We start from the raw sequence: 57,394 nt of genomic DNA, 5'->3' as shown, positions 1-57,394 counted from the left end.
AGAATCGTGTTCTTGGTCGAGAGGTAGACCGGATACTTGCGGTTGAGGCCGTAGTTCATCGAGGCGCGGGCGAAATCGCGGATCGAATCGTCGAGGTTGTACATCGCCTGGGCGACGCCGGGGGAGGGGAAGTTGAACACCTCCCGCTCGATGACCGTGCCGTCCTCGCCCTCGAACTTGATGGTCAGGCGGCCCTTGCCCGGCACCTTGAAATCGGTCGCCTTGTACTGGTCGCCGTAGGCGTGGCGGCCGACGACGATGGGCTGAGTCCAGCCCGGCACGAGGCGGGGCACATTCTTGCAGATGATCGGCTCGCGGAAAATCACGCCGCCGAGGATGTTGCGGATCGTGCCGTTGGGCGACTTCCACATTTCCTTGAGGTTGAATTCCTTTACCCGCTGCTCGTCGGGGGTAATGGTGGCGCACTTCACGCCCACACCGTGGCGCTTGATCGCCTCGGCCGCCTCGACGGTCACCCGGTCGCCCGTGGCGTCGCGGTGCTCGACTCCCAGATCGTAGTACTCGAGGTCGAGGTCGAGATAGGGATGGATGAGCTTGGTCTTGATCTCGCTCCAGATGATCCGGGTCATCTCGTCGCCGTCGAGTTCGACGACGGGCTTGGCTACCTTGATCTTATCCATCGCGTGTCAGGCCTTCCGCAAAAATCCCGAGGGGCCCCATGCAAATGCCGTGCGGCCGCGGGCAGGGTCATAGCGCGGGCGTTCCAACGGCGAAAGCCGCCAGGGACCCATCACGCCGTGACAGGGGACGGCATCTGTCAGGTGGGGGCCCGGGCTGGACATTCGGTGCGCAAGGGGGGATCTGGCTACCATCACGCAACGAGACGGAACGGGAAAACCCATGAGCGAACGCATCATCCTGCGAGCCGGCGAGGCCCTGGTCGCGGGTGGCCCGCCCAACACCGCCGCCGAGCCGGAAGTCATCATTGGGGAACTCGATGGGCCCGTCGGCACCGCGCTCGCTACACTGACGGGCGATCAGGTGGTGGGACACAGCCGCGTCTTTGCGCTGCTGAATACGGATATCATGGTCCGGCCGGTGACCCTGTGCGTGTCCAAGGTCAGCGTGACAGAGAGCAAGTACACCTCGATCCTCATGGGCACCGTGCAGTTCGCCATCGCCAATGGGGTGCTGGACGCTGTGCGGCTCGGCTACATTCCCAAAGACAGAGCCAACGATCTCGGGATCATCTGCTCGGTCTGGCTGAGCCCCGGTGTGATCGAGGCCGAGACCGTCGATCACAAGGCCCTGTTCGAAATCCAGCGGAAGGGGATGACGGAGGCTATCCGCAAGGCGATGTCCAACGAGCCGTCCATCGACTGGCTTCTGGAGAACCAGGACAAGATCATTCACAAGTACTACCAGATGGGTCTCGACGGGAAAATCTAGTCCGATGCCGAGCGCGCCTGTCGTCGTCCTCGTCGAGCCGCAGCTGGCCGAGAACATCGGCATGGTCGCGCGTGCCATGGCGAATTTCGGCCTGTCCGAACTCCGGCTTGTTGCGCCGAAGAATGGCTGGCCGAAGAAGGGTGTGCGCGAGGCGGCTTCGGGCGCGACCCACATTCTTGATGGTGCGGCGGTGTTCGACACCGTCGCGGAGGCCATCGCCGACCTTCACTATGTCCTAGCTACGACGGCGCGCGAGCGCGGGCAGATGAAACGCGTCGTGGGGCCCGAGGACGCCATGCGCAACGTCGCTGCCCGCGCCGGCCAGCGGACCGGGATCCTGTTCGGGCGAGAACGGGCGGGCTTGAGCAACGACGAAGTCTCCCTCGCCGACGCCATCGTGACGTTCCCGGTGACGGAGGAGTTCCCGTCTCTCAACCTCGCCCAGGGGGTCCTCCTCGTCGGCTACGAATGGCGCCGTGCGGCGGGGCTCGCGAAGCTGCCGTTCTCGGGCGAGATGCTGTCGCCGCCTGCAACCCGCGAGGCTATGGCGTCCCTCGTCGGAACCCTGGAGGACAGCCTGGCGAAGGCCGGATTCTATCCGCCGGAGAAGCGCGAGATCATCGCCCGCAATATGCGGGACATGCTGCACCGCATGGCGATGACGGAGCAGGACGTACGCACTTTGCGCGGCGCCCTTCGCGCCCTCAACGGCGGGCGTCATCGTCGAGGGTGATCGGCGGACGTAGGCTGGTATTGCTCAATCAGTCTCGGCTTCCACCCTTTCGGAAGGCTGACGCGCCGCTTGCGGGTGCCGGTCACCATCGGGAGGATGGAAAGAAGGCTGCGATCCTCGTCGCCCATGGAGCTCGAGGTGTGCGCAGATGAGGAGCGGACCGCGAGACGAATTCAGCCGACCTGTGCCAGTGCCTGATCGATGTCGGCGATGAGATCTTCGGCGTTCTCCAAGCCGATCGAGAGGCGCACGGTCTCGGGCCCAACGAGCGCGGCGGCCTTCTCGTGCGGCAGCAGCTGGCGGTGCGTCGTCGTCGCCGGATGAATGGCCAGGGACTTGATCTCGCCGATGTTGACGAGGTGCGAGATGAGCCGGAGGCCCATGATGAACTTGACCGCCGCGGGCTCGCCGCCCTTCAGGGCGAAGGTGAAGATCGAGCCCGGTCCGTCCGGGACGTACTTCGCCGCCAGCGCTTCGCCGGCTTGACCGGGCAGGGCCGGGTAGCTGACCCAATCGACGGCGGGATGATCCCTGAGAAAGCCCGCCACCGCCTTGGTATTCGCACAGTGGCGCGCCATGCGCAGCGGCAGGGTTTCGATGCCCGTCAGCGTCAGGAAAGCGTTCATTGGCGAGAGGCCGGGCCCGAGTTCACGCAGGCCGAACAGGCGACAGGCCACCGCGAAGCTGAAATCGGGAAAGCGCTCCGTGATGACGAGGCCGTCGTAATCTTCCCACGGCTCGGCGATGAGGTTGTAGCGGTCGCCCGCCGCCTTCCAGTCGAACGTGCCGGCGTCGCAGATCACGCCGCCGATGGTCTGACCGGAACCGCCGAGGAACTTCGACGTCGAGTGCATGACGATGTCGGCACCATGCTCGATGGGGCGGATCAGCGCCGGGGAGGCGAGGGTGTTGTCGACGATGAGCGGCAGCCTATGCCGACGCGCGACCTCCGCGATGCCCGCCAGATCCATCACGGTGGCACACGGATTCACGATGGATTCGCAGACGATGGCCTTCGTCTCGGGCGTGATCGCTGCTTCGAAATCCGCCGGGGTGAGACCCTGGGCGAATTGCGCCTTCATGTCGTAGCGCTTGTCGAGGCGGGTGATGAGGCCGAGGGAGCCGCCGAACAGGCGCGGGGAGACGACGTAGGCATCGCCGCTGCGCATCAGCGTCATCAGGATGAGCAGGAGGGCCGACTGCCCGGAGGAGACCGCCACGGCGGAGGCGGCACCCTCCAGGGCGGCGACGCGGCGCTCGAGGGCGCCCACCGTCGGGTTGGAGCCGCGCGAGTACGAGAACCCGGTCCGGCGCATGGCGAAGATGTCGGCGGCCTGCTCCGTCGACTCGAACACGAAGCCGTTGGTGAAGTAGATCGGCTGCACCCGGGCGCCCGTGGCGGGGTCGGGCGCCGCGCCGGCATGGATGGCCGCGGTGGCGAAGCGGTGGGGTCTGGTCTCGCTGGCCATGGGGCCTTTTCTCGAATTATGTCAGGGAGTTAGGCGGCCCGGTGCACGAAGGCGCGCAGGGTGCGGACGAGGGTCGAGGGTTCGTAAGGCTTCGGGATGAACCGGGCGCCGTCCGGCATGTCGTGGGGCCCGGGCGTGCCCATGCCGGAGACGACGAGGACGGGGATGTCGGGCCAGCGATGGGCCACGAGGCGGGCGAGGGCGAAGCCGTCCATGGAGCCGCGCGGCATGTCGACATCGGTCATCAGCACGCCGACGTCGCTGCGATTCTCCAACACCGTCAAGGCCTTGTCGGCGTGGCTCGCCTCCACCACCGTGAAGCCCGCATCCGCCAGCGTGTCGGCCGCCTCCATCAGGAGCAGGCCGTCGTCTTCGACGAGGAGCACGACGGGCAAATCTTGAGGGAGGTCAGGGGAGTGCGTCATCGGCAGCCGGACGATCTCGCGCTACGGGGTGAGTGGGGCCTATTCCCCGTCATCCATGCCGTCAACAACGGGGCGCGGCGCACGATCGTTTCACCGGCGCGGGTATGACGCGGTGCGCCGGCGCAGGCGCCGATGCGCCGAGGATCGGCCTGGTCCACGCCCCGGCCCGCGCCGGCGCGGGCGCCCGATGCGCCGGGCTCAGGCCAACGCGGCATCGAGATCCTCGATGAGGTCGGCCGGATCCTCGAGTCCGATGGACAGGCGCACCACCTCCGGCCCCGCGCCGGCCGTGATCTTCTGCGGGTCGCTGAGCTGGCGGTGGGTGGTCGAGGCCGGGTGGATCACCAGGGACCGGGTGTCGCCGATATTGGCCAGATGCGAGAACAGCTGCAGGTTCGACACCAGTTTCACGCCGGCCTCGTACCCGCCCTTGAGGCCGATGGTGAACACCGCGCCGGAGCCGAGGGGCGAATAGCGCCGGGCGAGCCCATGGTAGCGGTCGGTCTCCAGGCCCGGGTAGCTCACCCACTCTACGGCGGGGTGGTGCGCGAGGTGGTTGGCGATCGCCAGGGCGTTGTCGCAGTGGCGCTGCATCCGGAGCGGCAGGGTCTCGATGCCGTTCAGGATGAGGAAGGCGTTGAACGGCGCCAGCGCCGGCCCGAGGTCGCGCAGGCCGAGCACCCGGATCGCGATGGCGAAGGCGAAGTTTCCGAAATTCTCGGCGAGCACCATCTCGGCGTATTCCGGCCGGGGCTTCGACAGGGTCGGATAGCGGTCGTCGCCGGCCCAGTTGAAGGTGCCGCCATCGACCACGAGGCCGCCGATGGAGTTGCCGTGGCCGCCCAAGAACTTCGTCGCCGAATGCACGACGATGTCGGCGCCGTGCTCGAACGGGCGGATGAGGTACGGCGTCGCCATGGTGTTGTCGACCACCAGCGGAATGTTGTGCCGCTTGGCGATGTCGGACAGCGCCGCGATGTCCGTGACGACGCCGCCGGGATTGGCGATGGATTCGCAGAAGATCGCGCGGGTGCGGGGCGTGATGGCGCGCTCGAACGACGACGGGTCGTCGGTGTCGGCCCAGACCACGTTCCAGCCGAAGTTCTTGTAGGCGTGGTTGAACTGGTTGATCGAGCCGCCGTAGAGCTTGTTCGCTGCGATGAACTCGTCGCCCGGCTGCATCAGGGCGTTCATGGTGAGGAACTCGGCGGCGTGGCCCGAGGCGACGGCCACCGCGGCCGTGCCGCCTTCCAGCGCCGCGATGCGCTCTTCCAGCACCGCGTTGGTCGGATTGGTGATGCGCGAGTAGATGTTGCCGAAGGCCTGGAGCCCGAACAGCGAGGCGGCGTGGTCGACGTCGTCGAACACGAACGACGCCGTCTGGTAGATCGGAGTCGCCCGCGCGCCCGTGGTCTTGTCGGGGGCGGCACCCGCATGGATCGCCAGGGTGTTGAAGCCGGGCAGGCGGTCGGTCATGAAATCCTCCTCGGGCCGGCGGGCCCGCAGCGGCACCGTTCTAGCGCCGGCCTCGACCCCAGCGAAAGGGGCTGGCCCCGTTCCGCTTAAACGAACATGCGTTCTTTGTAGCGGACGATCCCCGCAGGTCAAGCGCGGGCGCCCTGGGGCACGCGGCCACGGCCCGGAACCGCACCGCCCCGATGCGCGTGATCGGTGGAGCGAATGGAAGCCAACCCGGGAGATGGCGCGGTGGCCGAGCACGACGACGCGAGCACGTGGAAAGACTTCAAGGAGGCCGTCAACATGACCGCCTCCGCCCTGGAGAAGTTTCTCGACACCGACGAGAGCAAATCCGTCGGTCAGAGGGCGAAGGGCAGCGACGAATCCACCGGCCACGCCTCCGGCCGCCGCATCGTCGAATTGCTGAACACCAGAAAAGCGGATCTCACGGAGGACGATTACGCGCACATGCGCAAGGTCGTCAGTTACATCCACCGCCACCTCAAGCAGGGCGGCCCCGACGACAAGGACGCCGTGAAGGAGTCGCGCTGGCGCCTGTCGCTGATGAACTGGGGGCATGATCCGCTGAAGACGTGAAGGTCGGCAGAGATCGGGAGACGGGGAGAACTTGTCCGCCGCCCTGGCAAGAATGGTGCGGGTCCCCACACCTTTCAGGAGAGGGGGGCCGTCGCGCCTCACGCCAAGATGTAAGGCAACACGCGTCCAATCCGCGCTAGGCGCCCCCAAAAAGCTTCGCTAAAGCGGCGCCATGCGCACCGTCAGCCCGCCACCCGTTTCCGCCGCGCGGATTCTCATCGCCAGCTTCGTCGGCACGGCGATCGAATTCTACGACTTCTACGTCTACGCCACGGCGGCCGCCCTGGTGATCGGGCCGATCTTCTTCCCGCCCGGCGATCCGGCGGTGCAGACGCTGGCGGCGTTCGCGACGTTCTCCATCGCGTTCATCGCCCGGCCCCTGGGGGCCGCGTTCTTCGGACATTTCGGCGACCGCGTCGGCCGCAAGGCGACCCTCGTCGCCTCCCTGATGATCATGGGCCTGTCGACGGTGCTCATCGGCTGCCTGCCGACCTATGCCACCGCCGGGTGGTGGGCGCCGTTCGCGCTCTGCGTCCTGCGCTTCGGCCAGGGGCTCGGGTTCGGCGGCGAGTGGGGCGGGGCGGCGCTGCTCGCCGTGGAGAACGCCCCGCCGGGGCGCCGCGCCCTCTACGGCATCTTCCCGCAGCTCGGCGCGCCGGTGGGCTTCATCACCGCCAATCTCGGCTTCCTGGGGCTCGCCCTGGCGCTGAGCCCGGAAGACTTCCAGGCCTGGGGCTGGCGCATCCCGTTCCTAGCGAGCGCCGCGCTGGTCGGCGTCGGGCTCTATGTCCGGTTGAAGCTCACCGAGACCCCGATCTTCAAGGCCGCCCTGGAGAAGGCCGCGCCCGAGCGCGTGCCTCTGGCGGTGATCTTCACGAAGTACCTCCGCGCGACCCTGCTGGGCACCTTCGCAATGGTGGCGTGCTACGCGGTGTTCTACCTCTCGACGGTGTTCGCCCTCAGCTACGGCGTCTCGACGCTCGGCTTCACCCGGCCGACCTTCCTGCTGTTCGAGTGCGTGGCCGTGCTGTTCATGGCGCTCGGCATCCCGCTCTCGGGCTGGGCCGCCGACGCCTACGGCCGCCGCCCCGTCCTCCTCTCGGGCCTCGCCTTCACGGCCAGCCTCGGCCTGCTCATGGGCCCGATGCTCGGCAGCGGCCAGGGCGGCCTCGTGCTCGGTTTCCTGTGCCTCGGCCTGTTCGCCATGGGCTGGCTGTTCGGCCCCATGGGGGCCCTGCTGCCGGAGCTGTTCCCGACCCGCGTGCGCTACACCGGGGCGTCCGTGACCTACAACCTCGCGGGGATTCTGGGGGCCTCCGCTGCGCCGTACCTGGCGCAGCGGTTGAGTGAGTGGGGCGGTGTGGGTTGGGTGGGGCTTTACTTGGCTGTGGCGGCTGGGATTAGTTTTGGGGCTGTGGCATTGATGGATGAGACGCGACAGTCAGTGATTTCTTAAAAAAATAGATCTCTTTATCAAATATATTCGCCCATCGATTTTTGGTATATATAAATTGGAATATTCTTTAGGCATTGAGACTAACAAATATACCGCAAAATAAGTCTAAGACTATTGATCGGACGACTTAGATTATTGATTCGTTCTAAGTGGAACTAGTTCGATATCGGAGTGCTTTGGGTAAGGACCTTTCCATTTATCGTCCCCTGGAACGGAGGGAATCGCACGCCAATACTTTGGCTCGAACGGACCGGTATGCGGATCGTGTGCGGACGCTAATCTATCAGATATAATTTTAAACTCGTCCTGAGTTTTCCCTCTGGAGCGAACAACCGAGACCAAACGAAAAGCACTCTGCAATGCACATTTGCAGTCATCAGCTTTTGGTGGTGTGGCGCGATGCGCCAAGGCATTGCGCGCTGTGCGAGCACGGTTTAGATCCGAGTAGAGGTCATCGTTCACTAGTTTTATCTGAAACAGTACTTCTACCATATGGGCGGCCTGCCACGAATTCCCTTCAATAAAACGTTTTCGTCCAGTGATGCCTGCTCCTTTGGGGGCAATATGATCGTGCCACAGGCGTCCGATTAGTGATTCGCATGTCGACCAAAGAAAAACTAGGGCAGGAGCAAACTCACTTTGTCGAAAGTAAGTTAGGCCATGCAAAAATAGGCTTGGGTCGATCTCTGGAATTCCATCGACAACAGGAGTTCCGATACGAATTGCCGTATGAATTTCAGAAGATGTTTTCACACGAGGGTGAAGTAAATTCATCGTCTCTGAACTGCTTGCATCTTGGTACTGAAGTGCCATTAATGTATTGAAGTTTGGCCCTCTAGCTCCTCCTCCCGCCAAAAAGTAGCCTGTCCCATAGATTGAGCCAAAGCCAACGTCGTTGGTTGACACGGCATCAAAATCGATGCCTCCGAATGTAAGTTTAAGAAGTAGACGGTTAGTCGAAGCCAGTACGTTGTCTCGGGTCACGCCCGGCATCCTCGGGAAGAGCAACGCGCCTGTGTAAGAGACAATGACCGCCATTCGATCCATTGCTGAAATCATAGGGTCGAGACCAGTCGTTGTGCGACATAGCTTTAACCGATCGTAGGTACGATTGTTTGCCTCTGCTAGCGTAAATGATGGATCGTCTCCATTATCGAATGTCACAATAGTAAACGGGGAGGTCGCTGCAATAAAGACTGGAATTTTGATATTTTCTTCTTGAGATTTAGTAGCTTTGAGTTGGTTGGCTGTGTTTTCCATTTTTGGATATCCAAAATTCGACAATGATACAAATATTTTACTATATGTTGGGCGGTCTCACAGTTGCGGATCTAAGCTGCTGATTTGGATATTTGCTTCAACCGGATAAAAAGGTAATGAGCTTAGTGCATTGCTGAAAATGCATTGCGCGCATGATACGTTGACAGCAGTCCATTATCGGAACATCTCGATCTTCGGGCACCGATCCATCACCACTACAACGCCCTTCGCCTCCGCCCGCGCGGCGGCGGCGTCATCCCGCACCCCGACCTGCATCCAGAGAAAGCGCGGCAGCCAGGGGAGGGCGAGGGCTTCGTCCACCACGCCGCCGGCCGCGTCGGAACTGCGAAAGATCTCCACCATGTCGACGGGGGCGGGCAGGTCGGCGAGGCGGGCGAGGACGGGCTGGCCCAGGAGCGTCCGGCCGCTGAGCCCGGGATTGATCGGGGTGACGTGAAACCCGCGTCCGAGCAGGAACGCCATGACGTGGTGGCTCGGCCGGGCGGGATTGGCCGAGGCGCCGACGAGGGCGATGCTCCGGGTCTCCGTGAGGATCCGGCGGATCAGGGCGGGGTCGTAGGCGTCGTGAGCGGACATGCCGCCATCTTGTCGGGCATGCCCCGGCATGCTGCAAGGTGGAACGGAGACCCGCCCGCATGTCCGACGCCCCCACCCTTGCTTTGTCCCTGCCCGAGACCGTGGCGTTCCTCGACGCGGCGTTTCCCCAGATGGCGGCGGGCGGGCGGACCTATCACCTCGTCGGCGTCGGCCCCTTGCGCGCGACCATGCGGATGGACCACCACGAGCGGCACCTGCGCCCCGGCGGCACGGTCTCGGGTCCGTCCATGATGGCGCTCGCCGATTACGCCCTCTACGCGGCGATCCTGGCCAATATCGGCCCCGTGGCGCTGGCCGTCACCACGAGCCTCAACTTCAACTTTTTGCGAAAGCCCGGCCCGAACGGGCTGGTGGCCGAGGCGCGACTGCTCAAGCTCGGGCGCCGGCTGGCGGTGGGCGAGGTGGCGATCACGGCCCCCGATTCGGAGGACCTCGTCTGCCACGCCACCGGCACCTACTCGATCCCGCCGGAGCGGTGAGGCGCGGAGCCGTTCTCCCAAGGGGACGATGGTTCGGGCATTCCCCGCTGGAACCGCGGCGCCTCCCACGAGAGGGGCCAGGAGAGAGTTGCGGTACCAGAATACCACTTCCACGAACCTGCTCAGAACATTGTGGTTTTCGCCATTTCGCAGCACAAAACCGCATCCGGGCTTGACGCGCCCGCCGTCACCCCCTAGAGACCGTGCCAACGCCGTCGCGTCCCGAACGCGGCGGCGCACCCTTTTCAAGATCAGACTGGAACGTCACGGGATGAGCAGCGCGCAAAAGACCTTTTCGCTGAAGCCCGCCGATGTCGACAAGAAGTGGATCATCGTCGATGCGGAGGGCCTGGTCGTCGGCCGGCTCGCCTCCATCATCGCGATGCGCCTGCGTGGCAAGCACAAGGCTTCGTACACGCCCCACGTCGATTGCGGCGACAACGTCATCGTCATCAACGCCGAGAAGGTGAAGTTCACCGGCCGCAAGCGCGAGCAGAAGGTGTACTACCACCACACCGGTTACCCGGGCGGCATCAAGGAGCGGACGGCGAAGTTCATCCTCGACGGCCGGTTCCCCGAGCGCGTGGTGGAGAAGGCCGTGGAGCGCATGCTCCCGCGCGGCCCGCTGTTCCGCGAGATCATGGGCAACCTCCGGGTCTACAAGGGCACCGAGCATCCCCACACCGCCCAGCAGCCGCAGGCGCTCGACGTCGGCAGCCTCAACCGCAAGAACGTGAGCGCTTGATCATGGCGACCCTTCAGTCCCTCTCCGACCTCACCCGCGGCAACGTCGAGAACCCCGAGGACGCCGCCCCGGTCCACGTGCAGAAGCTCGATGCCCAGGGCCGCGCCTACGCCACCGGCAAGCGCAAGGACGCGGTCGCCCGCGTCTGGATCAAGCCCGGCAACGGCACCGTCGTGGTCAACGGCCGCGCCGTCGAGGTGTACTTCGCCCGCCCCGTGCTGCGCATGATCCTGCGCCAGCCCCTCACCATCGCCAACCGCGTCGACCAGTACGACATCACCGTGACGGTGCATGGCGGCGGTCTCTCGGGTCAGGCCGGCGCCGTGCGCCACGGCCTGTCCAAGGCGCTGACCTACTACGAGCCCGAGCTGCGCTCGCCGCTCAAGCGCGAGGGCTTCCTCACCCGCGACAGCCGCGTGGTCGAGCGCAAGAAGTACGGCCGCAAGAAGGCCCGCCGCAGCTTCCAGTTCTCGAAGCGCTGATCGGCCCATATCGATCCTACGAAGAGGGCGGCGTCACAGCCGCCCTTTTTGCGTTCACTCAGCAGGAGCAGCCCGCGATGGCAAAACCCTTCCGGCGCGTCGAGGCCCCCGTGGCGAGCGCCGTCACCCTGTGCCTCGACCAGAAGGGCGGCGACGTGACGGGCGAGGTCAAGCTCGCCGACGGTCGGCTGTTCAGCACCACCGGGCCGCTCCCCGTGGCCGAGGCCTTCGGCATCGCCGTGCATGTGGCCAACGAGGGCAGCCTCGAGATCGTGGTGATCGATCCCGGCGCCGTGTGGAAGCCGTCCTGGGGCGTGCTCGAAGGGTAGGGCCCTTTACGGGCGCGCGTCCGGCCCGGATGCGCGCTGCGACAGCAGCCCGTCGATGGCGGAAAACAGCAGGGCCCAGTCCACGGGTTTGGCCACGTGGGCATCCATGCCGGCCGCCCGGCAGCGGGCGATCTCCTCCGCCATGGCGTTGGCGGTGAGCGCCACGATGGGCAGTCGCGCGCGGCCTTCGTCGGCCTCCGCCCGGCGGATCGCCCGCGTCGCCGCCAGACCGTCCTGGCCGGGCATCTGCACGTCCATGAGCACGAGGTCGAAGGGCGGCTCAGTCGCCACCGCGCTCACCGCCCGCTCGCCGTCGCCCACCACGGTCACGGCGTGGCCCTTCTGGCGCAGTACCGTGCCGATGATCTCCTGGTTGATGGGGTTGTCTTCCGCCAGCAGCAGCCGCCGCGCCAGGGGCGCCGGGGCCGTCAGCGCCGTCCGCCCGGTTCCGGCATCGGCCGCCTGCGCCAGGGGCAGGGGCACCGTGAACCAGAACGTCGAGCCCTCGCCCACCCGGCTGGTGGCGCCGATCTCGCCGCGCATGAGGCGCACGAGGCGGCGGCTGATGGCGAGGCCGAGGCCGGTGCCGCCGTATTGCCGCGAGATCGAGCCGTCGGCCTGCGAGAAGCGCTCGAACAGGTGGGGGAGGGCGTCGGCCGCGATGCCGATGCCGGTGTCGACCACCTCGATGGTGACGAGGGGCACGGCGCCGGTACCGCTGTGGCGCGCCCGCAGGGTGACGCTGCCGTCCGGGGTGAACTTGATGGCGTTGGTGGCGAGGTTCAGCACCACCTGGCGCAGGCGCGTCGGGTCGCCGATGAACCAGTCGGGCATCCCGGGGGGGACCTCGACGGAGATCGCCACGGACCGGCCCCGCACCACCTCGACGGAGAGTTCGCGGCACGCCTCCAGGAGGGCGCGCAGGCCGAAGGGCAGGGATTCGACGGTGAGCTGCCCGGCCTCGATCTTCGAGAAGTCGAGGATGTCGTTGACGATGGTCAGCAGCGAGCGGCCCGATTCCTGGGCGAGGCCGAGGAGGCGGGTCTGCGAGACGCTCAAGGTCGCCTCGCCCATGAGCAGATCGTGGACGCCCAGCATGCCGGTGAGCGGCGTGCGCAGCTCGTGGCTCATGTTGGCGAGGAACTCGGCCTTCACCCGCGCACCGGCTTCCGCCGCCACCTTGGCGCGCTCCAGGTCGGCTTCCTGGCGCTGGCGCTCGGTCACGTCCCGGATGGCGTGGATGATCTGGACGCCGTGCTCCTCGATGCGCCGGAACGCGGCCTCGACCCAGATGTCCGACCCGTCCTTGTGGCGCAGGCGATAGACCGCCGAGCCCGTGGGGCGCGCCGACGACAGGGCGTGCAGGGTCGCCGACAGGTTGGCGATGTCCTCCGGGTGGACGAGGGTGCGCAGGCCCGCCTCGTTGGCCTCGTCGACGGTGTAGCCGAGCATCGGCGTGACGGCGGGCGAGATGTAGAGGTGGCGCCCGCTCGGGTCTTCGAGGAGGATGAGGTCCGAGGCGTGGTCGGCGAGCAGCCGGTAGCGCGCCTCGCTGTCGCGCAGGCGGTCCTCGGCGAGGCGCCGCTCGGTGACGTCCGTGAGGGTCTGGACGTAGCCCTTGCCGCCGAGGATCGGCAGGGAGCGGATCTCGATGACGCTGCCGTCGACGCGACGCCGCTCGGAGCGCAGGTCCGTGGTGCGCCGCTCGCCGTCGAGGTGCCAGTGGGCCGGGTCCTGGATCAGGACGCCCCAAGCGCCCGTGGCGCGGCAATGCCGGCGCACGGCCCGGTAATCCGGGCGCCTGGCGATCATCTCGGGCGGCAGGCGCAGGATCTCCAGGGCGCGGTGGTTGGCCATGGGCACGGTGCCGTCGGCGGCGATCACCATCAGGCCCTGATCGATGCCCTCCAGGGTCGCCTCGAGGAGTTCGGACTTGTCGGCCAGCGCCCGCTCCACCTGCTTGCGGTCGGTGAGGTCGGCGAACACCCCGAACAGCGCATGGGTCGCCTCGGCGCCGCCCGCATCGGTCACCTGATAGACCCCGCGGGCGAACACCTCGCGCACGTCGCCGTCCGGCCGGACGATGCGCAGGCGGATCTCGAAGCCGGTCCGGTCGCGGATCGCGGCGGCGATGCAGGCCTCCACGCGCGCCCGGTCGTCGGGATGGTAGGCCTGGATCGCCGCCGCCAGGGTCGGCACGAAGGTTGCCGGATCGACGCCATGGATGCGGAACACCTCCTCCGACCAGGTCAGCGCGAAGCCGGGCAGGCCGATGAGCCAGTGGCCGACATGGGCGACCTCCTCGGCCATGCCGAGAAGGTGGGTCGCGGCGTGCGCCTCCGCCTCGGCGGCCTTCAGCCGCGTGGTGTCGCGCAGGGTGATGCAGACGAGCGCGGCGCCCTTCGCCCCCCGGAGGGGAACGTAGAGGGCATCCGTGCTGTCGAGGCCACCGAGGCGCAGGCTCCGCCCCTCGCTCCGCACCGGCAGGCCGGTGGCGACCGCGCGTTCGAGGTGCGGCCGCATGGCCTCGGCGTCCGCGCGTGAGAACACATCCGTGAAGGGCAGGTTTTCCGGGCAGGCCAGGCTTGCCGGGGAGGCCAAGCTTGCCGGGGAGGCCTGATCTCCGGGCTGGGCGAGGCGGCGGCGCGCGGCCGCGTTCGCCCGGATGAGGGTCGACCCGCCATCGGCGGCGACCGAGACGAGGAGCTGGAGATCCGGCGCCGCCTCGAAGGCGTCGAGGAAGCGGGCCTCGGCCGCGTCCGCCTCGGCCTTGAGCCGCCGGGTACGGCGTTCGGCCGCGATGGCGAGGCCGAGGAGGGCCGCCACCGACAGGCCGACGATCAGGGACGGGACGAAGCCACCGGCCAGCGCGAAGTCGAATCCGGCGACATTGACCACCGCCCGCTCGATCTCGGCCGTTCGGGCGAACTGCCAGCCGCCGAGCAACAGGATGGCGAGGGCAGCGGAGCCCGCCGCCCATGCGGCGGCGGAGAGGCGCGGACGATGGGGCGTGCCAGAGCGGTCTTCAGCCACGCTGCACCGCGTCGGCAGCCTGGGTCCGGCGCCGCGTGAGGAAGGCGGCGACGCCGATGACGAAGGCGGCGCAGGCCGCGGCCGCCCAGGTCGCGGCATGCGGCACCGCGGCGATCCGCTCGACCACGAAGGGGTCGGTGGCGATCATCTCGCCGGCGATCCAGCCGAGCAGGCCCGCGCCGGCCCAGACGATGGCGGGATACTTCTGGAGAAGGCGGCTGATGAGGGTGGCGCCCATGACGATGAGGGGAATCGACAGCAGCAGCCCGAACACGAACAGCTCCACATGCCCCTTGGCGGCGGCCGCGATGGCGACGACGTTGTCGAGGCTCATCACCGCATCCGCGATGGCGATGGTCCGAACCGCCCGCCACAGGGAGGTGCTCTCGTCCACCGTGTGGGCATCCTCGTCCTCGCCGAGCGCCAGCTTCACGGCGATCCAGACCAGCAGCACGCCGCCGACCACGCGCAGGAGCGGCACCGCAAGGAGCCAGGTGATCGCCAGGGCGAAGACGATGCGCAGGGCGACCGCCGTTCCGGCACCGAGCAGCATGCCGATGCGGCGCTGGCGCGGCGGCAGGGCCCGGCACGCCAGGGCGATGACCACGGCGTTGTCGCCGGAGAGCAGCAGGTCGATCCACACGATCTGCAGCACCGAGACGAGAAAGGGCGTGTCGAGGGTGATCATCGAAACCTTATGGGGCGTCGTCTGGCGGAAGCGAATGCCGTTCCGGGCGTGCGCCCGAACGGCGGACATGAGCCCGGTCTCGTACCGTCCCCGTGTGAAGTGCCTACTCGCGTGCCGTCGCGCCAGTGCTCCCTTACCGTCGCGGCTCGCGGATTCACACTTCTCGGCGCGACGCAGCCCTCACCCCAGCGGATTTCTGACGTGTCCGAGACCCGTCGAACGTCCGGGACGGCGTCGACGGTCCGGGCGCTTCGCCAGCCTCGGCCCGACGGGGACCTCGTCCACCCCGGTTGTCAGCCTGACGCCACACGGGCTGTGGCCTCGGTTCCTCGCGCGGATGACGCGGGCCGCCACGCCTTACAAGAGAGGGAGCGCCCTCGTGCCTCACGCTGGCGGAGGGCGGCTTCCGACGCGCGCCCGCGGGCCCGTGTCCGAACCCGGTGCCCTCCCGGGGGAGGGCGCCCGCACCCGATCCCGTGGCCGGGCGGGTCGTCCCCTCAACGCCGCCCGCGACGGCAAGCTCACGCGAGGCTCGTATGGGGATAGACCGCGATCCCGTCGCCCACGCGCACGGCGGTCAGGTCCTCGGACAAGAGGGCGAGGCCGTCGCTCGCCGCGAGGGACAACAAACCGCCCGCCGCCGCGCCCGCGGGCCGGACCGCCTCGAGGGTACCGTCGTCGGTTCGGCGCAGGCCGACGCGGAGGATTTCGCGCCGGCCGGCCTTCTTGGTGTGGTCGAAGGCGGCGCGGGCCGCGACCGCCAGGGGCGGGGGCGAGTCCCAGCCGCCGAGGCGGGCGAGGAGGGGGCGCACCACGAAGAGGAGGGTGACGTAGGCGGCCACGGGATTGCCCGGCAGGCCGACGAACGGCGTTCCGGCGATGTCCCCCATGGCGACGGGGCGCCCGGGTTTGATGGCGAGGCGCCAGAAATCGAGCCGCCCGACGGCCTCGATTGCGGGGCGGACGTGATCCTCCTCGCCGACGGAGACCCCGCCGGTGGTGATGAGACAATCGTGCCGGCCGGCTTCCGCCGCGAGGCGCGCGCCGAGGGTCTCGGGCCGGTCGCGCAAAATACCGAGATCGCGCACGTCGGCGCCGAGGCGGCGCAGCAGGGCGGCGAGCATCGGCCGGTTGGAATCGTGGATCGCGCCGGCCTCGAGGGCGGCCCCGGGCTCGGCGAGTTCGTCGCCCGTGGAGAACAGCCCCACCAGGAGGCGCCGGCGCACGTCGAGCCGGCCGTGGCCGGCGGCGACCGCGAGGGCGATGTCGGCCGGGGTCAGGCGGTGGCCCGCGGCGACGATGCGCTGGCCCGTGCCGACATCTTCGCCTTTCCGGCGGCAATTGGCTCCCGGTGCCAGACCGGCCGGCAGCACGATCTCGTCACCGGTGCGGCGGACATCCTCCTGCATGAACACCGTGTCGGTGCCCTCCGGCATCGGCGCGCCGGTGAAGATGCGGATGGCGGTGCCGGGGAGGGCAATGCCGGTCTGCCCGGCGGCGATGCGGCCCCGCACGGGCAGGCGGGTCTCGCCCGTGGCGGCGAGGTCGACGGCCCGCACGGCGTAGCCGTCGACGGCGGAATTGTCGAAGGGCGGCACGTCGCGGCGGGCGGTGAGCGCGTGCGCCGCCACCCGGCCGTCGGCCTCGCCGAGGCTCACGCTCTCGATGCCGGCGCGCACGGGGAGCGCGGCGACACGGGCCACGGCCTCGTCGAGGGACAGGGCGAGGGATCGTCCGCGACCCACGAGGCTGCTGTCGGTGAGTTGCGCCATGCCGCCGGACCCCGCTTCTCCGGCCCGAGCCCGAAGCGCGGACCGTTTCGGATCTGTACGCTGCCGGGCTAACCTGCCGACTCGCCAAGGGCAATGTGCGGGCACGCGGCCGGCCGGTTGCGAACGCCCTCTTCGAATGCCCGGGAGTGCCAGGACCCATGCCGCGCTTTGCCGCCAACCTCACCCTGATGTTCACCGAGGTGCCGTTCCTCGACCGGTTCGCCGCGGCGGCGCAGTCCGGCTTCACGGCGGTCGAGTGCCTGTTCCCCTATGGCCATCCGCCGGAGGCGATCGCCGACAGGCTCGCCCGGCACGGCCTGACCCTGGCCCTGTTCAACCTGCCGCCGGGCGATTGGGACGCGGGCGAGCGCGGCCTCGCGGCCTTGGCCGACCGGTTCACGGAGCTCCAGGCCGGCGTCGAGACGGCCTTGCCCTACGCCGCCGCCACGGGCGTCGCCCGGCTGCACCTCATGGCGGGCCTCGCCGACCCGCGCGACCCGGCGGCGCGGGACGCCTATCGCCGGGCCGTGGCATGGACCGCCGAACGGCTCGCCCGCGCGGGGCTCGACCTCGTGCTGGAGCCGATCAATCCCCGCAACATGCCGGGGTACTTCCTCGCTGATTTCGGGGCGGCGGCCGATCTCATCCGCGACCTCGCCCTGCCGAACCTCCGGCTCCAGTTCGACCTCTACCATTGCCAGATCCTGCACGGCGACGTGACCACCCGCCTGCGCGCCCTCCTGCCGCTGGTCGGCCACGTCCAGACCGCGAGCGTGCCCGCCCGCAACGAGCCCGGCACCGGCGAGATGAACGACGCGTTCCTGTTCGCCGAACTCGACCGCCTCGGCTACGCCGGCTTCGTCGGCTGCGAGTACAACCCCGCCGCCGGCACCGAGGCGGGCCTGGGCTGGTTCACCCCCTACCGGGCCGGGCAGATCGTGGGCGGGTGAGGCCGTCGTTCGCCCGCATCGCCGCGCGGCCGGATCAGCCGCCGATCCGCACCGGCGTGCGCGGCAGGGCCGCCGCGGCGAAACCGGCGGGCAGGCTGCGCCCGGCCACGGACGACCCGAGCATGGTCACGATGTCGGTGAGGCCGCCGCCCGGGGTCACGCACGCCTCCGACAGGATGGTTCCGACGAGCATCACCCCCGCGCTCGGCGCGGCGCTCGCCCAGGTCCAGGTCGACGGATCGTCGCCGCGCGCGCCCGTCGGGGCGGCCGCGCCCGCCGTGGCGCTCCGCGTCGCCCGCAACTCCACCGCGAGGGTGACGCCCTGACCCACGAAGGTGTGGTTGGCGATGCGGCCCCCGAAGTCCGGCAGGGTAATCTCCGCCGTCAGCACCGGCTCGCCGCGGGCGGTCACGCCCGGTGTCAGCCGGGCCTCGGGGGCTGCGACGGACGCCAGATCGAGCAGCGGCGCGTGGTAGCGCACCCGGGCGGCGCCGGCGTTCCAGCCCAGCCGGGTGCCGCGCGCGGCCAGGAGCCGCCCCAGCAGCATCGCCGACTGGGTCCGCGCCTGCGTCTCGGCGCTGCGAAGGCTGTAGTTCACCAGCGGGACAGGGCCGTTGCGCTGCAGCGCGATGGCGCCGCTGATCCGGAGCGTGGCGCCGAACGCTTCGCCCCGCACCGCGAGGCGCTCGTCCGCGAGGTGGAAGCCGTGGGCGAAATCATTGACCAGGGTCTCGGCCGCCACGTTCCGGGCCAAGCCGTCGGCGATCGGCCCGGCCGCGCTCCCCCCGCCGCGCACCCCCGGCGAGCGCGTCGCCTGGCTGGCGGGCGCCCTCCGCTGCGTCGCACGCTCCCGGCTGGCGGGCAGGAAGATGGCTTGGCCCGGAACCAGCCGGTCCGGGTTGACGAGGGGCCGCTCGGTCATCGCCAGGATGTCCGGGCGATTGTTGAACGCGTAGAGATCGGGCCAGCGGGCGGGATCGCCGTAATGCGCCTCGGCGACACGCCAGAGCGTGTCGCCCGCCTTCAGCACGTAGCGGACAGGCTTCATCGGGTTCCCCGTGTTGGTCCGCCGCCGCGCCACGGGGCGGGCGAAGGCCGGATCTCGATCCACCCGAGCCGCACGCTGGCGCGGCCCGGTTCCGATGCGGGTGTGGCCGCGGCCCGTTAGGACGAGCGGGCGGTGGCGAGGTCGTAGGAGGCGATCATGGGTGATTGCTGCGCGTTCTTGTCGTCGAACGGCGTGTACTTCACGTCCATCTTGGTGAAGTTCAGCGTCACGGTCTCCACCGGACGGTCGCCCGTGGTGCCGACGGTGTAGCCGGCGATCAGCGTGTTGTGCAGCGTGAACTCGATGTAGGTGTCGCCGGGGTTTCCGGTGGTGACGAGGTGGATCGTCGCCGTCTTGCCGTTGCGGCCTGAGCAGGCCTCCTGGAACAGCTTGGTGGTGGAGCTGTCGCTGACCTTGGTCAGGGTGACTTCGCTCACCGTCGGCTCAGAGGCTTCGCGGTTCGAGGCGGAGCCCGCGAAGGTGTTCATGTTGCGCGTCACGTTCCAGTGCAGCGACTCGATGTCCATCCAACGCTTGTGCGTCTCGTGGGTGGCGTCGCCCTGGATTCCGTCGATCTGCAGGTAAATCGGCATGGTTTGGGCCCTGTGTCTCGTGTGGAGCGGTGTGGGCGGCGTCGCCCGGGAACGTTCGCCGGCGCCTTAGAGGGGGCGACCGTGCGAGGGTGCGACCGGGGGCGTCGCGGCCCCGGCGGTTGCGGCGGGGGCCCCGTCGGCCGAGGCGGTGAACTGTCCGTGGGACGCCACGCCGAGGGCGATCTCCCGCGGCACGCGTCCGTCGAGGGCGTGTTCGAGGATCAGGTCGGACAAAGCCGGTAGGATCTCGCGGGTCAGGGTGCCCTCGATGGCCCGCGCGCCGATATCCGCCGCGAGGCAGCGGGCGACGATCCGCGCCTCGACCCCGTCGTCCCAGACCAGCCGGGTCCCGTGCGAGGCCGCCGCGCGCTCGCGCACCCGCTCGAGCTGGAGCCGCGCGATCCGCGCCAGGATCTCGGGCGTCAGGGGCCGGTAGGGCACGATGGTCACGCGCCCGAGGAACGCCGGCTTAAAATGGCGCAGGAGCTCGGGCCGGATCGCCTCCACCAGGGCTTCGCCCTCCGGCATCGTCTCCGGGTCGGCCGCCAGCGCGGCGAGGGTCTCGGACCCGGCATTGGCCGTCAGAATCACGGTGGTGTTGCGGAAATCGACGTCGCGGCCCTCGCCGTCGCGCAGGGAGCCCTTGTCGAAGACCTGGTAGAACACGTCCTGAACGCTCGGGTGCGCCTTCTCGACCTCGTCAAGGAGCAGGATGCCGTAGGGCCGGCGCCGGACCGCCTCGGTGAGGACGCCGCCCTCGCCGTAGCCGACGTAGCCCGGCGGTGCCCCGATCAGGGAGGAGACCTTATGCTCCTCCTTTAACTCCGACATGTTCACGACGGTCAGGCTCGCCTCGCCGCCGTGCAGCGCCTCGGCCAGCGCCAGGGCGGTCTCGGTCTTTCCGACGCCGCTGGTCCCGACCATGAGGAACACGCCCGGCGGCTTGCGCGGATCGGCGAGGCCGGCGGTGGCGGTCCGCGTCGCGGCCGCGATCGTCGCGAGCGCGGCGTCCTGCCCGGTCACCCGCCGTTTGAGGCGCTCTTCCAGGGATTGCGAGGCGAGGGCCGCGTCGCGCAGGAGCCGCCCGGCCGGAATCCCGGTCCAGCGCGCGATCACGGCGGCGACGGCCTCGCGGTCGACCTCCCGGTGGACGAGGGGGGCGTCGCCCTGCAGCGCCGCGAGGTCGGCCGTCAGGGCGGCGTGCCGCTCGGACACGCCCGGACGCGCGATCTCCCCGGGGGCCTCCAGGGCCTCGATCGCCGCGATCAGTTCCCGTTCCCGCCCGAGCCTGTCGCGGACGGCGGCGAGGCGCTCCTCCACGGCGGCGATGCGGGCGTCGAGTTCCCCCGACGATCCCGGCCCGCCGGTCCCGTCTCCCTTGGCCCCGTCCCCCTTGTCGCCGTCCCGGGCCCGCGAGATCCGCTCCGTCTCGAGGTATCGTGCCTCGGCCACGAGATCCTGCAGGGCGGCCGGGTCGGAGGAACGGCTGATCGCCACCGCGGCGGCGGCCGTGTCGAGCACGCTCACGGCCTTGTCGGGCAGCTGCCGCGCGGGCAGGTAGCGGGCCGACAAGCGCACGGCCTCGACGATGGCGGCGTCGCGGATCGTCACCCCGTGGTGGGCTTCGAGGACCGGCACGAGACCGCGCAGCATCCGCGCGGCGGTCTCCTCGACCGGCTCGTCGACCTTCACCACCTGGAACCGGCGGGTCAGGGCCGGGTCCCGCTCGATGTGGCGCTTGTATTCGGACCAGGTGGTGGCCGCGATCGACCGGACCTCGCCGCGGGCGAGGGCCGGCTTCAGGAGGTTCGCCGCATCGCTGCCGCCGGCCTGGTTGCCCGCGCCGATCAGCGTGTGCGCCTCGTCGATGAACAGGATGACGGGTGTCGGCGCCGCCTTGCAGGCGGCGATGACCGCCGTGAGCCGGCGTTCGAACTCGCCCTTCACGCCCGCGCCGGCCTGCAGCAGACCGAGATCGAGGGTACGGATGCACACGTCCGCCAGAGGAGCCGGAACCGCGCCGGCGGCGATCTGCAGGGCGAGCGCCTCGACGATGGCGGTCTTGCCGACCCCGGCCTCGCCCGTGAGGATCGGATTGTTCTGCCGCCGCCGCAGGAGGATGTCGATGACCTGGCGCAGCTCCGGCTCGCGCCCGATCACGGGATCGATCCGGCCCGCCCGGGCTTCGGCGGTGAGGTCCACCGTGTAGCGCTCGATCTCGGCGTCCTCGGGCGAACGGCCGTCGACCGGGGGGCCACCCGATTCTCGGACCGATGCCGGAACGGCCGCGGCCATGTCCGCCACCCGGCCCGGATCGACCCGAAGGGACGGGGCGATGTCCCGGACCGTGGCCCTGAGCGCGGTCGAGGTGGTCAGCGCCGAGACGAGGTCGGCCGCCGTGACCGTATCCCGGCCGTAGCGGAGGGAGGCCGTCAACCAGGCCTCCTCGATCCACCCGATCGTCGCCTGCGACAGGGAGGGGGCGCCGCCGCCGCTGCGGCGCATCCGATCCAGTGCATGGGCGACCTCGTTCGACACCGAGGCGGTCCGGCAGTCGAGTTCGCTCAAGAGATCGGTGAACGGTCGGCACCCGTCGACGAGGGCCAGCAGCCAGTGCTCGACCTCAACCGCACCGTGCTCGCGGGCGACCGCGAGGCCGACGGCCTTCTCCAGGGCCTGCCGAAGCGGCGGGTCCAGTCTTGCAACCACGACGTGAAGGTCGAATGTCGGCATGGGATCTCGTCTGCTCCGCCGCGCCGGACCATGAAGCCGCTGCGATCGCTGTCTTCGACTGGGGGTCAGCCTTGGTCGGGAAGGTGGAGTTCGAATTCTACTTGTGTCGTCAGGCTAGAGCGGCTCCGGCCAGTCGGATCCGAGCCGGGGTCCGCCGAACGCCCCGGGCGTCAGTTATTATAACTCTGCCGCGAGCGGTCAAGGCCTGTACAATCGTAGATAGATGCGCTTTATCGAGCGTCGATGCCGATCGATCTCGCCACCCTGTTGGAGCGTTTCAGTGGACCCGAGCCCGCCGGCTCGGATCTGAGGGCGAATCTCGGTTCGGACGCGCTGTACCTCCGGTTGAAGGATGCGCGGTCGCAGGCCCGCGCGGCGGAGCGCACCGCCGAGGCGTCGGGTGAGCCGACCTCGGTGCCCGCGGCCTGGACCACGGTCCGTCAGCTCGCCGCCGAGGCTTTGGCGAACCACAGCAAGGATCTGGAGGTCACCGCCTGGCTCACCGAGGCGCTCGTCCGGCAGGACGGCTTCTCCGGCCTGGCGCAGGGCTTCGCCCTGGTCGACGGGCTGATCGACCGGTACTGGCCCGACCTGCATTCGAACGACGAGGACGATGCGGAGGGCCGGCTCTCTCCCCTGGCCGGACTGAACGGCGTGGGCGGCGACGGGGTCCTGATTCAGCCGATCCGGATGATCTCGCTGCTTCCGAACCACGCCTACGGCGCGAACGCCCTCTGGCACATGCAGCGCTCGGGGCGGGAGGCCGACCGGTCCGGCCAGGATTTCCTGGAGGCGCGGGCGGCGGCGGGCTCCGAGGCCCTGCGCGCCCATGCCGACATGGCCCGCGCGGCCTACGAGGCGTTTCAGCGCATGAGCGCGACCCTCGATGCCTTCTGCGGCGCCGACGCGCCGCCATTGTCCAACATCCGCACGGTTCTGGAGGACGTCCTCGACGTCTACCGGAGGATGCTCGGCGAATCCTGGTACGGCCCGGCCGCGACCGTGGCCGTGCCGGTGCCGCAGGACGCCCCCGATCCGGCGCCCGCTCCCGACGGGCCGGCCGCTCGCCCGGCCCCGAAGGGCGTACGGACCGAGATCGCGACGCGGGACGAGGCCTTCGACGAGCTCCTTCGGATCGCCGCCTATTTCCGCCGGGCCGAGCCGCACTCGCCGATATCCTACGCCCTCGAGACCATCGTGCGGCGCGGCCGGATGAGCCTCCTCGATCTGCTCTCCGAGCTGATCCCGGATGCGGCGGGCCGGGTTCAGTTCCTCCGACAGGCCGGAATCGAATCCGGTGCCGAAAGGCCCGTGCCGTGAGGTCGTCCAGGTCCGACATTCCGGCCGGTTCGGCTCCGCCACGGATCGTCGCGCGCGGATCGCCGCGGCGCTCCCGCTGCCCAGATCGCCGTCCCGGCTCCAGCACAGGAAGAGGTCCGCGTGTCCAGCATTCATGAGAAGCTCGAACGCGTGCGCAAGCCGCGCGTCCATATCAAGTACGAGGTCGAGACCGAAGGGGCCCTGATCGAGAAGGAGCTTCCCTTCGTCGTCGGCGTGCTGGGTGATTTCACCGGCAATCCGGCGGAGCCGCTCAAGCCGTTCCGGGAACGCAAGTTCGTCCAGATCGACCGGGACAATTTCGACGAGGTCATGGCGCGCATGGCGCCCGGCCTCAACCTGCTCGTCGACAACACGCTCGCCGACGACGGAACGCAGATGGCGCTGAAGCTGCGCTTCAACAAGCTCGACGACTTCGAGCCCGCCGCCATCGTCAGGCAGGTGCCGGCCCTGGCCAAGCTGTTCGAGACCCGCAACGAATTGCGCGATCTGATGACCAAGGCCGACCGATCCGAGGATCTCGAGCTCCTGCTCGAACGCATCCTGCAGGACAACGGCGAACTGCGCCGCCTCGTCGGCGAACTCGACCGCGAGGCACCCGGCTCGCCGCCGACCCACACCCCCGACGGAGCTCTCTGACGATGTCGCGATCCGCCGATCCCCGCACCCTCCCGACCACGGAATCGGTCACGGGCTCCACCAGCCTGCTCGATACGGCCATCGCGGCGACGAAGCAGACGGAGCCGGACCGGACCGAGGGCCTGTTGCGCACCCTCACGCAGACCGCCCTCGCGGGCACCGTGAGTTTCGACCGCAACCTCACCGTCACCCTGACCCGGGCCATCGCGGAGATCGACGCGCGGATCTCGCGCCAGCTCGCGGCGGTGATGCACGATCCCGAGTTCCTCAAGCTGGAAGGATCGTGGCGCGGCCTGAAGTACCTCGTCCACAACAGCGAGACGTCGGCCAACCTCAAGATCCGCGTGCTCAACGTCTCGAAGCGCGAGCTCGGCAAGGATCTGCTCAAGGCGACGGAGTTCGACCAGAGCCAGATCTTCAAGGCGATCTACGAGAACGAGTTCGGCACCCCCGGCGGCGAGCCGTACGGCGCGCTCATCGGCAACTACGAGTTCTCGAACCACTTCGAGGACATCGAGATGCTGCAGGGGCTCTCGGGCGTGGCGGGTGCCGCGTTCGCGCCTTTCATCGCCGCCGCGAGCCCGAAGCTGTTCGGCTTCGAGGATTTCCGCGATCTCGCCCGGCCGCGCGACCTCGAGAAGATCTTCGACACGGTGGAATACGCCAAGTGGCGCTCCTACCGAGATTCGCCGGATTCACGCTTCGTCACCCTGACCATGCCGCGCGTCCTCGCGCGGTTGCCCTACGGCCGCGAGACCCGCTCCGTCGACGAGTTCGATTTCGAGGAGACGCCCGGCGGGCTCGTCGGCGAGCGCAAATCCCTCACCCACGCGCAGTATTGCTGGTCGAATGCCGCGTTCGTCCTCGGCGCCCGCCTGACCGATGCCTTCGCCAAGACCAGCTGGGCCACCGCCATCCGCGGCGCCGAGAGCGGCGGCAAGGTCGAATCCCTGCCGATGCACGTCTTCCAGAGCGACGACGGCGACCTCGACCTCAAATGCCCCACCGAGGTCGGCATCACCGACCGGCGCGACGCCGAACTCGGCAAGCTCGGGTTCCTGCCGCTCTGCCACTACAAGAACACCGATTACGCCGTGTTCTTCGGCGCGCAGACAACCCACAAGGCCGAGAAGTACGATCGCCCGGAGGCGACGTCCAACGCCGCGATCTCGTCCCGGCTGCCCTACATCATGGCCACCGCGCGCTTCGCGCACTACCTGAAGGTCATCGCCCGCGACAAGATCGGCTCCTTCATGGAGGCCGAGGACTGCGAGAAGTGGCTCAACCGCTGGATCGGCAACTACGTCAACGCCAACGACGACGCCGGCGCGGAGATGAAGGCCCGCTATCCCCTGCGCGAGGCCAAGGTCGAGGTCCAGGAAATCCCCGGCCGCCCCGGCTCCTACAACGCCATCACGTGGATGCGGCCCTGGCTGCAGATGGAGGAGCTCACGACCTCCCTGCGCATGGTGGCCCGCATCCCGCGGCAGGGCTGATCGCCCGGTGCTCGACGCGGACCGCGCACAGCCCGCATCGTCCTTCGGGGGGATGGGGCAGGCGGCCCCGTCCGATGGCGCGGCCGCGCGCAGGCAGGCCGACCGCCTCGTCGCGCTGATCGACCGCGCGCTCAACACGTCCGTCAACGCGATCCTGCATCATGCCGAGTTCCAGGCGTTCGAGGCACGCTGGCGCGGCCTCGCCTACCTGGTCGGGGTGGCGGCCGAGACGGGCGACGTCCAGGTCAAACTGCTCTCGGTGTCCTGGCGCGACCTGTGCCGGGATTTCGAGCGGGCGGTCGAGTTCGATCAGAGCCGGCTGTTCGAGCTCGTCTACGCGCAGGAATTCGGCATGCCGGGGGGCGAGCCGTTCGGGCTGCTGCTCGGTGATTATGCGGTCGGCCACCGCTTCGATCCCGTCGATCGCACCGACGACATCGCCGCGCTCAAGGGCATCGCCGGCGTGGCGGCCGCGGCCTTCGCGCCGTTCCTCACCGCATTGCGGCCCGAAACCCTCGCGGTCGACGCCTTCACGGACCTCGACGGGCTGCCGCAGCTCGGCGGCGCCTTCGACGGGCCCGACTTCCTCCGCTGGAAGAGCCTGCGCGAGACGGAGGATTGCCGGTTCCTCGGCGTCCTGGCGCCGCGCGTGCTCATGCGCCGGCCGCACCGCGCCCACCATCGCGGCCGGGTGGACGGCTTCCCGTTCGAGGAGGATGTGCGGGCCGATGGCCACGCCCTCCTGTGGGGCAGCCCGATCTACGCCTTCGCCCGGGTCGTCCTGCGCGCCTTCGGACTGTCGGGCTGGTTCGCGGACCTGCGCGGCGCCCCGCAGGACCAGGATGGCGGCGGCCTCGTCACCGACCTGCCGACGCTCTCCTTCGGCACCGATCGGCCGGGCCTCGCCGCGCAGCCCCCCGTGGAGATCCGCCTCACCGCCAGCCAGGAACGCCAGCTATCGGACCAGGGCATCATCCCGGTGGGCTGGGTGCCGTTCACGGCCTCCCTGGTGTTCAACGCCAACCCGTCCCTGCATCGGCCGCCCCACAGCCTGGGCGCCGCGGCCGAGGAGAACGCCCGGCTCGCCGCCATGCTGCAATACGTGCTCTGCGCCGCGCGCTTCGCCCATACGCTCAAGGTGATGATGCGCGATCAGGTCGGGCGCCTCGGCGACGCCCCCGCGGTGGAGCGCTTGATCGTCGACTGGCTCGCCCGGTACCGCCTGGGCAACGACACCGCCGCTCCGGAGCTCAAGGCGCGCTACCCCCTGCGCGACGCCGGCGTCGAGGTTCGCGAGATTCCCGGCCGTCCCGGCGTGCTCGGGTGCACCCTGCGCCTGCAGCCGCATTTCCAGCTCGACGACGTCGCGGCGAGCTTCCAGCTCGTCGCCGAGGTCACCACCGCACAGAGCGGCGCGTGACGCCGTTTCCCCCGCCAGAGGCCTGACCATGACCACGACCGACGACGCGCCGACCGGTCTCGCCGACCTCCTCGACGCCGGGCGCCTCGACGATGCGATCGCGGTCGCCTCGCAGGGCGTGAAGGCCCGGCCGACGCAGGCCGCGGCGCGCCTCGCCCTGGCCGAACTGCTGGTGCTCGCTGGCGCCCTCGACCGGGCCGAAGCGCAGCTTCAGGTCGCCATGGAACACGCGCCGGCCGAGGCGACGGCCCTCGTCGCCATGCGCCACCTGCTACGGGCCGCCGTGGCGCGGGAGGCCTGGCACCACCAGGGCGCCCTCCCGGATTTCATCGACGGCCCGACCGCGCGTCAGGGGGAGGCGATGCGGTTGGCCCTCGCCGTGCGGGCGGGCGATGCCGCGGCCGCCGAGGCTGCACGCCTCGCCCTCGAGGCGATGCCGCCGATTCTGGCCGCCGTCGACGCGGGCGCGATGCAGGAGGTCCGCGACGTGTGCGACCTGTCTCAGGCCGGATTCGAGGCGCTGACGCTCGCCGGGCGCTACCTCTGGCTCGCGCCGGAGCGGGTCGAGAGCCTGGTGTTCGCGCCGCCCCGGCGCCCGACCGACCTGCTCTGGCGCCGGGCCGAGGCGCGCCTCGTGGACGGCCGCGAGACCACCTTCCTCGTCCTGGCGCAGTATCACGATCCGGAGGCCGGCGAGGCGGCGCGTCTCGCCCGCGAGACCGCCTGGATCGACCTGCCCGGCGGCACGGTGCGGGGGCGCGGCCAGCGCGTCTGGCTCGTCGGCGAGGCGGTGCGCGAGTTCCTGAGCCTCGGCCGCGTCGCCTTCGCGCCGCGCTGAGCCGCGGCATGCGCCTCCAGGCCTCCCTCCTCGATCGGCTGATCGACGACGAGCCCGAGCGGGCGGCGGACCCGCCGCGGGCGCGGAGCGACGCGCTGCGCCGCATCCGCGAGGGCTTCCGGCGCGACCTCGAATCGCTCCTCAACACCCGCCGGAGGCCCACGACCCTGCCGGCGGCCTTCACCGCCCTGCGCGGAGCGCTGCCCGGCTACGGCGTCGAGGATTTCGTCGGCGCGCCGCTCGCCACGGCCGAGCAGCGCACTGACCTCGCCCGCGCCCTCGAAGCCACCATCAAGGCGTTCGAGCCACGGTTCCACTCCGTGCGGGTGAGCGTCGTCAAGGGCCGCGATCCCCTCGAACGCCTGCTGCGCATCCGCATCGAGGCCGTCGCGCACCTCGGCGCCGGCCCGGAGCCGGTCGCCTTCGAGACCTCGCTCGACCCGGCGATCCGGAGTTTCGCCGTGGAGAGCCCGCACTGAGGGGAATGGGTGTCGCGTGATCGCGGGCGCCGGGGCGACCGACGGCCCGCGCCGCGGAAGAACCACTCCGCCCCCGCTCAGGGCGACGGCTCCGGCGGCTTCCTGGCTTCGCCGCCCCAGCTGCGGCGGGTCCAGACATCGAGATGGGTGAAGCTGTCGTAGAGGCCGATGCCGCCGTCCGAGACGAAGGAGGCCGCGAGGGCGACGGCGCGGGGAGCGTACCCCTTCACCTGCACGTCGGCGGCATAGCCATAGACGTGCATCGACTGGCGCGCCGCGTTCTCCAGGGCGGCGTTGTGGGCCGGGGTCCGGTAGCCGCTGGTCACCAGGAGGGGGAGCGGGGCGCCGTGGACCGCCGCCATGCTCGACTGGACCGAGGCGAGGAGGTCGAACAGGCGCGGCTCCATCCAGACCGCCCGTTCGTCGTCGCGGATGTCGCGCATGAACCATGACAGCAGGAGGATCTGCGCGCGGTCGTAGGCGCCGGATGGGTCCCGAAACCGGCTGACGATCTCCGAGCCGTCGGCGCGGCGCAGCCAGAGACGGTCACGGCCGTTGGGCCGGTCACGCAGGGACGCGAGGGCGTCGGCATAGGCGGCGTCGCCCGGCCACGCTCCGGCGAGGAGACCGCCCAGGACGGTGCGGCGCGCGAAGCGCCTCAACGGAAGGCGGCGGGGGCTGCGGCGCGAAACCGGGGGCTCACCTGCAGGCTGACGACGCGCTCGCCCACGAAGGCGCGTGCGCCGTCCGCCGCCACGCGCACCCGGCGGGCCGACGTTCCGACCACGGGCAGGCTGACGGCGCCGCTGCGGGCGAGGTCGTGATAGCGGCCCATCCCAGCATGGTCCCGCTCGAGGCGGTCGAGGTTGGCGGTGAAGCTGGCGCGCGCCTCGGCGATCCCGACCGCGACGCCGGATTCGAAGGCGATCCCCCAGACGCCCTCCTCGGCGCCGCCCTCGGGCCGGACCTCGGAGGCCGATGGCGGCAGCGTCGGCGGCACGCCCGTGTTGTAGAGGTAGTCGCGCCAGCCCGGAGGCGCGAGGGCGAGGCGGGCCGGCCGCACGATCTCGAAGGCGCCCAGGGTGAGGTAGAGCCGCCGGTCGTCGGCCCGCTCCCCGAGGCGGCGCAGCTCGACGATGACGGGCGGCACCAGGGTACGGTCGATCATCAGGCGCGCGAAATCGTAGCGCCGTTCGAGGGCCGCGCCGTAGGCGCCGTCGAGTTCGGCGTTGATCCGGGCCGTCTCGTCCGCGAAGCCCTGGCGCACGCCGACGCCGCGGGCCGCCTGGGCGATCACCTGCTGGCGGATGTCGCCGTTCTTCGAGCGCAGGCCGCCGTAGCGGCCGTAGACCGGCGAGCCCGGATCCTGCAGTAATTCGTAGCTGGTGTCCGGATCGGGCGCGGGAAGCATCGCGGCGCCGCCGCCGCCCGGCGATCCGCCACCGCCGGATCCTCCTCCCTGGCCGCCGCCGCCCTGACCGCCCCCTTGACCGCCCCCTTGACCGCCCCCTTGGCCACCGCCGAGCAGACCCTGCATCTGCGTCGCGCCGGCGCGGCTCGGCACGTTCGGGCTCCCCTGCGACTGGGTGATCTGGTTCAGGGCGGGATTGGTGGCGGGGTAGGGCGATCCGTAGCCGGGATACGGGGGAGGATAGAAGCCGCCGTACCCGGCCGGAGCCCCGTAGGGATAGGACGCGGGGGCGAAGGCGCCGGGCACGAAAGGGGCCGCGGCTTGGGTCGCCGCGAGGATCGGATTCACCTGAGCGGTCGCGGCGACCGGAGCGAGCGACACCGTCGCGGCGAGGAGCGGACGAACGAGCCTCATAGACCGCGCCGGCCCATCTCGTCCTTGAGGAAGATTTGCGTGCTCTCGGGCGAGCCCGTGCCGCCTGTCGAGGAACAGGCCTGAAGGCCGAGGGCCGACGCAACCAGGACGAGAAGGCGTAGCGACTTCATATCCGGTCTCCCTGTGATAACCAGAAGTTGTCATCTCCGTTCGGAAGCGCCCGCGTCAATCCGCTTCGGCGGGTCCGCTGGTGATTGCCCGGCCCCTGTGTCCGGGGGAGCACAGAACCGAAGCACGGTCCCGGGCGCCCTGCGATTTTCAGGCGTTCCCGCTCCGCCGAGTTGTTGCCGAAAACCCGGGGTGTGGCAGGAATGGCATTGCGTTTCGGCGCCGAAGCACGGCAGGTGAGCCGATCCCGCCACAACCGAGGGGTGGTGACGTGCGTGAGGCGAAGAGGCTTTCGGGCTTGATCAGCAGGAAATTTTCGCCACCCCTGGTGGTGTGGCTCTGCGTTCTGGCGCCGTGCGGAGCGGCGCCGGCCCTGGCGCAGGCGCGTGCCGCGACCCAGGTGGCGCAGGCCGAACCCGCCCGCCCGGTCGCGGGCGAGGCTCCCGCGCCGCCCTCGGCTTCTGGGCCCTCCTCGGCTTCTACGCACCCCGGCCCGGCCCCCCAGGCGCAGCGGGCCGCGACGCCTCCGCCGCCGCGCGAGCTCACGCCGGCCGAGGTCTCCGCGCTCCAGAGCGCCATGACCGACCGGTCGGGCGGTGCGATCCTCACCCCCGGGAACATCGGAGCGATCCGAAACCGAATCATCGATGCGCAGAGCGCCGCCATGGCGTCGGGCTACTCGGACGAGCCGCCGCCCAAGGTCCGGCCGAAGCTGATGAGCATCCAGCCTCAGGTCGACATGGCGGCGCCCCAGGTCGTGCACCTCGCCTTCGGGATGGTCACGCCGATCACGATCCTCGACGGTGGCGGCCATCCCTGGCCGATCACCGCGACCGCCTACGACCCGCGCATGTTCGCCGTCGACGGCGGCGGCTGCGGCGGCCAAGCCGTGGCGCCGGCCGAGCGCCCCAGCACCATCCACATCATGCCCTGCCGGGTCTCCACCTACGGCAACATCTCGATCACCATCGAGAACTACCCCCTGCCGATCGTGCTGATCGTGCGCAGCGGCGGACGCGGGATCGAGACCGTGGACCTGCCCGTCGCCATCACGGTGCGCGGGCGCGGCGCCTCGGCCGCCGGCCGGGCGCCGGACGCCGAGGCCGCGTCCACCGCGGCGGCGAGCCGGCTCCTCCGGGAGGGGCCCGTCAACGCCCGGCACACGGCGCTCGTGGCCGCCGCCGCGGGGGCGGATGCCGGCCCCGCGCGCCTCGTCTCGACCCGGGTTCGGCGCGCGGGCGGCCCGCCGGACCCCGACCGGCTGATGGACGATTTCGGCACCGGCGTCCCGCCCCGCTCCGCCCTGCGCCTGCGGGTCGACGACCCCGTGGTGTCGGCCTGGAGCTACGGCGGGCGGCTCTACGTGCGCGGACCCGTCGTCGTCGTGAACCCGGTTCAGGACGCCATGGCCCAGACCACGGATGGTTTGCGGGTCTGGCGCTTCGACCGGCCGGTGCCGCGCCTTCTCGTGACCGATGCCGAGGGCCGCGAGCGCGCCGTCACCATCGCGTACTGATTCCGTTCGCCGGACCGGGACCGCCTCGGATCGGCCGCATGCCGTGCGACCCCGTCCGCGTGTCTCCGCCCTGGTGACCCCGCCCTCGTGACTAGGTGAAACGATGCCATCCCTCGTCCTGGCCTTCGGTTTCGGTGCGGCTCTGGCCGGCGCGACACCCGACGCCACCCTGCTGATCCGCGTCCAGGCCGAGGCGCCCGCCGGCACCGTGCAGGCGCCCACCGGCCCTGTCCAGGCGCCCGCCGGCCCTGTCCAGGCGCCCGCCAGTCCTACCCAGTCGTCGGCCAGTCCCGTCCAGCCGCCGCCCCAGGCGGCGATGCCGTTCACGCAAGGGTCGCTGCCGGGGCAGGCGCCGGCCGCACCGAGCGTCGTCTACCAGGGCCCCCCCGGCCAGGCGCTCTCGGACCCGGCGATCGAGGCGCGGATCAACGCTCAGATCGAGGCGCTGATGGCGCCCCCGAGCGGCGGCTTCACCCTGCAGCGCTACGGGCGGGCCGAGGGAGCGGGCGGCGGTGGGATCTCCGGTGCCGGCCCGACCCGCAGCGGCGGATCGCCCGCACCAAGCGGCGGCACACCGATCCAGCAGGCGAACTACCCGCAGGCGGGGGCACAGCCGGGCGGCTTCGGCGGCGGCGGCGGCCAGTCCGGGTCTCCGGGCGGCTCCGCTGGGCCGGGCGGCGCCCCGGGGCCGGCGGGCTATGGCGGCGGTTCGCAAGGCCAGGGCGGTTATCCGGGCCAGAATGCTTATCCGGGGCAGGGGGGATATCCGGGGCAGGGGGGATATCCGGGGCAGGCCGGTCCGAACGGCCAGTTCGGGGGGGCGCCGGTCCGGCGCTACGCCGTCGCGCGTGCCGGCGACACGGTCTACGCGTCCCTCGACCAGGGCTTCAATTCCGACGATCCGCAGGCGCCGATCTTCGCCACGATCTACGATGTCGACGGGGCGCAGCGGCCCGGCCCCCTGCACGGCGTCCGCCTGATCGGCCAGATCGTCTACAGCAGCAACCAGGCGGCGATCCAGTTCAGCCAAATGGTCCTCAACGACGGGCGCCAGTTCCCCCTGAAGGCCTATGCGATCTCGGCCCGCGACGCGCGCACGGGCGTCTCGAACGATGTCGACCAGCACGTCTTCGAACGCTACGCCGGCCTGTTCGCGGGGGCGCTGATCCAGGGCGCCGGCCAGGCCGGCCAACTCCTGCTGCAGGGAAACCGCAACATCGCCATCGACCCGGGCACGGGCCTCGCGGTCTCCTCGCAGGGCGGGGGCATCCGCACGCAGGCCGCCATCGGCGCGCTCCTGCCCCTGGGCCAGGCCGCCACCGCCATCGGCGCGCAGAACTTCAACAAGCCGGCCACCATCGCGGGCGCCCCGGGCCTGGGCATCGGCGTCGTCTTCCTCGAGCCGCCGGCCCTACCGCGCGACGCAGTCTACGGCTCGGGCCGAAGCGAGCGGGACACCCGCGTCCGGATGCGGGCGAACTAGCGGTGCGGGCGGGGAATCGCAGGATTCGGGGGTTCACGAAACGGGGGCTCCGGCGGAGCCTCATGGGACGATGACGTTCACCTTGCGCGTCCTGCAGACGCCCGCGGGCGTTCCGGGGATCGACCCGCGGCGCCTCGAACCGTCCGCCTGTCCGTTCGCCATCGGCCGGACGCCGGACAACGACTGGATCCTCGCCGATCCCGACCGCCACATCTCCAAAGTGCATTGCCGGATCGAGAACGGACCCGATGGCCTGTACCTCGTGGACCTGTCGAGCAACGGGGTGTTCTTCGCCGCCGAGACGCGCCCCGTCGGACGGGACCAGCGGCGCCTCCTCGGGCCGGGCGACGTCTTCCGCATCGGAGATTATCGCATCGCCCTCGATCGGACCGCCGACGCGACCCTGCCCGACCCGCGCGGCGGGACGGACCGGATCGCGCCCGGCACCGCCGAGGGCGTGACCGGGATCCTCGCCGGTACGAGCGAGGCGAGCGAGGGCCGCGCCGCGCGCAGCCTCGGCGGCAGCGCCAGCGACTGGCTCTCGACCCTGCCGGGCGGGGCCGTCGATGCGCAGGTCGTGCAGCCCTTCGGCTGGCAGGCTCCGCCCGCGACGTCCCTGACGGACGAGCCCGAGGCCATGCTGCAGCCGTTGAGCGACTTCGCCAGCCGCAGCGAGCACCTCTCGCCGGTGAGCGAGGCGCTGCAGCTCGGCGGCGTCCGGGCGATCCTGCCGGCCGACTGGGATCTGGGCGACGATGCGCCGCCCGCGTCGGGCGGCGCCGCGGGACCCGACTGGGGCGATGCGCAGGCCGCCCTGGTGGAAGGCGCCGGCCTCGGCGGCCTGATGCCGGAGGGCGTCGCGCCCGCCCGCGACCGCGCCGCGATGGTCCGCAGCGGGCAGATCCTGCGTCGCCTCATCGACGTCCTCGCCGCCCTCGAGGCGGTGCATCGCACCGCCGAACGCGACCTCGGCCTGTCCGACCGGGAGACGTCGGGGGCCGACCTGCCCTCGCTGTTCGCCGCCGCCCTCGCGACGGGGGATGCCGGGGCGACGGACGAACTCACCGGCCGCCTCGCCCGCCTCGCCCAGGCGAGTCGTGCCCTCGGCCTCTCCGTCGGCGAGGCCGCCGCCGATCTCGGCGCGCAGATCCAGCCCGAATTCCTCGAGGACGCGGCCCGCGAGCGGACCCGCCTCGCCGTGGGTCCGCTCCTGCGCGCCGCCTCGTGGGACCGCTACGTCGCCCTTCACGCCAACCTCTGCGGCGCACCCGACGCCCCCGCGGCCGACGTCGTGCTGACGCCGCTGCGTCGGGCCTACGCCCGCAGGACCTGACAGAGCCCCGGAGCCCCGATCCATGCTGAGCGAGAACCGTGTGGTCTGGTCGGAGGGCATGTTCCTCCGCGTCCAGCACTTCCAGCAGGCGGACCGCTGGACGGAACGCTTCGTGCGCGGCCTGACGCGGGACCTCGCGCCCTATCCCTGGGGCTTCTCGGACATCGGCATCAATCGCGAGACCCTCGGCGCCGGGCGCTTCGCGGTCGCGCACGCCCGGGGCATCTTCCCCGATGGAACCCCCTTCGAAGCGCCCGGCGACGCCGACCTCCCGCCGCCCCTCGAATTGCTGCCCGGCACCCGCGACGTCACGATCTACCTCGCGATTCCCATGCGCCAGCCGGGAAGTCCCGAGATCGGCGCCGAGCGCCGCGAGGACGCCGCCACCCGCCTGCGGCGGACCGCCTACGACGCGCCGGACGCCAACGGCGACAGCTTCACGAGCGCGAGCCTCGAAGTGGGGCGCCTGCGCCTCGCCTATGCCCCGTCGAACGGACCGCTCGCGGGCACGGAACGCCTCGCCGTCGCCCGGGTGGTCGAGGTCCGCTCCGACCTCAGCATCGTCCTCGACGACCGGTTCATCGCGCCCTGCCTCAACTGCGCCGCGCAGGCGCCCCTGGCCGCCCTCGTCAACGAGCTGCAAGGTCTCGTCTCGCATCGGGCCGAAGCCATCGCGGCCCGGATCGCCGACCCGACGGTGCGCGGCACCGCCGAGGTCGCCGACTTCCTGCTCCTCCAGGCCCTGAACCGGGCCGATCCGCCCCTGCGCCACGCGGCGGCCCAGGCGGGTCGTCTGCCGCCGGAGGCGTTCTACGGCTTCTGCCTCGCCCTGGCGGGCGAACTCGCGACCTTCACGGCGCCCTCGAAGCGCGCCACGCGCTTTCCCGACTATTCCCACGAGGATCTGGCGGCGACGTTCGCGGCGGTCTTCTCCGACCTGCGGGCGGCGCTCTCCGCACTCCTGGATCAGGTGGCCGTGCCCATCGACCTGCAGGAGCGCCGCCACGGCGTGCGGGTAGGCGCGATCAACGACCGCTCCCTGCTGCTCGGCGCCGGGTTCGTCCTCGCCGTGCGCGCTAACATGCCGGCCGAGAGCCTGCGGCGGTCCTTGCCGAACCAGGTCAAGATCGGTCCCGTCGAGCAGATCGCCCAGCTCGTCAACGTCGCCCTGCCGGGCATCGCGGTCAGGCCCCTGGCCGTCGCGCCGCGCCAGCTCCCCTATCGCGGCGGCACGGTCTACTTCGAGCTCGACACCACCGGCCCGCTCTGGCGGGAACTCGAGCATTCGAGTGCGGTCGCCATCCACCTCGCCGGCAATTTCCCCGATCTCGAACTCGAACTGTGGGCGATCAAGGGCTGAGCACGAAACACGCAAACGGTGTCTGTTCGGTTTTATGCGATCCTCGGTAGAATTTCTCTTGGGACGGGCGGTGGTTCTGGCGCAGTGTCGCGGGTGACCTCGGCCGTGCGCGGAGCGGTCGGCCGCGGCCCTCGCCCGCGGGCCGTCGCGAGCCGGTGGACGACTTTGGAGCGAGCGGGAGCGAACGGTGTCGGAAGCTGAGGCCCGCGGGCTTGCGGGCGAATCCACGGTGGTCAAGCCGACGCCCGGCGGAGTGCGTCCCCAGCCCGTGCTCCGGGTGGACCCGCAGCCGGCGGCGGCCCCCCCGGACGCGGCCATCGAGACCCTCGGCAGCCTCGATCTCGCCCGGTCCGGCGTGCCCCCGATGGTGGCGGCCGCCCTGCCGATCCTCAGCCTCGTCGGACGCCTGCGCAGCCTGTCGAGCCCGCCGGATCTCGAGGCCCTGCGCCTCAAGGTGATCGCCGCCGTCAAGGCCTTCGAGGCGGCGATCCTCGGCGTCGCGGTCACGCGCGAGCGGGCGCAGGCTGCGCATTACGCCCTCTGCGCGACGGTGGACGACGTGGTGCTGAACTCGTCCTGGGGCGCCTACAGCCTGTGGGCGCGGCAGGGCATGGTCTCGACCTTCCACACCGACGTGACGGGCGGTGAGCGCTTCTTCGACCTCCTGGCGCACCTGCACAAGGACCCCGGCTCGAACCGGGACGTGCTGCTGCTCATGTACCACTGCCTCTCCCTCGGCTTCGAGGGGCGGATGCGGGTGCATCCGCAGGGGCATCTCGAGATCGGGCGTATCCGGGAGGGGCTCTACCGCACCCTGCGCGGGCCGGTGGAGCGCGAACTGTCGCCTGAGTGGCGCGGCGTCGATGCGCGCCTGCCCCCGATCCGCGGGCAGCTCCTGCTCTGGGCGGGGGCCGGACTCGGCATCCTCGCCCTCGCGGGCCTGTTCCTCGCCCTGCAATGGGCCGTCAACCGGCGCTCGGACGCGACCTTCGCGGCCTTTCTCGACGCGCCGCCGCGCGGGACGCCGAGCCTGCGTCGCGTGCCGTCGGCCCGGGCTCCGGCGGAACCGATCGCCGAAGCGCCCCCGGCATCCGACACGTCCCTCGCGGCCGGGCTCGGGCGCGTGCTGAAGCCGGAGATCGACCGGGGCGCCATCGACGTCGAGCCGAGCGGCTCCGGCGCGATCGTGCGCATCCGCAACGCCGGACTGTTCGAGTCGGGCAGCGCGACGGTGGCTCCCGCCTTCGTCCAGCTCTTCGAGCGCGTCGGCGCGGCGATCCGGACGGACGACGTCACGGTGCAGGTGGTCGGGCACACCGACAACGTCCCGATCCAGACCGTGCGGTTCCCCTCGAACTACCAGCTCTCCGTCGCCCGCGCCGAGGCCGTGGCGGCCATCCTCGGCCGCTCCATCGGCAGCGACGCGATCCGGGCCGAGGGCCGCGGCGAGGCGCAGCCGATCCGCCCGAACGACTCTGCCGAGAACATCGCCATGAACAACACCCGCGAGGGACGGGCCGAGAACCGGCGCACCGAACTCCTGATCCGCCGCAACACGCCGGCCCGGGGCGTGTCGGACGGTCCTGCATCGGACGGTCCTACATCGGACGGCCCTGCATCGGTCGCGCCGGCACCGGTGACGCCGGCGCCGGGACGGTCGAGGGCGGGAGCCACGCCATGAACATCCTCAACTGGATCTACGAGATCCGGTCCTACGCGACGACCTATGCCAGCCGGGTCAAGGCCTGGTGGCTGGTCGCCCTGATCTGGGCGCTCGTCGCCGCCTGCGTGGTGTTCTTCTACGGCGACGGCGTCTCGTTCGGCCGCTGGCGGCCGTTCGAGCGCTTCGAGACCCGCCTGTACGCGGTGGGGGCGATCGCCGTCGGCTTCGTGCTCTACTGCCTCGTCCGCCTCGTCCGGGGCCAGCGGCGCGACGCGGCGCTCATCGACGCCGTCGCGGCCGGGGCCGAGGCCGATCCCGCCCGGGCCGCGGCCGACGACGTCGCCGAACTGAAGTCGCGGCTGCGCGACGCCCTGAAGCTCCTGCGCAAGACCATGGGGCGCGCCTCCGTCTACGCGCTGCCCTGGTACGCGCTGATCGGCCCGCCCGGCTCCGGCAAGACCACGGCCCTGCGCAATTCCGGCCTGCGCTTTCCCCTCGCCGACAGCGTCGGCGAATCCGTCGAGGGCGTCGGCGGCACCCGCCACTGCGACTGGTGGTTCACGGACGAGGCCATCCTGATCGACACTGCAGGGCGCTACACCGCGCAGGAGGGCGACGGCGAGGCCGATGCGGCGGGCTGGCGCGGGTTCCTCACGCTGCTGCGCAAGCACCGGCGGCGCCAGCCCCTCAACGGCGCCATCGTGATGGTCGGGATGGACCTGCTGGTGCAGGCCTCCGCCACCGAGCGGCTGCATCACGCCCGGACGATCCGCAAGCGCCTGCGGGAACTCGACGAGGCCTTCGGCCTTCGCGTGCCGGTCTATCTCGTGCTGACCAAGGCGGACCGCCTCGCCGGATTCACGGCTTTCTTCGACGACATGGCCCGGACCGGCCGCGAGCAGGTCTGGGGCGTCACCCTGCCGCCGCCGCGCGGCGGGATCGAGGGCCGCGACCTCGCCGACCGGTTCGGCTCCGCCTTCGACCGGCTCGTCGGACGCCTCGACCAACTCCTCTTCGACCGGTTGCAGGCCGAGACGGACCCCGAGCGGCGCGCGCAGATCTTCGCTTTTCCGAGCCAGCTCGCCCTCATCGCCGAGCCGCTCCACGAGACCATCGGCGAGATCGCGGCGTCCTCGCGCTTCGACGCCCCGCCGCGGCTGCGCGGCCTCTACCTCGCCTCGGCCGAGCAGAGCGGCAGCGGCCTCGACCTCGTGACGCGTTCGGCGAGCCAGCGCTTCGCCATCGACCTGCCGCGCTTCGGTGCCGCTTCGGCGGACGGGCAGCACAGCTACTTCCTCGCGCGCCTGCTGCGGGAGGTGGTCTTCAACGAGGCGAACCTCGTCTCGACCAATCCGGCCCTGGAGCGCCGCCGCAGGATCCTGCGCTCCGCGGCGGGCGGCCTGGCCGCGGCCCTCGTCCTCGGCCTGTCCCTGACCTGGCTCGTCGCCTACCTGCGCCAGGAGCGGATGCTCTCGGACACCGATGCGCGCCTCGCCGTCTACACCGCCGGGGCCGGGACCCTGCCCGTCGAGGCCGTGGCGGATACCGACTTCGTGCGCGCCGAAGTGGTGCTGAGCCAGGCCCGCGATGCGGCCACGCCCTTCACCGAGGCCGGCACTCCGCGTCTGCTCGATACCTTCGACCAGGCGGAGAAGATCTCGGCCGGGCGGGCCAACCTCTACGAGCGCGCCCTGACGGGCTTCCTGCTGCCGCGCATCCTGGTCGCGCTCGGGAACACCCTGCGCGAGGCCGGCGCGGCCGGGGACGCCGACGCTGCCCCGAAACCGAACCCGGACGCGCCGGTGGTGCCGAGAGGAATGTCCAGGCCGCCCGCCGCCGTGGCGCGGGAGGCCGTCCCGGGCGTGGCCGGCGCAGCTTCTCCGAGGCTGGTCCGCGAATCGATCCAGGCCGGTGTCGCCGACTTGGGTGCCAAGGACGCGGGGAGCAAGGACGCGGTAAGCAAGGACAGGGGCGCGAAGGATGCGGATGCCGGATTGGCCGGAGCCGATATCGGCGAGACCCTGCGCCTCTACCGCATGCTCGGCGGCGCCGACTCCCTCGACAAGCCCTTCGCCGACGCGCGGCTCGAGGGGCTGTTCGCGCGGCTCTACCCGGAGGAGAAGCACGCGGTCCTGCGGACGAGCCTCGACGGGCACGTCGCGGCGATGCTGGCGCGTCCCCTGGTGCCGATCGCCCTCGACGAGACCCTCATCGCGGGAGCCGAGGGCAAGGCGCAGGTGGTCGATCTCGCCCGCCGCTGGAGCCAGGCCGGCGAGCAGGCTTGCCGCGCCGCGACGGACAGGCGCTTCCCGTTCGATCGGAATGCGGCGGCCGATACGCCGCTGGGGGAGTTCGCCGCGGTGTTCGGACCGGAGGGCGTTTTCGCCACCTTCTTCCGCACCCACATGGCGGATGCCGTCGACGGGACGGCGAAGCCCTGGCGATGGCGATCGGCGGGCAGCGCCGCCCTCCTGCGCAGCTTCGAGGATGCGGACGAGATCCGGCAGGCCTTCTTTCCGACGGCCGGGGCGCAGCCCGCCTTGGCCTTCGAGGTGACGCCGATTCGCCTCGATCCCGAGGCGACGGCCGCCTCGTTCGTCAGCGACGGCCAGGAGGCGGCCTTCTCGCGCGGCAGCGCGCGCCCCCTGCGCTTCACCTGGCCGACGCCGGGCCTCGCCGGCCCGGCGGCGCGGGTGAGCGTGCAGCCGGGCGCCCCGGAGGCCCTCTCCTTCACCGGACCCTGGGCCCTGCTCCGGCTCCTCGATGCCGGCCGCGCGGAGGCCGTCGCGCCGGACCGGACCCGGGTGACCTACGGCACGGCGAGCCACGCCGTGACCTTCGAGATCCGCAGCCTGGCGCTGCCGAGTCCGTTCGGGCTCGCGGCCCTGCGGAGCTTCCGCTGCCCGAGATTTCCATGACGGGGGGGCGTAGCCCATGCCCGTGAAGCGCGCGGCCGGCGCCGCGCCGCCCGGCCCACCGCAGCTCGGCTTCTTCGGCAAGGTCCCGACCCGGGGCGACTTCGTGAACCGCCGCCTGGGTCAGGCCCTGCAGGCCGCCCTCGACCAATGGCTGTCCCGCGCCATCGTGACGAGCCGGCGCCAGCTCGGAACGGAGTGGTTGCCGACCTATCTCGTCGCCCCGGTCTGGCGCTTCGTCGCCGGCCCCGGGACCCTCGGGCCGCATGCGACGGCCGGCGTCCTGATGCCCTCCGTCGACCGGGTCGGTCGCTATTTCCCCCTGGTGATCGCCCTCGAACTTCCGGGCTTGGCCAGCCCGTGGCGGCTCGTGCGCGCCGCCGAAGCCTGGTTCGACGGTGTCGAGGTCCTGGCCCGGAGCTGTCTCGACGACGCTTACGATTTCGAGGCCTTCGAGGAGGCCGTGCGCGCGTTCGGCCCGCCGGCCCCGATACCGGACGAGCCGGCCCGGCCGAACCCGAGCCGCTTCGCGCGCGACGGCGCGGATGGCCCGATCCAGGCCTATGCCGACGCCGTCGAGGCGATGCTGGCGGGGACGAACCGACCCTTCTCCGCCTGGTGGACGCGAGGCTCGAGCACCGTGGCGCCGTCCCTGCTCCTCCATGACGCGGCGCCGGAACCCGAGCAGTTCGCCGCCCTGCTCGACGGGCGCTGGCGCGAATGGGGCTGGCACGAGGGCCTGCGGGCCGGGCCGCCCGCCGCGTCGAAGCCCGCCGGGCCCCCGGAACCGGAGCCCGATCCGGGGCTGGTCAAGCTCGTCGGGGCCGCCCGGTCGCACAAGGGGACGCGGCGGCGGCGCAACGACGACGCCGTGGTGAACCGGTCGGACCTCGGCCTGTGGGCGGTGGTCGACGGCGCCGGCGGCCATGCGGCGGCGGACTACGCGGCCGGCGTCGTCGCCGACCGGCTCGAGGCGATGCCGGCCCCCCTCGGCCGCGCGCCGGAGCGGGCGGAGATCGACCATCTCCTCCTGGAGGCGAACGCCGCCCTGCGGGCCCGTGCCCGCCGGCTCGGGCCCGAGGAGATCGTGGCGGCCGTCGTGGTGGCGCTCCTCGTCCACCGGGGCCGCTACGCCGTGGTCTGGGTCGGGGACAGCCGCGCCTATCTCCTGCGCGGCCATGCGCTCCGGCCCCTGACGCAGGACCACGTGACCCGCGAGGGCCGCAGGATGGTCACCCGTGCGGTCGGGGCGGAGGATGCGTTCGCGGCGGACTGGGTCGAGGGGACGATCCGGCCGGGGGACCGCTTCGTCCTGTGCAGCGACGGGCTGGTCGGAGCGCTCGGCGAGGCCGGGCTCGGCCACGCCGTCGGTCACGGCACCCCGCAGGAGGCCGTCGGAAGCGCCATCGACGACGCGCTGATCGCCGGTGCGCGCGACAACATCTCGGCCGTCGTCGTCGATGTCGTCGGCGCCGATGGGTGAGGCGGCGAACGTGGAGGGCGAGGCCGCCCGGCGTGAAACCCTGCGGGTTCAGGTGCGGCTCGACGCCCTGGTCCAGGCCATCGTCGCCGGTGGCGACGGCCGTCCGCGCCTCGAACCCGAGCGACGGGCGCTGGTGGACGCGGCGCGCGCCGCCCTCGACCGCCTCGGCGACGGCGGCTCCGCCCTGGCGCAGGCGTCGCGCGCGCAGCCTTCCGCCGCGCCGGCCACGCCGGCCACCGCCTCGCTCAGCCCCGATACGGTCCTGGCCAACACCTACGTGGTGCGCGACCGCATCGGACGGGGCGGGATCGCCGAGATCTACCAAGTCCGCCATCGCGAGTTGCGGCGCGACCACGCCGTGAAGATCCTGCGGCCGGATCGCGTCCGCGATCCGGTCATCGCCCGTCTCCACGTCGCCGAGGCCCGCACGCTGATGAGCCTGCGCCACGAGGCCATCCCGCAGGTGCGCGATCTGCTGCGGCACGCCGACGGCCGCGCCTTCATCGTCATGGACCTGCTCCACGGCGAGACGCTGGCACGGGCGATCTGGGCCCGGGGGGGCCTGGCGCCGGACGAGGTCGCGGTCCTGGCCCGGCGCATCGCCGGCGCCCTCGCGGCCGTTCATGCGGCCGGCTTCGTGCACGGCGATCTTTCGCCCGAGAACGTGATGCTGTGCGGTGGTGCCGCGGGCGCCATGCTGATCGATTTCGGCGTCGCCCGGAGGATCGGCGAGCCCGATCCGGAGATCGCGTTCGCGGGCAAGTGGTCCGTCGCCGCCCCCGAGCAGCTCGACGGGCAGCCCGGCGGTCCGGCCGCGGACCTCTTCGCCCTCGGCCTCCTCCTCGCCTGCGCCGCGCGGGGCGAGCGGCCGCCCCTCGGCACCGATCGCGAGAGCGCGCGGGCGGCGCGGCTGCGGCCGCCGGACAGCGGCCTCGACGGCCGGTTGGGGCGCCTGGTGCGGGCCCTGCTGCGCGCCGATCCGGACCGCCGGCCCTCGGCGGAGGAGGTCCTGTCGCGGCTCGGTGCGGGCGGCTGGCTGCCGAGCGTGTTGCGGCGGCGCTGACGCGCGAGCGAGCCGCGCGAGCGTCCGGCCGGACGACACCCGGCGTCGGGCTCAGTGCGCGCCCCGCATGGGATCGTGCACCGACTGATCGGCGTCGCGCTCGGCGGGCAGCTGGCGCAGCCAGGCGTTCCAGCCGAGGGACGGGGCGGCCGGGCCGAGTCGGCACTCGGGCACGTCGTCCTTGCGCAGGATGATCTGGACGTCGAAATCGAGGCCGGGGTCCATGTAGAGCTGCACGAGCTCCACCAGTTCCGCCATCCGCGTCCCATCGGGCGCGAAGGCCGCGAAGGTTGCCGCGTCGAGGGGCCCCACCACCACCCGGAAGGTGCTGGAGGCATCCATGATCCCCGAGCCCGCGACGGCATCGACGCCGAGGCGTCCGAAGGCCGGGTTCGGCCCGGCGAGGCGGCTCTGCTCGGCGGGGGCGATGGGCAGCCACCGTGCGATGAACGGCGCGACCCGGATCGGCGTGCCGAGCCGGTCGGCCAGGAGCACTTCGAGGCCCGCGGCCGAGCGCACGTCCCGCCCGAGCAGGCCCGCATAGGGCAGGAGTTCGGCGTCCGGGGTGGCGAGCCGGCCCCGATGCGACGGCAGGCCGAGGCCCATGAGGGCGCGCAACGCCTCCGTCATGCGGTTGGCCCCGCCGCTGCCGCGGCGCGCCACCAGGGCCGGAAGCCGATATTTCTCGGAGGTGTCGAGGAAGGCCGTCGTGATCCGGGCGACGAATACGTCGAGGAAGGCCGCGAATCCCGGATTGCGCGCCTTGCGTTCCTTGAGCGCCACCTCGGTGTAGATCGGCGGCAGCGGGCCGAGGGGGCCGGCGAGCCCGACGAAGGCGATCTCGGGAATCCCGCTCCGGTCCAGGCCGAAGCGACCGCCCGGCACGAGGGGCGTGGCGACGTGCCGGCTCGTCAGGGCGCCCGTCGCGAGGGGCCGATCGGCCGGGGCCTCCGCCTCGTCCGGCGCGGGCCTGGGGCCGAACGCCTCGACGAGGCGCAAGCCCTCGAACGGCTCGAAGCGGTCGATCTCGGCGGCGAGCTTGTCGCCGAGCCGCTCCGGGACGGCCTTTCCAACGCGCGGGCTCATACGAGCGGCCGGGCGCCGGAGCGGGCGGGCCATGTCTTCAGCGCCCGGGCGGCCCCGCGCATCCGCACGGTCAGGCGCGTGAAGCTGTTGAGGTTGACGTAGAGGCCGAAGAAACGGTCGAGTACCTGCCCGAGCAGGAAGGCCGCGCCCGGATCGATGTAGCGGCGGTCCATCTCCACCTCGATGTCGAGGCCGCGGGCGAGGCCGCCCTCGGCCACCCGCGCCGTCGCGCGCCGGTGCGTGACGGACACGATCCCGTCGATGAGGGTGCGGGTCTCCGGCGCATCGCGAAAGTCGTAGAGCCGCAGGATCTCGCGCAGCGCCTCCGGTCCGCCCTCGCCGTTGGAGAGCGACAGGTGGTTGAGCGTCAGGTGCGAGATCAGCCGCCACAGGAGGCCGTCGCCCGGCGTGAGCCGCAGGGTGGCGGTGAAGGGCGTCAGGGCTTTCAGGCGCCCGACCTCGCCCGGTCCGCGCAGCACCGTGAGGACCGGGTGCTCGCCGCCATAGGGCAGGCGGGCGGGCAGGTCCCGGTTGATGCAGGTGGTGTCGACGGAGAGGACCGCATCGGTGGGCGAGGCCGGGGAGGCGGCCGCATCGACGAGGGCGAGCCGGGCATCCGTGCCTTCGCCCCCTTCCGCCAGATGCCGGCGGCGCAGCTGCCAGTAGAGCGCGCCGACCGCGTCGTGCTGGGCCAGCGTCCGTCCGAACAGGGGACTCGCGTCGCGGGTCATCCCGGCGCGGTCGGTCAGGGTGACGCGTTCCACCGCGTAGACCTCGCGCGAGGCGTGCCTACGCGCGTCGGGCACGAGAGCGTACTCGCTCGCCACCTGGGTGAGCATGATCGGTTCGGCGCGCTGCTCGAACAGGTTGACGACCGGCGTGCAGGCAAGGGCGAAGGTTCCGGCGGTGCAGGCCCGTTCGAGCTCCTGCGCATGCCGGCCGAGATAGAAGAAGATCTCCAGGCGGTTGCCGGCCCGCCGCAGGGTCTTCGCCGAGAGGCGCGACAGGTCGAGGAAGAGGAACTTCTGCGGATAGGCGAAGAACTCCGTCAGCAGGCGGTAGGCCGGATGCGACCGCGGCGCGGGCGGCAGCACCGCTTCGGCGGGCTCGAACCCCACCGCGCGGATCGCGTCCGGCCCGATGAAGACGGCTCCCCCGTCCTCGGCGTGATCCGCGAGGGCGATCTCGAGGCAGTCGTTGAGCAGGAGTTCGTAGAGCGCCACCGCCGGCTGCCAGGGCGCCCGCAGGTAGAAGCGCAGGCGGTCGACGCCGAGGTCCGTGAAGGTCACGCCCGGATCGACGGTCTCGAGGACGATCCGCAGGCTGGCGGGCGCCTCGACATGCGGGCAGGGCGGCGCGACGAGGGGGCGCCCGGTCAGGGCGACCGAGGCGACCCGGACGGGCCAGAGCTCCACGTCCTGCGTGGTCCGGAACCGGCAGACGTCGCCCTCCAGCACCTCGCTCTCGACCACGGCGCCGCGCGGCAGGGTGATGACCTCCTTGAGGTCTGGCGGGAACGCCACCTGCGTCACGGCGAGCGCCGGGATCGGCGCGAGGTAGTGCGGATAGAGGAATTCGAGCAGTGTCTCGGTGAGCTCGGGAAAGTCGTCGTCGAGCTTGAGCCGCAGGCGCGCGGCGATGAAGGCGAAGCTCTCGATCAGCCGGGCCACATGGGGATCGTCGATGGCATCCGGCGACAGCCGCAGCCGCCCGGCGATCTTCGGATGCCGCTCGGCGAACCGGCCGCCGAGGCCGCGCAGGGCCTCGAGTTCGGAATTGTAGAAGCCGTAGAGGCGGTCGTTCACGGGGGCGCTCTCCAGGCTCGGACGGTAGAAAACCTACACCGGACGATCGGTCGAATCACGGAAAATCGCGCCGGTCTGCTTGGTTGTGCAGGGACATGGACGATGATGGTCTTCATGAGATCGTCGCAAATACAGATTTGTACTTCCGATCCGGCCAGAGGTACACGTGCTGGGTCGCGCAGCAATCGATCCTGGACGTCCTGTTGTGCCGAGCCGTCCCGTCCCGGAATCAGCTATCCGTATTCTATGCGACCCTGGGTTGTCTTGAGGAGGTGGCTCCGAGCCGGTGAAGCGTGCCCGCGGATGTTCGACCGCCGGGCGCTCGCGCTGTCGTTTCCCTGCGGGGATCGCGCTTTCTCATGCGAAGACATCGGCTCGGGATGCGACCCCGGGGCGATCGCGGCGCACCGATCGCGATGCCTGGTGCACTCGCCTTCCTGTGCGGCGACCCGGACCCACCCGGCCAAGTCCACCTTCGCGAGCTGCCTCCCCGGGCGCGGCGGGCGGCCGGACAACGGCGCCGCCGCGAATCCCGCGCGCGTCGGTGAACGCGTCCGGGCCTACCCGTACGACGCGGCCCGAGGATACCACGGGGGATGAAGATACCACGGAGGATGAGGATACCACGGGGGATGAGGACATCAGGGGGATGAAGCCTGTTAGCACGATCCCACCGCTGCCTTGGCCCACGGCGCCGGCCGGACACTTGCGGATCTCTCCCTGCGACGATCTCCAAGACGCGTTTGGGGGTGTTCTGCTTCACCCGTCCATCGCCGCGGCCATGCCCGCCGGTATCGCGGCGTCTGCCGTCAGCCGCTCACGGCGGCGGCGCCTCGGTAGGCTTGGGCGGCGTGGCGGGCGGGTAGGCGGTCGCCCGCGCCGAACAGCTTGTTTCTGAACGAGCCCGGCGCGTAGGCGGTCTTGTACAGGCCGCGGTCCTGAAGCTCGGGGATCACGAGATCGATGAAGTCCGAGAAGCTTTCCGGCACGACGATGCGGCTGAGGTTGAACCCGTCCACTTCGCCCTCCTCGACCCAGGATTGCAGTTCGTCCGCGATGGACGTGGCGTCCCCGGTCAGCACCGCGTAGCGGCCGCCGAGGCCGAGTTCCGCAAGGAGGTCGCGTTTGGTCAGCCCGCGCTTGCCCGCAGCCGCGGTGGCCGACTGGATCGCGTTGCCGGGGGCGTAGGGGATCGGCTCGTCGAGGCCGTAGCGGGCGAAATCGATGCCGGTGGAGGCGGAGAAGTGGGCGAGCCCGGCCTCGGCGCTGGCGTAGCGCATGTACTCGGCGCGCTTATCCTCCGCTTCGGCACGGGTGCGGCCGGGGATGGCGGCGATGCCGATGAACACCTTCACGTCCTGTGGGTCGCGCCCGGCGGCGGCGGCCTCTGCCCGGATCGCCCGGACGGCGTCTCGGGCCGCCGCCTTGTCCCGCGCCGAGATGAACACGCACTCGGCGTGTCGCCCGGCGAAGGCGCGGCCCCGGCCGGAGGCGCCCGCTTGATAGAGCACGGGCGTCCGCTGCGGCGAGGGTTTGCACAAGTGGTAGCCGTCGACGGAAAGAAACTCGCCGCGATGGGAGACCGGCCGGATCAACGCTGGATCGCCGAACACCCGCGCCCCGCAGTCCCGGCGTACCGCCGCGTCGTCCCAGCTTCCCTCCCAGAGCTTGTAGAGCACCTCCAGATACTCATCGGCGTAATCGTAGCGGCGGTCGTGCGCCGGAAGGGTCTCGCCCCGGCCGCGATGGGCGCTCTCGAGATAGCCGGTGACGATATTCCAGCCGACCCGCCCGCCGGTGAGATGGTCGAGCGTCGAGAGGCGCCGGGCGAAGGTGTAGGGCGCTTCCGCGAAGACGTTGACGGTGACGCCGAAGCCGAGATGCTCCGTCACCGCCGCCATGGCCGGAACGATCAGCGTCGGGTCGTTCACCGGCAGTTGCACGGCTTCCCGTGCCGTCACGTCGATGCCGCCGCCGTAGACGTCGTAGACGCCGAGGATGTCGGCGATGAACATCCCGTCGAACAGGCCGCGTTCCAGGAGCTTGGCCTGGTCCGTCCAGTAGCGCAGCGTGTTGTACTCGGCCGAGCGGTCGCGCGGATGGGTCCAGAGGCCGTGGTTGATGTGACCGACGCAGTTCATGTTGAACGCGTTGAGCCGGATCTGCTTGGCGGCGCCCGTCATCGTGCCCGGAGCCTCCGCACCACGCTGTCGCCCGCGAACTGCACGAGGCAGACGAGGACGATGAGGATCGCGATCACCACCGACATCACCGTGGTGTCGAAGCGCTGGTAGCCGTAGCGGATCGCCACGTCGCCGAGCCCACCCGCGCCGACCGCGCCGGCCACGGCCGAGGCGCCGATCATCGACACGATCGTGATGGTGAAGCCGCCGACGATTCCCGGAAGCGCCTCGGGCAGCAGCACGTGGAGCAGGATGTGGCGTCGGCGGCAGCCGATGGACTGGGCCGCCTCGACCAGTCCGGGATCGACCTGCCGCAGCGAGACCTCGGCGATCCGTGCGAAGAAGGGCGTAGCGCTGACCGCGAGGGGAACGATGGCCGCCCAGACACCGATCGTGGTTCCCACGACGAGCCGGGTGAACGGGATCAGCGCGACCAGGAGCACGATGAAGGGCACGGCGCGAAAGCCGTTCACGAGAAGGCCGACGAAGCGGTTCGTCCGCGGTGCCGGGAAGATGCCGCCCGCCCCGGAGGTGACGAGGAACAGCGCGAGCGGGATGCCGGCGGCCACCGCGATTCCCGCCGAGACGCCCACCATGAACATCGTGTCGAACGCCGCCTGCCAGAGGCGGTCAATCATCTGCGGCGACATAGCCGATTCCCTCGACGGTGACCCCGATGGCTCTCAGGCGGGCCTCTGCCTGCCGGTTCTCGGCGGCGATCAGCAGGCGGCCGACGGCGTGTCCCTGGATGCGCTCGACGCTCGCCTGCAGGAGCCGCAGCGGGCCGCCCGTCGCCGCGACGAGGGCCGACAGGTCGGGGGCAGACCCCCCGGGATAGGTGATCCGCAGGACGGCCTGGGCGCCCGGGACGGGATGCGGCACGAGCCGCTCCGCCAGATCGTCGGGCAGGTCGCGGGTGAGGGGCGCGAGCAGGGCCCGCGTCGCCGGGTGTTCCGGGGCGCCGAACACGCGCCAGACCGGACCGGACTCGGCGATCCGCCCGGCTTCCAGCACCACGACGTCCGTGCAGATCTCGCGGATCACGCTCATCTCGTGGGTGATGAGGATGATGGTCAGGCCGAGCCGCCGGTTGATATCCCGCAGCAGGCCCAAGATCGACAGGGTGGTCTCCGGGTCGAGGGCCGAGGTCGCCTCGTCGCAGAGGAGGATCTCGGGGTCGCTGACCAGGGCGCGGGCGATGCCGACGCGCTGTTTCTGCCCGCCCGAGAGGCGCGACGGATAGGCCTCCGCCTTGCTTTGGAGACCGACGAGGCGCAGCACCGCTTCCACCCGGCCTTCGATCTCCGACGGGCGGATTCCGGCCACCTTGAGCGGCAGGGCCACGTTCTGCCGGACGGTCTTGGCCGACAGCAGGTTGAAGTGCTGGAAGATCATGCCGGTGCGGCGGCGCAGGGCCACGAGGCCGTCCGTCCGGAGGGCCTCAATGGGCTCGTCGTCGACCAGCACCCGTCCCGACGTCGGCGCCTCCAGACGGTTGACGGTTCGGAGCAAGGTCGACTTGCCGGCACCCGAGCGGCCGATGATGCCGAGGATCGCGCCGGACGGAACGTCGAGGCTGACGTCGTCGAGGGCACGGACCTCGCCACCCGCAGAGCGATATGTCTTCGAGACGTTCTCGAACCGCACGGTGCCGGTGCAGCGCCGGCCCGCTTCGGTCCGGGCGGCGGGGATCGCGTCCAGGCCGATCGCCTTCGACCGGGCCGAACCCGTCGCCCCGAGGCGATCCAAAGCCAGGCTCACCATGGTCAGTTCTGCCACGCGAGCAGGTACAGCTTTTCGCTGCCGGCGAACGATGTGTGGATCTGCTGCTTCACGGCCTCGGAGTTCTGGAAGATCTGGACGAATTTTCGGATGGTCGGATCGTCCTTGCGGGTGGCTTTCGTGACGAAGCTTACGGCGAACAGCTTGTCCTCGATCCCGGAATAGATCAGCCCGCTCTTCGGGTCGAAGGCCCCGGCGGCGACGATGAAATGCGGGTAGCCCTGGGCGAGATCGACGTCGCCGGTGATCCGCACCAATTGCGGACCCTCGACCTCGGTGAATTTCAGCTTCTTCGGGTTCTCGACGATGTCGTCGACGTTACCGAGGAAGCCGACACCGTCCTTGAGCTTGATGAGGCCGGCCTTCTGCAGCAGCAGCAGGCCTCGGCCCTGGTTCACCGGGTCGTTGGCGATGGCGACCTTGCCCCCCGCCGGGATCCCGTCGAGGCTCTTATGCTTGAGCGAGAATAGCCCGATGTTCTGCAGGATGCCGAGCCCGACGATGTCGAATCGGTAGCCTTTCTGCTTCGCGGCGTTCTCCATGAAGGGGCGATGCTGGAAGAAGTTCAGGTCGATGTCGCCGGCATCGAGGGCGACGTTGGGCGTCGTCCAGTCGCTGAACTCGATCACCTTCACCACAATGCCCTGCTCCTTGGCCTCCTTGGCGGCCGCGGTGATGGCGTCGCTGTAGGCGCCCGGCACGGTACCGATCGTCAAGGTCTCTGCCTGGGCCGCCATCGTACCCATGGACAGGAAGGCGATGGCGAGGGTCTTCAGGAAGCGCATCGGTCGTGGACTCCGGTCGCCCGACTCGGCGAAGGCAGGGCAGGCTGTGGATCTCGAAGGGTGGCGGCCGGTCTCACCCCACCCCCGGCGGTCAGGACGGGCGGACAGGGACGACCGAGCCGCGGTAGCGGTGGTCGATGAACTCCGCGACTTCGGCCGAGGTCAGCAGGGTTCCGAGGCGCAGCACACGGGAATCCCTCGCCAAGCCCTCGGTCGTGACGAGGACGTTCGCATACGGGTTGCCCTCGGCGGCTTCGAGGGCCAACGCATCCCGCGCGGGCTCCAGCCCCGCTTCCAACGCGTAGTTGCCGTTGATCACCGCGAGCGCCACGTCGTCGAGGGAGCGCGGCAGTTGCGGAGGTGCGATCTCGACGAAGCGGAAGTTCTTCGGGTTCTCGACGATGTCGTCCACGGTCGCGGCCACGCCCGCGTCCCTCGCCCGCAGTCGGATCAAGCCGTTCGCTTGAAGCAGCGACAGCCCGCGGCCGGTGTTGGAGACGCTGTTCGACAGGGCGACGGCACCGCCACTCGGGAGGGCCGCGAGCGACGTGGCGCGGCGGCTATACAATCCCAGGGGCTCGACATGCACCGCCGCGACGACGGCGAAGCGCATCCCCATGGCGGCTTCCTCCGAGCGGAGGAAGGGGACGTGCTGGAAGAAGTTGGCATCGGCGTCGCCGTCACGCAGCAGGGCATTCGGGCGCAGATCGCCCGAGATCTCGATGATCTTCAGAGGCAGTTCGGGGGCGAGCTTTTCGCCGACGAATTCGAGGATCTCCGTATGCGGCAGCGAGGAGGCCACGACCCGCAGGGGCGTCGATGCGGCGCGGGCCGGTGCGATGCTCAGGGCCAGGGCGCCGGACAGGAAGACGCGACGGGTCGGTGCAAGCACGGCGCACGCTTCTCGCTGTTGTTAGAAAAAGGAAAGACGATCTCTGTATCTCCAAAGGAACGGCTCGCATCAAGAGTACTGAATATCAAAATTTTGCCACTTTGCAGACTGTTGTTTTCACATGCCGTGCTCGAAGCGCATCGATCTTCTCCCTGCACGACGCCGAGACGAGCCTTGCCGACGAAACTTCGTGTCGCGTCGGCTCGGGCTTCCAGCTAAATTCGACACAGCGCTCAGCACCGTCAGTACCGGCGAACGGCGATTCTTCGATCCCGTGCGCTGGTCGGCGACCCAGGCCCGCTTCTTCTACTCGGCGACCGTCTCCGGGTTGATCCCGTCGCGTCGAAGGCGCCCCCGGGCGTTTGTCGGTTGCCGCTTCCGGCAGGCGTGCCGCCTGCGCCAGACCGCCCCGACCCGCATCCACCACGTGGAACGCCGCCCCGTTCAGGGCCAGATCGTCATCGAAGCGCTCCGCCAGTCCGTCGCCGCGCCTCCGTCACCTGACCGTTGGTATCGTGGCCGTAGGTGGTCGGGCCCCAGCGCGCCTCCGCGATCGATACTGGCTCGAAGGTCCGGTTCCAGCCGTAGACCCGCCCCGGTGCTGGCTCGGACGTCGCCTCCGGCCCCCCTGCGCGCGCCGCCACCTGGCAGATCAGCCGACACACCGCGTCATAGAGCGTCTCTGCGAAGGGTTCATCGGCGGGGTGATCGCCCCCAGGTGGACGGGATGCGACGCTACGAATTGACCGGTGCGCAGTGAGAGCCGATCGCTCCGCTGCTGCCTCCGCAGCAGCTACGCACGGGCCCTTCTTCCGAGGACCACCGGCAAATTCTGAACACTACGCTGGGGATCTTGCGGAGCGGCGCACCCTGGGCGGATCTGCCGGCCCGCTATGGTGTTGTCGGGACCGGGTCGAGCCGGTTCCATCGCGGGCGGCAGGCCAGCCGTGTTCGACCGGGTGCGGCGGCGCCTGCAGGCGCAAGCCGATGCCCGAGGCGACCTCGACTGGGACCTGCACTTCGTGGACACCACGGTGGTGCGCGTCCACCAGCACGCCGGTCCGGCGCCATTGGGGGATGAGGGCACGGTCGAAGGCGGGGTGAGCCCCTGGGCGCAGCCAGGGCGGGTTGTCGACCAAGCTGCCTCTGCGCGCCGAAGGCGGTTGTGCACCCAGCACTACGGTGCTGATGGCGGGCGAGCGCCACGAGCGACTCGCCCTGGCATCAGCATGCTCTGGCTCACATGACTTTGCAGCGACGCCTTCGCCGTTGGGCTTCACGCGCCTGCGCTTCTGCCCACGATACGGTTTCACTTTTCGAAGAGAATGATCGTGACGAGGCGGGGCGGCGCCTCGCACTTGAACCTGCCAGGATCGACTGCGCCGACGAATGGCAGCCGTGATTCGAAACCCGTCGCTTGTGACAAAACGGGCGACAGGTCGATCAACGACGCCATCGGGAGGTTGAAACGCGGGGCCGAATCATAAGCGAGACCAATGGCTTGATGATTGGCGCACCCGACACGATTCGAACGTGTGACCTTTGCCTTCGGAGGGCAACGCTCTATCCAGCTGAGCTACGGGTGCTGACCGCGGCGAAGATCTAGCCCATGGCGCCGTCGGGTGCAACGGGTGTGTGAGCAGGGAAAGGCCGGCCCGGTCCGCGGCCCCGGTGGGAGATCGACAGCGCCTCGCCGAATGCGCAAGCCCTTGCGGTCCAACGCCGAGCCGCCATTGCGACGAACCCGCTCCTGCCGGTCGACGGTACCGCCTTCGGCCAAAGCCAATTGTTTTCCGGCCCCGACCCTGCACGCACGCGCGTTTCGTCGAGCAACCTGTCGGCGCCTCGCTTGGGCGGCGTCGGGCGAGGATTTCGTCGACCGCCTCCAGATCGCGCTGTTCGACTGGATCGAGTCGAATGCCCCGCTGCACGGCCGCCTCTACGTCATGGCCGAGGCACGGAGCCACCCCCCGGGTCAGCACGACTGCCAAGCCCAGAAAGCTCCACCGAGCCTCGACAGCGAGGGCGAGTTCGTGGCGCAGGGCTGCCGGGACGGCCCCGGGGCGAGCGTCGAGACGTGAGTTTCCGAAGGAAACCACGCCCAGGTCGTCTCGAACCGCACGAGGCAACTCTTCCAGCACACGGTTGCGCCTGGCACCATCGCGGCCGCCCAGGAAATTCCGGGTGCGAGCGGGGGGAACGGCGGCCAATTCGGCAAGCTCAGGGCCGGCGAGTTCCACTACGCCAGCGGGGGGCGGGAAGCGCGACAAGGCGGAGCACGCCACTGTGCTGGAATCGTCATCCCGCGAATCCTCCGACGCCCGAACAGGTCGTCGCGACGGCGCGGCGGGCCCGGCTGGCCCCTGAACCGTGAAGGATCGCAGGCACGGGTGTGGGCGAGGGGCGATCGCGTCGTGCGGTCGCCGCACCTCGCCTCACTCTCGACATGCTGACCTTCGACATCCTAGACCCGCCGGGCAAGGGCGCCCCCAGTTCGCCCGGCAGTGTCGCAAGGGTTCTTCGTGAAGCGCGGTCGCCTCAAGATCGGCCATCCGGCCCCGACCCAGGATGCGCGTGCGACTCCGCGCTCCCAGAACGGGATCGAACCGCCCCTCGACCTGCTCGGGCCCGATGCACCGCGGATCGACCGACGCGAGGTCAATCTGCGCTGGCTCTGCGCCAGCACCCTCACTGGCCTGACCGGAGCGGGTCTCATCGGTGCGGCGATCCACGTCTCCTTTCAGAGCGACATCTCCTTCGCGGCGATCCCCGAGCGGGCGGCCGTGGTCGTCCGTCCGGCTCCGAGCGATGACGACATCGCCTTGGCCCGCAAGGGCGACCGCCTCGTGCGCAACCTGATGATCGCCTCGGCCAAGCAGAGTTTTCGGGCGCCCGTCACCGTGCGGCTCGCCGACCGGGAGATCATCAAGGTCCGCCCCTTCGTCCGGGTCACCACGGCCCTATCCATGACGACGGGCGTGTTCGCGGCCGAGATGCCCCGCTTCGATCCGATGAAGTTCACCTCCGACGAACCGGCGGAGCGTGCCGCCGATCCCGGCCTCGCCGAGGGGCCGGGCGGCGAGGTGTCGGTGGTCAAGCAGGACTTGGTCGGCCTCGCCGTCGATCCCGGCGCACCTGCCCTCACGGACGACGATGTCGTCGCGCAGGTCGAAGAGGAGCGTCGCCTCACCACCGAGGCCGGCCGGCGCAGTGCCGTGCCGGTGGCGCCGCAGATCATGCTGTCGCGCACCCTGCAGCAGGGTGGGGTCACGCCTGATTTCGATGGGCCGGCCGCACCCGTCGGGAAAAGTCCGTTCCAGTCCATCGACGTGCTCGTGGTGCCCGAGAACGTGACGAAGCTCGCCAAGGTCGGACTGCGGGCCGGCGACGTGTCCCTCGTCGACGAGCGCGATCTCGCGCTCAAGCGTGGCGAGACCTTGGACATGGTTCTGCGTGCGACGGGGCAGGCCAGCGAGGAGCAGATCCGCGGCATCGTCTCGGCCCTGGGAGGGCGCGGACGCATCGCCGAACTCACCGAGGGGCAGCAGTTCCGCCTGCAGATCGCGCCCGGCCCGAAGCCCGGCGATCCAAGGCAGGTGACGCGGCTCATCCTTTACGGAGAGGGTGGCATCGAGGGCATCGCGGCCATCAACGATCGGGGCGCCTTCGTCTCGGTCGCCCCGCCCACGGACGGGGCGCCGGCCGCGAAGGCCTCCGGCAAGACCGAGACGGCGGCGGAGGACGAGGAGGAGGACGGCGGCTCGGGGCCGAGGCTCTACCAGAGCCTCTACGAGACGGCGGCCCGGCACGACCTGCCGCGCACCACCGTCGAGGATCTCGTGCGGATCTTCGGCTACGATGTCGATTTCCAGCGCCGAATCTCGTCGGGCGACGCCCTCGACGTGTTCTACACCTTCGACGAGGAGACGGGACAGACCGCGTCGGAGCGACCGGACCTTCTCTACGCGTCGCTCAACCTCGGTGGCGAACCGCGCAAGGTCTACCGGTTCCAGTCACCCGACGACGGCACCATCGACTACCTCGACGAACAGGGACGGTCGCTCAAGAAGTTCCTCATCCGCAAACCCATCGCCGACGGCATCATGCGGTCGGGCTTCGGTTACCGGCGCCACCCAGTGCTCGGCTACGCCAAGCTCCACACCGGCGTCGATTGGTCCAACCCCATCGGCACACCCATCGTCGCGGCGGGCAACGGGACCGTGATCAAGGCCGATTGGGATTCGGGCTATGGACGGCGGGTCGAGGTCCAGCACATCAACGGCTACGTCACCACCTACAACCACATGTCTCGCTTCGCCCGCGGGGTCACGGCCGGCGCGAAGGTGCGGCAGGGGCAGGTGATCGGCTATGTCGGGTCCACCGGCCTGTCGACGGGCGCACACCTCCATTACGAGGTGATCATCAACGGTCACTTCGTCGACCCCATGAAGATCCGCGTTCCCCGTGGACGCGAACTCGACGGCCGAATGCTGGCGGAGTTCACCCGTCAACGGGAGCAGATCGAGGGCGTGATGCAGAAATCGCGCTCCGCGACTGCGATGGCGCAGCGCGACCCCGTCCGCTGAGCGGTTTCACGGTGCCCGTGCGACGTCGCGAGACGCATCCTCGAGGCTGTCATGGAGCGGTGAAGATGGGAATCCAGACGAAGGAGGCGTGACCGCTTCGCACGCCGCTCACCCGTCCGACGTTTCCGAGGAGGAATGGGCCGCTGGTCGCTCCCGACCCGACGCTGCTGCGCGAGGATGCGGGGCAGCGTGAGTGCAGTCTCGCGAGGTGCTCGACGGACCGCGCTACGTCGTGAGGACGAGCGGCTGTTGCGGTGGATGCCCAACGACTTCCCGCCCTGGGAAGCCGTCTATCAGCAGGCCCGGCGCTGGCTCGCGGCTGGGTGCTTCGAGCGACTCATCGACGATCTGCGGTCGCTTCGAATAGCCCACCATTCGGCCCCGTTCTGATGCCGTCAGAGGATCGCCGAGAGCGTGCGTTGCAGGTCCTACGGCGGTGTCTTCGCCTCTCGCCGGCACTGGCCTGCCCCCTGAAAAGTGGCCCTCCCTGAGATATGGCTTTGAGCCATGTTAGAGTTGACCCTGTTTGTGGTCCACGGCCTATGCAAGGTCTCGGGCTGTGACAGCTTGGTTGGCGAAGGCTCGGGGCGTCAAGCCGCCCAGGGCCGTGTGGGGTCGATCGTCGTTGTMGTGGCACCTCCAGTCCTCGATGCGGTCGCGGGCATCAGCCAGAGACAGGAACCACGAGGCGTTCAGGCATTCCGCTCGTAGGCGGCCGTTGAACGACTCGATATAGGCGTTGTCGGTGGGCTTGCCCGGTCGTGAGAAGTCGATCTCGACCCCGTTCAGGTAGGCCCACTGGTCGAGCATGCGACCGGCGAACTCCGGCCCATTGTCGACCCGCAAGCTCTTGGGCCGTCCCCTCAGCTTGACCGAGGCGTCGAGCGCCTCGGTCACTTGGTAGGCGCGGARGTTGGCTCTCGGTGTGAGCGAGAGCGCCTCTCGCGTGTGGCAATCGACGACCGTCAGGATCCGGAACGGACGCCCGTCGAACAGGCGGTCGGACATGAAGTCCAT

At 70.3% G+C, this 57,394-nt stretch carries 48 protein-coding genes, 1 tRNA gene and 2 pseudogenes (1 of these 51 cut by a window edge); 27 read left to right on the top strand and 24 right to left on the bottom strand.

The features are described 5' to 3' along the window. Window positions 1-641: the 5' portion of an NADP-dependent isocitrate dehydrogenase gene (locus ASF22_RS15120; protein WP_056265829.1), read on the bottom strand. Its footprint begins 571 nt before the window's first position; only the first 641 of its 1,212 coding nucleotides appear in the window; its start codon is at window positions 639-641; its stop codon lies beyond the left edge, outside the window. 220 nt (window positions 642-861) lie between these two features. On the opposite strand from ASF22_RS15120, the gene ASF22_RS15115 reads away from it, so the two are divergent. Together ASF22_RS15115 and ASF22_RS15110 are read left to right on the top strand one after the other, a co-directional pair. Then, window positions 862-1,410: a formaldehyde-activating enzyme gene (locus ASF22_RS15115; protein ID WP_056171605.1), complete on the top strand. Its 549-nt coding sequence runs from the start codon at window positions 862-864 to the stop codon at window positions 1,408-1,410. A 4-nt stretch (window positions 1,411-1,414) separates the two neighbouring features. Then, window positions 1,415-2,143: an RNA methyltransferase gene (locus tag ASF22_RS15110; protein ID WP_056265826.1), complete on the top strand. Its 729-nt coding sequence runs from the start codon at window positions 1,415-1,417 to the stop codon at window positions 2,141-2,143. Window positions 2,144-2,316: 173 nt separating this feature from the next. Here ASF22_RS15110 and ASF22_RS15105 read toward each other — a convergent pair whose 3' ends face one another. The 3 genes from ASF22_RS15105 to ASF22_RS15095 form a co-directional block, all read right to left on the bottom strand. Then, window positions 2,317-3,612, bottom strand: a complete 1,296-nt coding sequence (locus tag ASF22_RS15105) for an aminotransferase class I/II-fold pyridoxal phosphate-dependent enzyme (protein ID WP_056265823.1) — start codon at window positions 3,610-3,612, stop codon at window positions 2,317-2,319. Between the two features lie 29 nt (window positions 3,613-3,641). Next, window positions 3,642-4,037, bottom strand: coding sequence for a response regulator (locus ASF22_RS15100; RefSeq protein WP_056171599.1), 396 nt, complete (start codon window positions 4,035-4,037; stop codon window positions 3,642-3,644). A 198-nt stretch (window positions 4,038-4,235) separates the two neighbouring features. After that, entirely contained in the window at window positions 4,236-5,513 is a 1,278-nt protein-coding gene (locus ASF22_RS15095) for an O-acetylhomoserine aminocarboxypropyltransferase (RefSeq protein WP_056266146.1), read from the bottom strand. 231 nt (window positions 5,514-5,744) lie between these two features. Here ASF22_RS15095 and ASF22_RS15090 point away from each other — a divergent pair, with 231 nt between their 5' ends. Together ASF22_RS15090 and ASF22_RS15085 are read left to right on the top strand one after the other, a co-directional pair. Continuing rightward, window positions 5,745-6,092, top strand: a complete 348-nt coding sequence (locus ASF22_RS15090; RefSeq protein ID WP_056266144.1) for a DUF3140 domain-containing protein — start codon at window positions 5,745-5,747, stop codon at window positions 6,090-6,092. A 172-nt stretch (window positions 6,093-6,264) separates the two neighbouring features. Beyond that, entirely contained in the window at window positions 6,265-7,548 is a 1,284-nt protein-coding gene (locus ASF22_RS15085) for an MFS transporter (protein ID WP_056265820.1), read from the top strand. Between the two features lie 132 nt (window positions 7,549-7,680). Here the strand turns inward: ASF22_RS15085 and ASF22_RS23995 are convergent, their stop codons facing one another. Both ASF22_RS23995 and ASF22_RS15080 read right to left on the bottom strand, forming a co-directional pair. After that, window positions 7,681-8,808, bottom strand: a complete 1,128-nt coding sequence (locus ASF22_RS23995) for a hypothetical protein (protein ID WP_156647769.1) — start codon at window positions 8,806-8,808, stop codon at window positions 7,681-7,683. A 174-nt stretch (window positions 8,809-8,982) separates the two neighbouring features. Continuing rightward, window positions 8,983-9,405 (bottom strand): CoA-binding protein, encoded by a 423-nt coding sequence (locus tag ASF22_RS15080; protein ID WP_056265818.1) that lies wholly within the window; start codon window positions 9,403-9,405, stop codon window positions 8,983-8,985. 59 nt (window positions 9,406-9,464) lie between these two features. Between ASF22_RS15080 and ASF22_RS15075 the strand changes: the two genes are divergently transcribed. The 4 genes from ASF22_RS15075 (at window position 9,465) to ASF22_RS15060 (ending at window position 11,461) form a co-directional block, all read left to right on the top strand. Then, window positions 9,465-9,905 (top strand): PaaI family thioesterase, encoded by a 441-nt coding sequence (locus ASF22_RS15075; protein ID WP_056265815.1) that lies wholly within the window; start codon window positions 9,465-9,467, stop codon window positions 9,903-9,905. Between the two features lie 271 nt (window positions 9,906-10,176). After that, entirely contained in the window at window positions 10,177-10,650 is a 474-nt protein-coding gene (gene rplM, locus ASF22_RS15070; RefSeq protein WP_056171592.1) for a 50S ribosomal protein L13, read from the top strand. 2 nt (window positions 10,651-10,652) lie between these two features. Then, the gene (gene rpsI, locus ASF22_RS15065) at window positions 10,653-11,132 is read left to right on the top strand and encodes a 30S ribosomal protein S9 (RefSeq protein ID WP_056171590.1); all 480 of its coding nucleotides are present in this window, start codon (window positions 10,653-10,655) and stop codon (window positions 11,130-11,132) included. A 77-nt stretch (window positions 11,133-11,209) separates the two neighbouring features. Continuing rightward, entirely contained in the window at window positions 11,210-11,461 is a 252-nt protein-coding gene (locus ASF22_RS15060) for a hypothetical protein (RefSeq protein WP_056265813.1), read from the top strand. A gap of 6 nt (window positions 11,462-11,467) precedes the next feature. Here ASF22_RS15060 and ASF22_RS15055 read toward each other — a convergent pair whose 3' ends face one another. From ASF22_RS15055 to glp, 3 genes are all read right to left on the bottom strand, one after another. Next, window positions 11,468-14,494 (bottom strand): PAS domain S-box protein, encoded by a 3,027-nt coding sequence (locus ASF22_RS15055; RefSeq protein ID WP_056265809.1) that lies wholly within the window; start codon window positions 14,492-14,494, stop codon window positions 11,468-11,470. Then, the gene (locus ASF22_RS15050; protein WP_056266142.1) at window positions 14,487-15,182 is read right to left on the bottom strand and encodes a TerC family protein; all 696 of its coding nucleotides are present in this window, start codon (window positions 15,180-15,182) and stop codon (window positions 14,487-14,489) included. Before ASF22_RS15050 ends, ASF22_RS15055 begins: the two co-directional genes overlap by 8 nt. A gap of 521 nt (window positions 15,183-15,703) precedes the next feature. After that, on the bottom strand, window positions 15,704-16,954 hold the full coding sequence (gene glp / locus ASF22_RS15045; protein ID WP_056265806.1) for a gephyrin-like molybdotransferase Glp: 1,251 nt from the start codon (window positions 16,952-16,954) through the stop codon (window positions 15,704-15,706). Window positions 16,955-17,112: 158 nt separating this feature from the next. Between glp and otnI the strand changes: the two genes are divergently transcribed. Continuing rightward, window positions 17,113-17,904, top strand: coding sequence for a 2-oxo-tetronate isomerase (gene otnI, locus ASF22_RS15040; RefSeq protein ID WP_056265804.1), 792 nt, complete (start codon window positions 17,113-17,115; stop codon window positions 17,902-17,904). 34 nt (window positions 17,905-17,938) lie between these two features. Here the strand turns inward: otnI and ASF22_RS15035 are convergent, their stop codons facing one another. The 3 genes from ASF22_RS15035 to tssH all read right to left on the bottom strand — a co-directional run bounded on the left by ASF22_RS15035 (window position 17,939) and on the right by tssH (window position 22,278). Then, complete coding sequence (locus ASF22_RS15035; RefSeq protein ID WP_156647765.1) at window positions 17,939-18,952, bottom strand: LysM peptidoglycan-binding domain-containing protein; 1,014 nt, start codon at window positions 18,950-18,952, stop codon at window positions 17,939-17,941. A 116-nt stretch (window positions 18,953-19,068) separates the two neighbouring features. After that, the gene (locus tag ASF22_RS15030) at window positions 19,069-19,545 is read right to left on the bottom strand and encodes a type VI secretion system tube protein Hcp (RefSeq protein WP_056171580.1); all 477 of its coding nucleotides are present in this window, start codon (window positions 19,543-19,545) and stop codon (window positions 19,069-19,071) included. A 66-nt stretch (window positions 19,546-19,611) separates the two neighbouring features. Further along, window positions 19,612-22,278, bottom strand: coding sequence for a type VI secretion system ATPase TssH (gene tssH, locus ASF22_RS15025; RefSeq protein WP_082483742.1), 2,667 nt, complete (start codon window positions 22,276-22,278; stop codon window positions 19,612-19,614). A gap of 243 nt (window positions 22,279-22,521) precedes the next feature. Here tssH and tssA point away from each other — a divergent pair, with 243 nt between their 5' ends. The 6 genes from tssA to tssE all read left to right on the top strand — a co-directional run bounded on the left by tssA (window position 22,522) and on the right by tssE (window position 28,488). Further along, window positions 22,522-23,598: a type VI secretion system protein TssA gene (tssA, locus tag ASF22_RS15020; protein WP_056265799.1), complete on the top strand. Its 1,077-nt coding sequence runs from the start codon at window positions 22,522-22,524 to the stop codon at window positions 23,596-23,598. A 120-nt stretch (window positions 23,599-23,718) separates the two neighbouring features. Then, window positions 23,719-24,255, top strand: a complete 537-nt coding sequence (tssB, locus tag ASF22_RS15015) for a type VI secretion system contractile sheath small subunit (protein WP_056171576.1) — start codon at window positions 23,719-23,721, stop codon at window positions 24,253-24,255. Between the two features lie 2 nt (window positions 24,256-24,257). Beyond that, complete coding sequence (gene tssC, locus ASF22_RS15010; RefSeq protein WP_056265795.1) at window positions 24,258-25,751, top strand: type VI secretion system contractile sheath large subunit; 1,494 nt, start codon at window positions 24,258-24,260, stop codon at window positions 25,749-25,751. Window positions 25,752-25,758: 7 nt separating this feature from the next. Then, window positions 25,759-27,171: a type VI secretion system contractile sheath large subunit gene (tssC, locus tag ASF22_RS15005; protein ID WP_244474304.1), complete on the top strand. Its 1,413-nt coding sequence runs from the start codon at window positions 25,759-25,761 to the stop codon at window positions 27,169-27,171. A gap of 28 nt (window positions 27,172-27,199) precedes the next feature. Further along, window positions 27,200-28,009, top strand: a complete 810-nt coding sequence (locus ASF22_RS23235; RefSeq protein WP_156630068.1) for a type VI secretion system accessory protein TagJ — start codon at window positions 27,200-27,202, stop codon at window positions 28,007-28,009. Between the two features lie 8 nt (window positions 28,010-28,017). Further along, complete coding sequence (gene tssE / locus ASF22_RS15000; RefSeq protein ID WP_056171572.1) at window positions 28,018-28,488, top strand: type VI secretion system baseplate subunit TssE; 471 nt, start codon at window positions 28,018-28,020, stop codon at window positions 28,486-28,488. Between the two features lie 77 nt (window positions 28,489-28,565). Here tssE and ASF22_RS14995 read toward each other — a convergent pair whose 3' ends face one another. From ASF22_RS14995 to ASF22_RS25200, 3 genes are read right to left on the bottom strand one after another with little or no spacing between them, the layout of a single operon-like run. Then, window positions 28,566-29,150, bottom strand: coding sequence for a DUF882 domain-containing protein (locus tag ASF22_RS14995; RefSeq protein ID WP_056265793.1), 585 nt, complete (start codon window positions 29,148-29,150; stop codon window positions 28,566-28,568). After that, window positions 29,147-30,313: a type IV secretory system conjugative DNA transfer family protein gene (locus ASF22_RS25205; RefSeq protein WP_056265789.1), complete on the bottom strand. Its 1,167-nt coding sequence runs from the start codon at window positions 30,311-30,313 to the stop codon at window positions 29,147-29,149. The genes ASF22_RS14995 and ASF22_RS25205 overlap by 4 nt, the downstream gene beginning before the upstream one ends. Then, on the bottom strand, window positions 30,310-30,444 hold the full coding sequence (locus tag ASF22_RS25200) for a hypothetical protein (protein ID WP_277996057.1): 135 nt from the start codon (window positions 30,442-30,444) through the stop codon (window positions 30,310-30,312). Before ASF22_RS25200 ends, ASF22_RS25205 begins: the two co-directional genes overlap by 4 nt. A gap of 296 nt (window positions 30,445-30,740) precedes the next feature. Here ASF22_RS25200 and ASF22_RS14985 point away from each other — a divergent pair, with 296 nt between their 5' ends. The 8 genes from ASF22_RS14985 to ASF22_RS14950 all read left to right on the top strand — a co-directional run bounded on the left by ASF22_RS14985 (window position 30,741) and on the right by ASF22_RS14950 (window position 43,258). Continuing rightward, window positions 30,741-31,958, top strand: coding sequence for a DotH/IcmK family type IV secretion protein (locus ASF22_RS14985; protein WP_156647762.1), 1,218 nt, complete (start codon window positions 30,741-30,743; stop codon window positions 31,956-31,958). Between the two features lie 103 nt (window positions 31,959-32,061). Continuing rightward, window positions 32,062-33,441, top strand: a complete 1,380-nt coding sequence (locus ASF22_RS14980; protein ID WP_056265782.1) for a DotG/IcmE/VirB10 family protein — start codon at window positions 32,062-32,064, stop codon at window positions 33,439-33,441. Between the two features lie 70 nt (window positions 33,442-33,511). Then, the gene (locus ASF22_RS14975; RefSeq protein WP_056265779.1) at window positions 33,512-34,774 is read left to right on the top strand and encodes an FHA domain-containing protein; all 1,263 of its coding nucleotides are present in this window, start codon (window positions 33,512-33,514) and stop codon (window positions 34,772-34,774) included. Between the two features lie 22 nt (window positions 34,775-34,796). After that, complete coding sequence (gene tssK, locus ASF22_RS14970; protein ID WP_056265776.1) at window positions 34,797-36,134, top strand: type VI secretion system baseplate subunit TssK; 1,338 nt, start codon at window positions 34,797-34,799, stop codon at window positions 36,132-36,134. A 187-nt stretch (window positions 36,135-36,321) separates the two neighbouring features. Further along, window positions 36,322-37,815, top strand: coding sequence for a type IVB secretion system protein IcmH/DotU (gene icmH, locus ASF22_RS14965; RefSeq protein WP_056265774.1), 1,494 nt, complete (start codon window positions 36,322-36,324; stop codon window positions 37,813-37,815). Further along, window positions 37,812-40,715 carry a type VI secretion system membrane subunit TssM gene (gene tssM, locus ASF22_RS14960; protein ID WP_056265771.1) on the top strand — a complete coding sequence of 968 codons (2,904 nt, stop codon included), beginning with the start codon at window positions 37,812-37,814 and terminating at the stop codon, window positions 40,713-40,715. Before icmH ends, tssM begins: the two co-directional genes overlap by 4 nt. Before the next feature lie 16 nt (window positions 40,716-40,731). After that, window positions 40,732-42,195, top strand: coding sequence for a type VI secretion system-associated protein TagF (gene tagF, locus ASF22_RS14955; protein ID WP_056265770.1), 1,464 nt, complete (start codon window positions 40,732-40,734; stop codon window positions 42,193-42,195). After that, on the top strand, window positions 42,188-43,258 hold the full coding sequence (locus tag ASF22_RS14950; protein WP_056265768.1) for a serine/threonine-protein kinase: 1,071 nt from the start codon (window positions 42,188-42,190) through the stop codon (window positions 43,256-43,258). Before tagF ends, ASF22_RS14950 begins: the two co-directional genes overlap by 8 nt. A 51-nt stretch (window positions 43,259-43,309) precedes the next feature. Here ASF22_RS14950 and tssG read toward each other — a convergent pair whose 3' ends face one another. The 7 genes from tssG to ASF22_RS14910 form a co-directional block, all read right to left on the bottom strand. Next, on the bottom strand, window positions 43,310-44,344 hold the full coding sequence (gene tssG / locus ASF22_RS14945; RefSeq protein WP_162239572.1) for a type VI secretion system baseplate subunit TssG: 1,035 nt from the start codon (window positions 44,342-44,344) through the stop codon (window positions 43,310-43,312). Beyond that, entirely contained in the window at window positions 44,341-46,149 is a 1,809-nt protein-coding gene (tssF, locus tag ASF22_RS14940; protein ID WP_056265764.1) for a type VI secretion system baseplate subunit TssF, read from the bottom strand. The genes tssG and tssF overlap by 4 nt, the downstream gene beginning before the upstream one ends. An 809-nt stretch (window positions 46,150-46,958) precedes the next feature. Beyond that, entirely contained in the window at window positions 46,959-48,332 is a 1,374-nt protein-coding gene (locus ASF22_RS14930; RefSeq protein WP_056265755.1) for an LLM class flavin-dependent oxidoreductase, read from the bottom strand. Further along, window positions 48,329-48,982 (bottom strand): methionine ABC transporter permease, encoded by a 654-nt coding sequence (locus tag ASF22_RS14925; RefSeq protein WP_056265753.1) that lies wholly within the window; start codon window positions 48,980-48,982, stop codon window positions 48,329-48,331. Before ASF22_RS14925 ends, ASF22_RS14930 begins: the two co-directional genes overlap by 4 nt. Then, entirely contained in the window at window positions 48,963-50,111 is a 1,149-nt protein-coding gene (locus ASF22_RS14920) for an ATP-binding cassette domain-containing protein (RefSeq protein WP_244474303.1), read from the bottom strand. The genes ASF22_RS14925 and ASF22_RS14920 overlap by 20 nt, the downstream gene beginning before the upstream one ends. Then, a complete protein-coding gene (locus ASF22_RS14915) occupies window positions 50,099-50,899 on the bottom strand; it encodes a MetQ/NlpA family ABC transporter substrate-binding protein (RefSeq protein ID WP_056265750.1) in 801 nt (266 codons plus the stop codon). The genes ASF22_RS14920 and ASF22_RS14915 overlap by 13 nt, the downstream gene beginning before the upstream one ends. 91 nt (window positions 50,900-50,990) lie before the next feature. Then, the gene (locus ASF22_RS14910) at window positions 50,991-51,791 is read right to left on the bottom strand and encodes a MetQ/NlpA family ABC transporter substrate-binding protein (RefSeq protein ID WP_056265747.1); all 801 of its coding nucleotides are present in this window, start codon (window positions 51,789-51,791) and stop codon (window positions 50,991-50,993) included. 766 nt (window positions 51,792-52,557) lie between these two features. Here ASF22_RS14910 and ASF22_RS23985 point away from each other — a divergent pair. Then, a pseudogene (locus ASF22_RS23985) lies at window positions 52,558-53,012 on the top strand (transposase); the annotation flags it as partial. Between the two features lie 288 nt (window positions 53,013-53,300). On the opposite strand, the gene ASF22_RS14905 reads toward ASF22_RS23985, so the two are convergent. Then, a tRNA-Arg gene (locus ASF22_RS14905) sits at window positions 53,301-53,377 on the bottom strand. Between the two features lie 147 nt (window positions 53,378-53,524). Here ASF22_RS14905 and ASF22_RS14900 point away from each other — a divergent pair. The 3 genes and pseudogenes from ASF22_RS14900 to ASF22_RS24640 form a co-directional block, all read left to right on the top strand. Further along, window positions 53,525-53,872 carry a hypothetical protein gene (locus tag ASF22_RS14900; protein WP_156647760.1) on the top strand — a complete coding sequence of 116 codons (348 nt, stop codon included), beginning with the start codon at window positions 53,525-53,527 and terminating at the stop codon, window positions 53,870-53,872. A 462-nt stretch (window positions 53,873-54,334) separates the two neighbouring features. Continuing rightward, a complete protein-coding gene (locus tag ASF22_RS14895) occupies window positions 54,335-56,377 on the top strand; it encodes a M23 family metallopeptidase (protein ID WP_244474308.1) in 2,043 nt (680 codons plus the stop codon). Between the two features lie 258 nt (window positions 56,378-56,635). Next, window positions 56,636-56,737, top strand: a pseudogene (locus ASF22_RS24640) (IS5/IS1182 family transposase); the annotation flags it as partial. A 180-nt stretch (window positions 56,738-56,917) separates the two neighbouring features. Here the strand turns inward: ASF22_RS24640 and ASF22_RS14890 are convergent. Further along, window positions 56,918-57,394, bottom strand: a 477-nt coding sequence (locus ASF22_RS14890; RefSeq protein ID WP_056265742.1) for an IS3 family transposase, incomplete at its 5' end; no start/stop codon positions are given.

The sequence above is a fragment of the Methylobacterium sp. Leaf87 genome, assembly GCF_001422775.1.
In the GTDB taxonomy this organism is placed as follows: Bacteria; Pseudomonadota; Alphaproteobacteria; order Rhizobiales; family Beijerinckiaceae; genus Methylobacterium.
The sequence above is the reverse complement of the archived record's forward strand: the minus strand, read 5'-3'. Positions and strand labels throughout refer to the sequence as shown.

Bases quoted from the DNA above. Each gene is read 5' to 3' on its own strand.
- glp (WP_056265806.1), bottom strand. From the start codon at position 16,954: ATGGCGCAACTCACCGACAGCAGCCTCGTGGGTCGCGGACGATCCCTC.
- tssC (WP_056265795.1), top strand. From the start codon at position 24,258: ATGTCGCGATCCGCCGATCCCCGCACCCTCCCGACCACGGAATCGGTC.
- tssG (WP_162239572.1), bottom strand. From the start codon at position 44,344: ATGAGCCCGCGCGTTGGAAAGGCCGTCCCGGAGCGGCTCGGCGACAAG.
- ASF22_RS15080 (WP_056265818.1), bottom strand. From the start codon at position 9,405: ATGTCCGCTCACGACGCCTACGACCCCGCCCTGATCCGCCGGATCCTC.
- tssM (WP_056265771.1), top strand. From the start codon at position 37,812: ATGAACATCCTCAACTGGATCTACGAGATCCGGTCCTACGCGACGACC.
- ASF22_RS15115 (WP_056171605.1), top strand. From the start codon at position 862: ATGAGCGAACGCATCATCCTGCGAGCCGGCGAGGCCCTGGTCGCGGGT.
- ASF22_RS14950 (WP_056265768.1), top strand. From the start codon at position 42,188: ATGGGTGAGGCGGCGAACGTGGAGGGCGAGGCCGCCCGGCGTGAAACC.
- ASF22_RS15085 (WP_056265820.1), top strand. From the start codon at position 6,265: ATGCGCACCGTCAGCCCGCCACCCGTTTCCGCCGCGCGGATTCTCATC.
- rplM (WP_056171592.1), top strand. From the start codon at position 10,177: ATGAGCAGCGCGCAAAAGACCTTTTCGCTGAAGCCCGCCGATGTCGAC.
- ASF22_RS14925 (WP_056265753.1), bottom strand. From the start codon at position 48,982: ATGTCGCCGCAGATGATTGACCGCCTCTGGCAGGCGGCGTTCGACACG.
- otnI (WP_056265804.1), top strand. From the start codon at position 17,113: ATGCCGCGCTTTGCCGCCAACCTCACCCTGATGTTCACCGAGGTGCCG.
- ASF22_RS15095 (WP_056266146.1), bottom strand. From the start codon at position 5,513: ATGACCGACCGCCTGCCCGGCTTCAACACCCTGGCGATCCATGCGGGT.
- ASF22_RS14930 (WP_056265755.1), bottom strand. From the start codon at position 48,332: ATGACGGGCGCCGCCAAGCAGATCCGGCTCAACGCGTTCAACATGAAC.
- ASF22_RS15030 (WP_056171580.1), bottom strand. From the start codon at position 19,545: ATGCCGATTTACCTGCAGATCGACGGAATCCAGGGCGACGCCACCCAC.
- ASF22_RS14975 (WP_056265779.1), top strand. From the start codon at position 33,512: ATGACGTTCACCTTGCGCGTCCTGCAGACGCCCGCGGGCGTTCCGGGG.
- ASF22_RS25205 (WP_056265789.1), bottom strand. From the start codon at position 30,313: ATGAGGCTCGTTCGTCCGCTCCTCGCCGCGACGGTGTCGCTCGCTCCG.
- ASF22_RS14915 (WP_056265750.1), bottom strand. From the start codon at position 50,899: ATGCGCTTCCTGAAGACCCTCGCCATCGCCTTCCTGTCCATGGGTACG.
- ASF22_RS25200 (WP_277996057.1), bottom strand. From the start codon at position 30,444: ATGAAGTCGCTACGCCTTCTCGTCCTGGTTGCGTCGGCCCTCGGCCTT.
- ASF22_RS15110 (WP_056265826.1), top strand. From the start codon at position 1,415: ATGCCGAGCGCGCCTGTCGTCGTCCTCGTCGAGCCGCAGCTGGCCGAG.
- ASF22_RS23995 (WP_156647769.1), bottom strand. From the start codon at position 8,808: ATGGAAAACACAGCCAACCAACTCAAAGCTACTAAATCTCAAGAAGAA.
- tssH (WP_082483742.1), bottom strand. From the start codon at position 22,278: ATGCCGACATTCGACCTTCACGTCGTGGTTGCAAGACTGGACCCGCCG.
- ASF22_RS23235 (WP_156630068.1), top strand. From the start codon at position 27,200: ATGACCACGACCGACGACGCGCCGACCGGTCTCGCCGACCTCCTCGAC.
- tagF (WP_056265770.1), top strand. From the start codon at position 40,732: ATGCCCGTGAAGCGCGCGGCCGGCGCCGCGCCGCCCGGCCCACCGCAG.
- ASF22_RS15075 (WP_056265815.1), top strand. From the start codon at position 9,465: ATGTCCGACGCCCCCACCCTTGCTTTGTCCCTGCCCGAGACCGTGGCG.
- tssA (WP_056265799.1), top strand. From the start codon at position 22,522: ATGCCGATCGATCTCGCCACCCTGTTGGAGCGTTTCAGTGGACCCGAG.
- ASF22_RS15060 (WP_056265813.1), top strand. From the start codon at position 11,210: ATGGCAAAACCCTTCCGGCGCGTCGAGGCCCCCGTGGCGAGCGCCGTC.
- rpsI (WP_056171590.1), top strand. From the start codon at position 10,653: ATGGCGACCCTTCAGTCCCTCTCCGACCTCACCCGCGGCAACGTCGAG.
- tssK (WP_056265776.1), top strand. From the start codon at position 34,797: ATGCTGAGCGAGAACCGTGTGGTCTGGTCGGAGGGCATGTTCCTCCGC.
- ASF22_RS15050 (WP_056266142.1), bottom strand. From the start codon at position 15,182: ATGATCACCCTCGACACGCCCTTTCTCGTCTCGGTGCTGCAGATCGTG.
- ASF22_RS15035 (WP_156647765.1), bottom strand. From the start codon at position 18,952: ATGAAGCCTGTCCGCTACGTGCTGAAGGCGGGCGACACGCTCTGGCGT.
- tssE (WP_056171572.1), top strand. From the start codon at position 28,018: ATGCGCCTCCAGGCCTCCCTCCTCGATCGGCTGATCGACGACGAGCCC.
- ASF22_RS14980 (WP_056265782.1), top strand. From the start codon at position 32,062: ATGCCATCCCTCGTCCTGGCCTTCGGTTTCGGTGCGGCTCTGGCCGGC.
- ASF22_RS15105 (WP_056265823.1), bottom strand. From the start codon at position 3,612: ATGGCCAGCGAGACCAGACCCCACCGCTTCGCCACCGCGGCCATCCAT.
- ASF22_RS15100 (WP_056171599.1), bottom strand. From the start codon at position 4,037: ATGACGCACTCCCCTGACCTCCCTCAAGATTTGCCCGTCGTGCTCCTC.